Origin of the sequence: Amycolatopsis sp. NPDC098790 (assembly GCF_044759945.1) — a bacterium.
Classification (GTDB): Bacteria; Actinomycetota; Actinomycetes; order Mycobacteriales; family Pseudonocardiaceae; genus Amycolatopsis.
The window spans coordinates 573,561-627,751 of record NZ_JBIWAI010000002.1 but is presented as its reverse complement, the minus strand read 5'-3'; the positions used below and the strand labels follow the sequence as shown (position 1 = coordinate 627,751).

General features: G+C 71.4%; 56 protein-coding genes (2 of these 56 cut by a window edge). 22 read left to right on the top strand and 34 right to left on the bottom strand.

Features of this window, described 5'->3' with window-relative positions; genetic code table 11:
* The 4 genes in view from ACIQWX_RS16495 to ACIQWX_RS16480 are tightly spaced (at most 8 nt apart) and all read right to left on the bottom strand, a layout consistent with a single transcriptional unit that may run on beyond the window.
* Positions 1-609 carry the 5' portion of an ABC transporter substrate-binding protein gene (locus tag ACIQWX_RS16495; RefSeq protein WP_400870919.1) on the bottom strand. 333 nt of this gene lie to the left of the window's left edge, so only the first 609 of its 942 coding nucleotides appear in the window; the start codon lies at positions 607-609; its stop codon lies off the left edge, out of view.
* 8 nt (positions 610-617) lie between these two features.
* A complete protein-coding gene (locus tag ACIQWX_RS16490) occupies positions 618-1,385 on the bottom strand; it encodes an amino acid ABC transporter ATP-binding protein (protein WP_400870916.1) in 768 nt (255 codons plus the stop codon).
* Complete coding sequence (locus tag ACIQWX_RS16485; protein WP_400870913.1) at positions 1,382-2,248, bottom strand: amino acid ABC transporter permease; 867 nt, start codon at positions 2,246-2,248, stop codon at positions 1,382-1,384. The genes ACIQWX_RS16490 and ACIQWX_RS16485 overlap by 4 nt, the downstream gene beginning before the upstream one ends.
* Entirely contained in the window at positions 2,245-2,730 is a 486-nt protein-coding gene (locus ACIQWX_RS16480) for a GNAT family N-acetyltransferase (protein WP_400870910.1), read from the bottom strand. The genes ACIQWX_RS16485 and ACIQWX_RS16480 overlap by 4 nt, the downstream gene beginning before the upstream one ends.
* A gap of 212 nt (positions 2,731-2,942) precedes the next feature.
* On the opposite strand from ACIQWX_RS16480, the gene ACIQWX_RS16475 reads away from it, so the two are divergent.
* Both ACIQWX_RS16475 and ACIQWX_RS16470 read left to right on the top strand, forming a co-directional pair.
* Entirely contained in the window at positions 2,943-3,431 is a 489-nt protein-coding gene (locus ACIQWX_RS16475) for a beta-class carbonic anhydrase (RefSeq protein ID WP_400870907.1), read from the top strand.
* A 94-nt stretch (positions 3,432-3,525) separates the two neighbouring features.
* Entirely contained in the window at positions 3,526-4,611 is a 1,086-nt protein-coding gene (locus ACIQWX_RS16470) for a YeiH family protein (RefSeq protein ID WP_400870904.1), read from the top strand.
* On the opposite strand, the gene ACIQWX_RS16465 is transcribed toward ACIQWX_RS16470, so the two are convergent.
* The 3 genes from ACIQWX_RS16465 to ACIQWX_RS16455 are packed head-to-tail and all read right to left on the bottom strand — an operon-like array spanning position 4,598 to position 6,314.
* Positions 4,598-5,821: an MFS transporter gene (locus ACIQWX_RS16465; protein ID WP_400870902.1), complete on the bottom strand. Its 1,224-nt coding sequence runs from the start codon at positions 5,819-5,821 to the stop codon at positions 4,598-4,600. The two genes, ACIQWX_RS16470 and ACIQWX_RS16465, sit on opposite strands and share 14 nt — an antisense overlap.
* On the bottom strand, positions 5,818-6,159 hold the full coding sequence (locus ACIQWX_RS16460) for a VOC family protein (protein WP_400870899.1): 342 nt from the start codon (positions 6,157-6,159) through the stop codon (positions 5,818-5,820). Before ACIQWX_RS16460 ends, ACIQWX_RS16465 begins: the two co-directional genes overlap by 4 nt.
* Positions 6,159-6,314, bottom strand: a complete 156-nt coding sequence (locus ACIQWX_RS16455) for a CopG family transcriptional regulator (RefSeq protein ID WP_400870896.1) — start codon at positions 6,312-6,314, stop codon at positions 6,159-6,161. The genes ACIQWX_RS16460 and ACIQWX_RS16455 overlap by 1 nt, the downstream gene beginning before the upstream one ends.
* 83 nt (positions 6,315-6,397) lie before the next feature.
* On the opposite strand from ACIQWX_RS16455, the gene ACIQWX_RS16450 reads away from it, so the two are divergent.
* Entirely contained in the window at positions 6,398-7,036 is a 639-nt protein-coding gene (locus ACIQWX_RS16450; protein WP_400870893.1) for a hypothetical protein, read from the top strand.
* Between the two features lie 3 nt (positions 7,037-7,039).
* Here ACIQWX_RS16450 and ACIQWX_RS16445 read toward each other — a convergent pair whose 3' ends face one another.
* Positions 7,040-8,056 carry a LacI family DNA-binding transcriptional regulator gene (locus ACIQWX_RS16445; RefSeq protein ID WP_400870890.1) on the bottom strand — a complete coding sequence of 339 codons (1,017 nt, stop codon included), beginning with the start codon at positions 8,054-8,056 and terminating at the stop codon, positions 7,040-7,042.
* 186 nt (positions 8,057-8,242) lie between these two features.
* On the opposite strand from ACIQWX_RS16445, the gene ACIQWX_RS16440 reads away from it, so the two are divergent.
* Genes ACIQWX_RS16440 through ACIQWX_RS16415 form a run of 6 tightly spaced genes read left to right on the top strand, consistent with a single transcriptional unit; the run spans position 8,243 to position 15,914 of the window.
* Positions 8,243-9,880: an ABC transporter substrate-binding protein gene (locus ACIQWX_RS16440; RefSeq protein WP_400870887.1), complete on the top strand. Its 1,638-nt coding sequence runs from the start codon at positions 8,243-8,245 to the stop codon at positions 9,878-9,880.
* Positions 9,880-10,878, top strand: coding sequence for an ABC transporter permease (locus tag ACIQWX_RS16435; RefSeq protein WP_400870884.1), 999 nt, complete (start codon positions 9,880-9,882; stop codon positions 10,876-10,878). The genes ACIQWX_RS16440 and ACIQWX_RS16435 overlap by 1 nt, the downstream gene beginning before the upstream one ends.
* Positions 10,875-11,762 (top strand): ABC transporter permease, encoded by an 888-nt coding sequence (locus ACIQWX_RS16430; RefSeq protein ID WP_400870881.1) that lies wholly within the window; start codon positions 10,875-10,877, stop codon positions 11,760-11,762. Before ACIQWX_RS16435 ends, ACIQWX_RS16430 begins: the two co-directional genes overlap by 4 nt.
* Positions 11,759-12,736, top strand: a complete 978-nt coding sequence (locus tag ACIQWX_RS16425) for an ABC transporter ATP-binding protein (RefSeq protein ID WP_400870879.1) — start codon at positions 11,759-11,761, stop codon at positions 12,734-12,736. Before ACIQWX_RS16430 ends, ACIQWX_RS16425 begins: the two co-directional genes overlap by 4 nt.
* Positions 12,733-13,485: an ABC transporter ATP-binding protein gene (locus tag ACIQWX_RS16420; RefSeq protein WP_400870876.1), complete on the top strand. Its 753-nt coding sequence runs from the start codon at positions 12,733-12,735 to the stop codon at positions 13,483-13,485. The genes ACIQWX_RS16425 and ACIQWX_RS16420 overlap by 4 nt, the downstream gene beginning before the upstream one ends.
* 26 nt (positions 13,486-13,511) lie before the next feature.
* Entirely contained in the window at positions 13,512-15,914 is a 2,403-nt protein-coding gene (locus ACIQWX_RS16415) for a glycosyl hydrolase 2 galactose-binding domain-containing protein (protein ID WP_400870873.1), read from the top strand.
* A 43-nt stretch (positions 15,915-15,957) separates the two neighbouring features.
* Here the strand turns inward: ACIQWX_RS16415 and ACIQWX_RS16410 are convergent, their stop codons facing one another.
* Positions 15,958-16,944, bottom strand: a complete 987-nt coding sequence (locus ACIQWX_RS16410; RefSeq protein WP_400870870.1) for a glycosyl hydrolase — start codon at positions 16,942-16,944, stop codon at positions 15,958-15,960.
* A 125-nt stretch (positions 16,945-17,069) separates the two neighbouring features.
* Positions 17,070-17,735: a TetR family transcriptional regulator gene (locus tag ACIQWX_RS16405; protein ID WP_400870867.1), complete on the bottom strand. Its 666-nt coding sequence runs from the start codon at positions 17,733-17,735 to the stop codon at positions 17,070-17,072.
* A 129-nt stretch (positions 17,736-17,864) separates the two neighbouring features.
* Here ACIQWX_RS16405 and ACIQWX_RS16400 point away from each other — a divergent pair, with 129 nt between their 5' ends.
* The gene (locus ACIQWX_RS16400; protein ID WP_400870864.1) at positions 17,865-18,773 is read left to right on the top strand and encodes an SDR family NAD(P)-dependent oxidoreductase; all 909 of its coding nucleotides are present in this window, start codon (positions 17,865-17,867) and stop codon (positions 18,771-18,773) included.
* On the opposite strand, the gene ACIQWX_RS16395 is transcribed toward ACIQWX_RS16400, so the two are convergent.
* Positions 18,754-19,347, bottom strand: a complete 594-nt coding sequence (locus ACIQWX_RS16395) for a TetR/AcrR family transcriptional regulator (protein WP_400870861.1) — start codon at positions 19,345-19,347, stop codon at positions 18,754-18,756. The two genes, ACIQWX_RS16400 and ACIQWX_RS16395, sit on opposite strands and share 20 nt — an antisense overlap.
* A 73-nt stretch (positions 19,348-19,420) precedes the next feature.
* Between ACIQWX_RS16395 and ACIQWX_RS16390 the strand changes: the two genes are divergently transcribed.
* Entirely contained in the window at positions 19,421-19,738 is a 318-nt protein-coding gene (locus ACIQWX_RS16390) for an antibiotic biosynthesis monooxygenase family protein (RefSeq protein WP_400870858.1), read from the top strand.
* Here the strand turns inward: ACIQWX_RS16390 and ACIQWX_RS16385 are convergent.
* Complete coding sequence (locus tag ACIQWX_RS16385; protein ID WP_400870855.1) at positions 19,735-20,337, bottom strand: response regulator; 603 nt, start codon at positions 20,335-20,337, stop codon at positions 19,735-19,737. The genes ACIQWX_RS16390 and ACIQWX_RS16385 overlap by 4 nt on opposite strands.
* Positions 20,334-21,479 (bottom strand): sensor histidine kinase, encoded by a 1,146-nt coding sequence (locus tag ACIQWX_RS16380; protein ID WP_400870852.1) that lies wholly within the window; start codon positions 21,477-21,479, stop codon positions 20,334-20,336. The genes ACIQWX_RS16385 and ACIQWX_RS16380 overlap by 4 nt, the downstream gene beginning before the upstream one ends.
* 109 nt (positions 21,480-21,588) lie before the next feature.
* On the opposite strand from ACIQWX_RS16380, the gene ACIQWX_RS16375 reads away from it, so the two are divergent.
* From ACIQWX_RS16375 to ACIQWX_RS16365, 3 genes are read left to right on the top strand one after another with little or no spacing between them, the layout of a single operon-like run.
* A complete protein-coding gene (locus ACIQWX_RS16375) occupies positions 21,589-22,473 on the top strand; it encodes an ABC transporter ATP-binding protein (protein WP_400870849.1) in 885 nt (294 codons plus the stop codon).
* A 15-nt stretch (positions 22,474-22,488) separates the two neighbouring features.
* Positions 22,489-23,208, top strand: coding sequence for an ABC transporter permease (locus ACIQWX_RS16370; protein ID WP_400870846.1), 720 nt, complete (start codon positions 22,489-22,491; stop codon positions 23,206-23,208).
* 28 nt (positions 23,209-23,236) lie between these two features.
* Complete coding sequence (locus ACIQWX_RS16365) at positions 23,237-24,679, top strand: alpha/beta hydrolase (protein WP_400870843.1); 1,443 nt, start codon at positions 23,237-23,239, stop codon at positions 24,677-24,679.
* A gap of 125 nt (positions 24,680-24,804) precedes the next feature.
* Here ACIQWX_RS16365 and ACIQWX_RS16360 read toward each other — a convergent pair whose 3' ends face one another.
* Positions 24,805-25,197: a MarR family winged helix-turn-helix transcriptional regulator gene (locus ACIQWX_RS16360; protein WP_400870840.1), complete on the bottom strand. Its 393-nt coding sequence runs from the start codon at positions 25,195-25,197 to the stop codon at positions 24,805-24,807.
* A gap of 30 nt (positions 25,198-25,227) precedes the next feature.
* Here ACIQWX_RS16360 and ACIQWX_RS16355 point away from each other — a divergent pair, with 30 nt between their 5' ends.
* Positions 25,228-25,716 (top strand): hypothetical protein, encoded by a 489-nt coding sequence (locus tag ACIQWX_RS16355; RefSeq protein ID WP_400870837.1) that lies wholly within the window; start codon positions 25,228-25,230, stop codon positions 25,714-25,716.
* Here ACIQWX_RS16355 and ACIQWX_RS16350 read toward each other — a convergent pair.
* The 6 genes from ACIQWX_RS16350 to ACIQWX_RS16325 form a co-directional block, all read right to left on the bottom strand.
* Positions 25,694-26,608, bottom strand: a complete 915-nt coding sequence (locus tag ACIQWX_RS16350; protein WP_400870834.1) for an NADP-dependent oxidoreductase — start codon at positions 26,606-26,608, stop codon at positions 25,694-25,696. The two genes, ACIQWX_RS16355 and ACIQWX_RS16350, sit on opposite strands and share 23 nt — an antisense overlap.
* 1 nt (position 26,609) lies before the next feature.
* Positions 26,610-27,248, bottom strand: coding sequence for an HD domain-containing protein (locus tag ACIQWX_RS16345; protein WP_400870831.1), 639 nt, complete (start codon positions 27,246-27,248; stop codon positions 26,610-26,612).
* Positions 27,249-27,347: 99 nt separating this feature from the next.
* On the bottom strand, positions 27,348-29,327 hold the full coding sequence (locus ACIQWX_RS16340; RefSeq protein ID WP_400870828.1) for a caspase family protein: 1,980 nt from the start codon (positions 29,325-29,327) through the stop codon (positions 27,348-27,350).
* 536 nt (positions 29,328-29,863) lie between these two features.
* Positions 29,864-30,208 carry a hypothetical protein gene (locus ACIQWX_RS16335; RefSeq protein WP_400870825.1) on the bottom strand — a complete coding sequence of 115 codons (345 nt, stop codon included), beginning with the start codon at positions 30,206-30,208 and terminating at the stop codon, positions 29,864-29,866.
* Positions 30,209-30,226: 18 nt separating this feature from the next.
* A complete protein-coding gene (locus tag ACIQWX_RS16330; RefSeq protein WP_400875785.1) occupies positions 30,227-30,487 on the bottom strand; it encodes an ATP F0F1 synthase subunit C in 261 nt (86 codons plus the stop codon).
* Positions 30,488-30,716: 229 nt separating this feature from the next.
* A complete protein-coding gene (locus ACIQWX_RS16325; protein WP_400870822.1) occupies positions 30,717-31,157 on the bottom strand; it encodes a MarR family winged helix-turn-helix transcriptional regulator in 441 nt (146 codons plus the stop codon).
* Between the two features lie 59 nt (positions 31,158-31,216).
* Here ACIQWX_RS16325 and ACIQWX_RS16320 point away from each other — a divergent pair, with 59 nt between their 5' ends.
* Positions 31,217-31,585 (top strand): VOC family protein, encoded by a 369-nt coding sequence (locus ACIQWX_RS16320; RefSeq protein ID WP_400870819.1) that lies wholly within the window; start codon positions 31,217-31,219, stop codon positions 31,583-31,585.
* 21 nt (positions 31,586-31,606) lie between these two features.
* On the opposite strand, the gene ACIQWX_RS16315 is transcribed toward ACIQWX_RS16320, so the two are convergent.
* Entirely contained in the window at positions 31,607-32,095 is a 489-nt protein-coding gene (locus ACIQWX_RS16315; RefSeq protein WP_400870816.1) for a MarR family winged helix-turn-helix transcriptional regulator, read from the bottom strand.
* 111 nt (positions 32,096-32,206) lie between these two features.
* Here ACIQWX_RS16315 and ACIQWX_RS16310 point away from each other — a divergent pair, with 111 nt between their 5' ends.
* On the top strand, positions 32,207-33,382 hold the full coding sequence (locus ACIQWX_RS16310; protein WP_400870814.1) for an FAD-dependent monooxygenase: 1,176 nt from the start codon (positions 32,207-32,209) through the stop codon (positions 33,380-33,382).
* 8 nt (positions 33,383-33,390) lie between these two features.
* On the opposite strand, the gene ACIQWX_RS16305 is transcribed toward ACIQWX_RS16310, so the two are convergent.
* The 4 genes from ACIQWX_RS16305 to ACIQWX_RS16290 form a co-directional block, all read right to left on the bottom strand.
* Positions 33,391-33,897 carry a hypothetical protein gene (locus ACIQWX_RS16305; protein WP_400870811.1) on the bottom strand — a complete coding sequence of 169 codons (507 nt, stop codon included), beginning with the start codon at positions 33,895-33,897 and terminating at the stop codon, positions 33,391-33,393.
* A gap of 504 nt (positions 33,898-34,401) precedes the next feature.
* The gene (locus ACIQWX_RS16300; RefSeq protein ID WP_400870808.1) at positions 34,402-35,376 is read right to left on the bottom strand and encodes an ArsR family transcriptional regulator; all 975 of its coding nucleotides are present in this window, start codon (positions 35,374-35,376) and stop codon (positions 34,402-34,404) included.
* Positions 35,373-35,735 (bottom strand): DUF3253 domain-containing protein, encoded by a 363-nt coding sequence (locus ACIQWX_RS16295; protein ID WP_400870805.1) that lies wholly within the window; start codon positions 35,733-35,735, stop codon positions 35,373-35,375. Before ACIQWX_RS16295 ends, ACIQWX_RS16300 begins: the two co-directional genes overlap by 4 nt.
* Positions 35,736-35,842: 107 nt before the next feature.
* Positions 35,843-36,697: a helix-turn-helix transcriptional regulator gene (locus ACIQWX_RS16290; RefSeq protein WP_400875782.1), complete on the bottom strand. Its 855-nt coding sequence runs from the start codon at positions 36,695-36,697 to the stop codon at positions 35,843-35,845.
* Positions 36,698-36,828: 131 nt separating this feature from the next.
* On the opposite strand from ACIQWX_RS16290, the gene ACIQWX_RS16285 reads away from it, so the two are divergent.
* The 4 genes from ACIQWX_RS16285 to ACIQWX_RS16270 are packed head-to-tail and all read left to right on the top strand — an operon-like array spanning position 36,829 to position 41,859.
* On the top strand, positions 36,829-37,689 hold the full coding sequence (locus tag ACIQWX_RS16285; protein ID WP_400870802.1) for an SDR family NAD(P)-dependent oxidoreductase: 861 nt from the start codon (positions 36,829-36,831) through the stop codon (positions 37,687-37,689).
* Between the two features lie 60 nt (positions 37,690-37,749).
* Complete coding sequence (locus ACIQWX_RS16280; protein WP_400870799.1) at positions 37,750-39,723, top strand: hypothetical protein; 1,974 nt, start codon at positions 37,750-37,752, stop codon at positions 39,721-39,723.
* A gap of 2 nt (positions 39,724-39,725) precedes the next feature.
* The gene (locus ACIQWX_RS16275) at positions 39,726-41,267 is read left to right on the top strand and encodes a hypothetical protein (RefSeq protein WP_400870796.1); all 1,542 of its coding nucleotides are present in this window, start codon (positions 39,726-39,728) and stop codon (positions 41,265-41,267) included.
* Between the two features lie 22 nt (positions 41,268-41,289).
* The gene (locus tag ACIQWX_RS16270) at positions 41,290-41,859 is read left to right on the top strand and encodes a hypothetical protein (protein WP_400870793.1); all 570 of its coding nucleotides are present in this window, start codon (positions 41,290-41,292) and stop codon (positions 41,857-41,859) included.
* A 16-nt stretch (positions 41,860-41,875) separates the two neighbouring features.
* Here the strand turns inward: ACIQWX_RS16270 and ACIQWX_RS16265 are convergent, their stop codons facing one another.
* Together ACIQWX_RS16265 and ACIQWX_RS16260 are read right to left on the bottom strand one after the other, a co-directional pair.
* Positions 41,876-42,121, bottom strand: coding sequence for a hypothetical protein (locus ACIQWX_RS16265; protein WP_400870790.1), 246 nt, complete (start codon positions 42,119-42,121; stop codon positions 41,876-41,878).
* Positions 42,122-42,193: 72 nt separating this feature from the next.
* Positions 42,194-43,105 (bottom strand): NADP-dependent oxidoreductase, encoded by a 912-nt coding sequence (locus ACIQWX_RS16260; RefSeq protein ID WP_400870787.1) that lies wholly within the window; start codon positions 43,103-43,105, stop codon positions 42,194-42,196.
* A gap of 77 nt (positions 43,106-43,182) precedes the next feature.
* Here ACIQWX_RS16260 and ACIQWX_RS16255 point away from each other — a divergent pair, with 77 nt between their 5' ends.
* The gene (locus ACIQWX_RS16255) at positions 43,183-43,752 is read left to right on the top strand and encodes a TetR family transcriptional regulator (protein WP_400870784.1); all 570 of its coding nucleotides are present in this window, start codon (positions 43,183-43,185) and stop codon (positions 43,750-43,752) included.
* 243 nt (positions 43,753-43,995) lie between these two features.
* Here the strand turns inward: ACIQWX_RS16255 and ACIQWX_RS16250 are convergent, their stop codons facing one another.
* The 7 genes in view from ACIQWX_RS16250 to ACIQWX_RS16220 are tightly spaced (at most 60 nt apart) and all read right to left on the bottom strand, a layout consistent with a single transcriptional unit that may run on beyond the window.
* Complete coding sequence (locus ACIQWX_RS16250) at positions 43,996-45,825, bottom strand: OmpL47-type beta-barrel domain-containing protein (protein WP_400870781.1); 1,830 nt, start codon at positions 45,823-45,825, stop codon at positions 43,996-43,998.
* 60 nt (positions 45,826-45,885) lie between these two features.
* Positions 45,886-49,833 carry a ThuA domain-containing protein gene (locus tag ACIQWX_RS16245; protein WP_400870778.1) on the bottom strand — a complete coding sequence of 1,316 codons (3,948 nt, stop codon included), beginning with the start codon at positions 49,831-49,833 and terminating at the stop codon, positions 45,886-45,888.
* Between the two features lie 11 nt (positions 49,834-49,844).
* A complete protein-coding gene (locus tag ACIQWX_RS16240; protein WP_400870775.1) occupies positions 49,845-50,822 on the bottom strand; it encodes a multicopper oxidase domain-containing protein in 978 nt (325 codons plus the stop codon).
* 19 nt (positions 50,823-50,841) lie between these two features.
* A complete protein-coding gene (locus tag ACIQWX_RS16235) occupies positions 50,842-51,696 on the bottom strand; it encodes a TIM barrel protein (protein ID WP_400870773.1) in 855 nt (284 codons plus the stop codon).
* 9 nt (positions 51,697-51,705) lie between these two features.
* Positions 51,706-52,710, bottom strand: coding sequence for a sugar phosphate isomerase/epimerase family protein (locus ACIQWX_RS16230; RefSeq protein ID WP_400870770.1), 1,005 nt, complete (start codon positions 52,708-52,710; stop codon positions 51,706-51,708).
* A complete protein-coding gene (locus ACIQWX_RS16225) occupies positions 52,707-53,852 on the bottom strand; it encodes a Gfo/Idh/MocA family protein (RefSeq protein WP_400870767.1) in 1,146 nt (381 codons plus the stop codon). Before ACIQWX_RS16225 ends, ACIQWX_RS16230 begins: the two co-directional genes overlap by 4 nt.
* Positions 53,853-53,884: 32 nt before the next feature.
* Positions 53,885-54,191 carry the final stretch of a substrate-binding domain-containing protein gene (locus ACIQWX_RS16220; RefSeq protein WP_400870764.1) on the bottom strand. It continues 749 nt past the right edge of the window, so the window shows 307 of its 1,056 coding nt (coding positions 750-1,056); its start codon lies beyond the right edge, outside the window — the gene reads right to left on this strand; its stop codon occupies positions 53,885-53,887.

Genomic DNA, 54,191 nt, shown 5'->3' with positions numbered 1-54,191 from the left:
CACCGGCGCCAGCCCCGCCGCCTTGTTCTGCTGGTCCCAGCGCAGCAGGATCTGCTCCTGGTTGGTCCCCGCGCCGACGCCGACCGTCAGCCCGGCGATGTCCTTCGCCTCCTTGACCGCGGTGGTCTTCTCGTTCTTGACCTCGAACGCGATCGTGTCCTTGCGGTAGGTCGCGAAGTCGTACTTGTCCTTGCGCTCCTCGGTGACCGTGATGTTCGAGAACCCGGCGTCGAACTGCCGGTTCTCCACCGAGAGGAACAGGTTCTCCCACGACGACGCCTGCAGGTCCAGCTTCAGCCCGAGCACGTCGGCGACGAGCTGCGCGAGATCGGGCTCGACGCCGATGACCGTCTTGTCGTCGTCCGCGCGGAACGACAGCGGCGGGGTGCCGTTGCCGGTGGTGCCGACGACCAGCGTGCCGCGGGTCCGGATGTCGGCGGGGACGAGCGCGGCGATCGCGTCGACCTTCTGCGCCCGGATCCGGTTCTGGTTCGCGGTGATGTTGACGCCGCCGGGCTGGTCGGCCGGCGCGCCCGTGGTCGCCGCCTCCGGGCTGCCGCACGCGGCGAGCGCGAACACCGAAGCGAGCAACAGGGTTCTCAGTCTCATGTCTCTCCTCAAAGGACTTTCTCGACGAACGCGCGGGTGCGGGGGTGACGGGGACGGTCGAGCACTTCGGCGGGCGGACCCTGTTCGACGACGCGGCCTTCGTCGAGGAACACGACGGTGTCGGCGACTTCGCGTGCGAACCCCAGCTCGTGGGTGACGACGATCATGGTCGTGCCCGCCTTCGCCAGGTCTCGGATGACTTCCAGGACTTCGCCGACCAGCTCGGGGTCGAGGGCCGACGTGGGTTCGTCGAAGAGCAGGACGCCGGGTTCGAGGGCCAGCGCCCGCGCGATCGCGACGCGCTGCTGCTGGCCGCCGGACAGCCGCCGCGGGTACTGGTCCGCCTTGTCCGAGAGGCCGACCCGGTCCAGCAGCTCGCGGGCCTTGGCCTCGGCTTCGGCGCGCGGACGGCGTTGCGCGGAGATCGGCGCCTCGACGACGTTCTCCAGCACGGTCAGGTGGCCGAACAGGTTGAAGTTCTGGAAGACGAACCCTATCTTGGTGCGCTGCTTGAGGATCTCGCGTTCCTTGAGCTCGTGCAGGCGGTCGCCGGCGCGGCGGTAGCCCATCAGCTCGCCGTCGACGCTGATGAACCCGCGGTCGGCGCGCTCGAGGTGGTTGATCAGCCGCAGCAGCGTCGACTTCCCGGACCCGGAGGGTCCCAAAAGGACGGTCACTTCCCCGTGGCGCACCTGGAGGTCGACGCCGTCGAGGACGGTCAGCGACCCGAAGCTCTTGTGGACTCCCCGGACGTCCACTGTGTACTCCGAGCTCATGCGCCACGCCCCAGCCGGCGCTCCACGTAGTACTGCGCGACCGACAGCACGGTGGTCAGCGCGAGGTACCACGCGGTGGCCACCAGCAGCAGCGGGATCACCCGGCCGCTGCGCGTGTAGATCACCTGGACCTGGTAGAAGAGCTCGGGCAGCGCCATCACGTACACCTGCGACGTCGCCTTGAGCAGGCCGATGATCTCGTTGGCCGCGGTCGGCACGATGGTGCGCAGCGCCTGGGGCAGCACGATCCGGCGGAACTGCCGCCCCGCCGGGATCCCCAGCGCCGCGGCGGCTTCGCGTTGCCCGGCGTCCACCGAGAGGAACCCGGCGCGCACGATCTCCGCGGCGTAGGCGCCCTGGTGCAGGGCGAGCCCGAGACCGGCGGCGAAGAACGGCGGGATCAGGCTCATCGTGCCGACCGAGACGAACGACGGCCCGAACGGGACGCCGAAGGAAATCTCGTTGTACAGGATCGCGAGGTTGTACCAGAACAGCAGCTGGAGAATGAGCGGGACCGACCGGAAGATCCACGTGTAGGTCCAGCTCACCGCGCGCAGCAGCGGATTCCGGGAAATGCGCATCAACGCGAGCACGGTGCCCAGCAGGAATCCCGCGACGACGCCGAACAACGTCAGTTCCAGGGTCAGCGCGACGGCTTCCAAGATCGATTTCTGGAAGACGAACTTCGCGAACGTCGGCCAGTCGAACGCCTTGTTCGTGACCAGCGCGTGGCCCGCCATCGCGACCAGGACGGCCACCACGACGGCCGCGACCCAGGTCAGCGGGTGCCGCGCCGGCACGATCTTCAGCGACTCCTCCGGAGCGGCGGCGGGCGCGGGCCGGGTCCCGAGGTCACTGGTCATCTCGCGCCCACCGCGGCGGGAAGGGCTTTCGAGAACGGCAGCCGGGTCGTCGGCACGGCGTCGACGTCGAAGTGCGGCGTGTAGCCGGTGACCAGGTAGAGGCCGCGGGCCTCGGGCTGGTTCGGGCCGGTGGTGAGGAAGATCCGGGAGTACCCCCGCAGCGCCGCCTCGGCCTCCAGCTCGGCGACGACCCGGCGGGCGAGCCCGCGGCCGCGGTGCGCACGGTGGGTCCAGATCCGCTTCAGCTCGGCGGTGTCCTCGTCGTAGCGCTGGAAAGCACCGCCGGCGACGGCGTGGCCGCCCGCGACGAGCAGCAGCAATCCGCCTTCCGGCGGCGCGAACCGGGCCGCCGGGTATTCGCGGAGTTCGAAGTGGACGTCGTTGAGGACGCGGTGGTAGCGCGTCGAATATTCGCGGGCCAGGTCGGCGAGCAATGGCCGGACCCGCGGATCAGACTGGGCGACCCAGACGGATTCGGGCATGGGGGTACCTGCTCCGGAAATGAGGGGAGAAAAGCGCAGGGCGCTTTCCGCTGACGCCGACGACTCTAGGAAGCCGGGCCGAGGCCGGTCAACGAGCCGTCGCCGGGTTCCAGATCCTGGACTTCTCCGCGTCCCAGTTCCTGGGCACCATTGCGCTCGGGTGCGCGGAGCGGTCCACTCGGCGCACCCGCTTCTCCGCCGGAAGGATCACCATGTCGGTCACCGACGAACTGCTGGCCAACAACGCCGAGTACGCCGCCGGGTTCAGCGGGCCGCTCCCGCTGCCGCCCGCCAAGCACGTCGCCGTGCTCGCCTGCATGGACGCGCGCATCAACGTCTACGGCGTGCTCGGCCTCAACGAAGGCGAGGCCCACGTGATCCGCAACGCCGGCGGCGTGGTCACCGAGGACGAGATCCGCTCGCTCGCCATCAGCCAGCGGCTGCTCGGCACCGAGGAGATCATCCTCATCCACCACACCGACTGCGGCATGCTGACCTTCACCGACGACGACTTCAAGCGGTCGATCCAGGAGGACGTCGGCGTCAAGCCCGCCTGGGCCGCCGAAGCCTTCAGCGACCTCGACGAGGACGTCCGGCAGTCGGTCGCGCGGATCAAGAACAGCCCGTTCATCCCGAGGAAGGATTCCGTGCGGGGCTTCGTCTTCGACGTCGCCACCGGGAAGCTGGCCGAAGTCGCATGAAGCTCACCGCCGACTGGGCCGCGGTGGGTGTCGCGGCCGTCCTCGTCCTGCTGGCGGCGATCGGCCTGCTGCCGGCGATCCCCTTCCTCGTCAAATGACCGCGGACACGGCCACCCGCCGCGGCGGGCCGGCGACGCTCCTGCGGTACGTCCCCGGCCTGCTGCTGCTCGCCGCGGTCGGCATCGTCGGCACGCTGGCGCAGAACGGCGTGCGCAGCCTCGGCAAGGCGACCGGCACCGCGCTGCCCGACGTCGAATACGTGCTGTGGGCGATCATCCTCGGGCTGCTCATCCGCAACACGATCGGCATCCCGGCGCCGTTCCGGCCGGGCGTGGCCACCTACGAGTTCTGGCTGAAGATCGGCATCGTGCTGCTCGGCGCCCGGTTCGTGCTGGGCGACCTGCTCAAGCTCGGCGGGCTGAGCCTCGGGCTGATCCTCATCGACATGGCGGTCGCCACGACGGTGATCCTCTTGGTGGGCAAGCTCTTCGGGCTCGGCGGGAAGCTGTCGTCGCTGCTGGCGATCGGCACGTCGATTTGCGGGGTCTCGGCGATCATCGCGGGCCGGGGCTCGATCGACGCCGACGACGAGGACTCCGGCTACGCCATCGCCGCGATCCTCGCGCTCGGCGCGGTCGCGTTGTTCACGTTCCCGCTCATCGGGCACGCGCTGAACCTGTCGGACACGCAGTTCGGGCTGTGGGCGGGCCTGGCCGTGGACAACACCGCGGAGACGACGGCGACGGGCGCGGCCTACTCGCCGCACGCGCAGGACGTCGCCGTCGCGGTGAAGAGCACGCGCAACGCCCTGATCGGCCTGGTCGTCCTCGGCTACGCGGCCTACTGGTCGGCCCGCGGCGGCAAGAGTGTCGCAAGTGGACCGAAGGAGCGCGCGGCCTTCGTGTGGCGCACGTTCCCGAAGTTCGTGCTCGGCTTCCTCGCCGTGTCGGCGCTGGCCACCGCGCACGTGTTCACGAAGGCGGAGGTGACGAGCCTCGGCAACCTGTCGAAGTGGGCGTTCCTGCTGTGCTTCGCCGGCGTGGGCCTGAACTTCGACCTGCGGCAGCTGGCCCGCAGCGGGTTCCGGCCGCTCGTCGTCGCGGCGCTCGGCCTGGTCGTGGTGGCGGCGTGTTCGCTCGGGCTCGTGCTGCTGACGTCCCAGTGGGTCACCTTCGGCTGACCGCGGCCGCCGCGGCCAGCGCGACCGCGAACACCGCGTAGGAGGCGAACAGCCCGCCGGCGGAGCTCAGCGCGCCGCCGGCGGCACGGCCGAGCAGCTGCCCGACGCACTCGGCGGTGATCACGGCGGTGGCCAGTTCCGTCGCGGTGAGCCCGCCCGGCCCGGCGGTGCTCGCCCGGACGTAGAGGGCGGGGTAGGCGAGCCCGACGCCGGCGCCGGCCACCGTCCACGCGGCGAGCACCACCGGGAACGGGCCGCCGATCGCGAGGACCGCCGCGCCCAGGGCGGTCAAGCTCAAGCCCGTCGCCGGGAAGTGCTTGCGGGTCACCAAGCTCGTCACGGCCCAGGCGAGCGGCGCGGCGCTGAGGACGATCGCCGCCTGGCCGAGGCTCTGCCCGTAGCCGGTCGTGAGCAGCACGGTGATCAGGCTGTCGGCGCCGAAGTAGCCGACCGCGAACAGCACCAGCGCGGCGAGCGCCGACGGCGTCCCGCGTCGCAAGCGTGCGGTGCCCTCGGGGAGGATCGCGATCATGCCGGCCCCGGCGACGACGGCGCCGGCGAGCGCGAGCGGCCACCACCCCTCGCTCAGCACGACACCCGCCGCGCCGAGGGGCACCAGCAGCGTCCGGCCGAGCGGCCGCGGCGACGTCTCCGGCTCGTCGCGGGCGGCCCGCACGACGAGCAACCGTCCGAAGAGGACGAACGGAACGGGCAGCAGCAGCGTCCAGCGCCAGCCGACGAGGTGCGCGAGGCCGAGCGTCGCGGCCGGCCCGGCGAGCGCGGGCAGGATCCACATGGCCGACGACGCGGCGACGACCTTGACGCGCAACCGGTCGTCGAGGTGGCGGATCGCGGAGCTGACGCCGAACACCGCGAGCAGGCCACTGGCGAGCCCGGTGGAGAGCTGGCCCAGCGCGAAGGTGACGGCGTTGCGCGCGGTGGCGGAGGCGGCGATCCCGCCGAGGTAGGCGACCATCCCGGCGGCGAGAGTGCCGCGCGTGCCGAGCTTGGCCAGCACCCGGCTCGCGAGCGGCAGGGCGACGAACAACCCGAGGGTCGAGCCGGCGATGAGCAGCCCGAGCCGGTCCCCGGCGCGCAGATCACGGGCGACGAGGGGCAAGAGGGTGGAGGCGACGAAGCTGCTGACGGCGGCGGCGAACTCGAGCGCGACGATCCCGGCGGCCAGGGGCAGCGACCGGGTCCGCGTCACGTGTAGAGGTCGCGCTCGTAGGCGTTGATCTGGACGGGGACGCCGTCTGGGTCATCTATTCGGAGCGACCGGCCGAAGCCTTCGTCGATCACGGGTCCTGGTTCGTAGCCGGCGTTCTGCAGGCGTTCTTGGACGTCTTCGAGGGGTTCGTCGGTCTCGAAGGCGAGTTCGCACCGGCCGGGACGGTCTCCTTTGTGGACGGCGAGGGTGCCACCGTCGGCGGGGAGTTCGACCCAGCCGCCGGGCCTGGATGTGGGGCCGGTTTCGAGGCCGAGGGTGGTGTAGAAGCGCTGGAGGGCTTCGACGTCCGAGGTGTAGCGGATGGGCAGCACTCGCATCACGGGCGTTCCTCGCTTTGCCGCAGGTGATCCTCGAGAACACGTTCGACGAAGGCCGAGAGGGACTCATCGGCATCGACGGAGGCGTGTTTGACCCGCCGGATGAGGTCGGCCGGCAGGTAGACGCTGAATTGCCGCTTCGCTTCGGAGGGCATGTTCACATGCTAGCAAATGAACAAGCCTGCACGACAGACCCGCTGTAACGCGGCTCCGCTGCTCGCGACCCAGGGGTGTGCCCATGACCGACGTCGACGCCCTCCCCACCCCGGACTGGCTCGCCCCCACCCAGCCCCGGCCCACCGCGGTCGGCGAACCCCGCATCCCGATCCGGCAGGACTGGTGGTACCGCGCGATCACCAGCCGGAAGCTGCCGGGTACGCCACCGGCGGTCCCGGCGCTGTCCCGCGCCGACGTGTGGGCCCCGGGCGCGGACGTGTTCACCCTGCTGTGGCGGACGCTGGCGTGGGGATCCGGCCGGTACCTGCGTCAGAACAGCCGCCGGCTCGACAGCATCAAGGCGGACCCGCACCGCGTCGAGAAAACCCTCACCGAGGCGGCGACCTGGGCCGGCCGCGATCCGGGTCGCGCGTTCGCCGCGTTCCGGCCGGACCGGCGCAACCGGATCCCCGGGCTCGGCCCGTCGTTCTTCACGAAGTTCCTCTACTTCGCCGGCGGCGGAGCCCCGGACCACCCGAGCCTCATCCTCGACCGCGTGGTCGCGACCGCCCTGCGCGACCGGTGCGGCTGGATGTCGTTGCACCGCACCGGCCCGTGGCCGCCGGAAACCTACGAGCGCTACTGCACGCTGCTCGCCCGCTGGGCGAAGGACCTCGGCTGCGCACCGGACGAAGTGGAACTCGCCCTCTTCACCCGTTGACCGTCAGTTCGGTGCCTGCGCCGTACTAGCCCGCGGCATCAAAACCGGCGCCGGGACCCGTCGATGCTCCGCCGTCCCCACCGCGAGCACCTCGTTCAACGTCTCGATCGCCAGCACCCCGTGCTGCGTGATGTGCCGGTCCACCGCCGTCACCGCCGGGCGGACCAGCCGGCACAACGCCGAGTCGTCCCACGACAGCACCGACAGCTGCTCCGGGACCGATATCCCCATCTCCTGGGCCGCCGCCATCGCCGCCAGGGCCATCACGTCGTTGTCGAAGATGATCGCCGTTGCCCGGTTCCTCTCCGACAGCAGCCGGCGGGTCTCCCGGGCTCCGCTCTCGCCCGAGTAGTCGCCGTACAGCGTCTTCGACCACTCCAGCTGGTGCGTCTCCGCCGCCCGGGCGAAAGCCTCGTTGCGCCGCAGTGTGTGGGAGAACTGGGCCGGGCCCGCCACCCGGGCGATGCGGCGGTGGCCGAGCGCCGCCAGGTAGCCGACCACCTCGGCCATCGGGCCCTCGTCGTCGCTCCACACGCACGGGACCTCCGCCGACTGCGGGTGGCCCAGCGCCACCGCCGGGAGGCCGATCTCCGCCAGCAGCCCCGCGCGGCTGTCGTTCTCGTGCAGGTCGACGACGATCACCCCGTCCACCCGGCGCTCGGCCCACCAGCGGCGGTACGTCTCGATCTCCGCGTCACGGTCATCGGTCACCGCGAGCATCAGCGCCGTCGACGGGTCCGCGCGCAGCGCCGCCTCGATGCCCGACACCAGCTGCATGAAGAACGGCTCGATCCCCAGCACCTGGGCCGGCCGGTCGACGATCAGGCCGATCGCCCCCGACCGCGACCGCGTCAACGCCCGCGCCGCCGTGCTCGGCCGCCAGCCCATGCTGTCCGCGATCCGCAGCACCCGCTCCCGCGTCGCCGCGGACACGCCGGGCTTGCCGTTGAGCGCGTAGGACACCGCGCCCGTCGAGACGCCGGCCGCGTCCGCGATGTCCGCGATGGTCAGCCGCTTCATCGCCCTCCCTCACTCAACCGCTTCACCCCGCACGCAGGCTACTGCAGCGCATTGACACGCCGTGAGCGAGGTTACATGATGTGAAGCGCTTAACCCAGGTTCACCACCTGAGGAAGCGAACTCCTCGCCACCGACACCGTAGAAACAGTCGCCAGCAACTTAACCGTTTAAGCACGGGAGTCCCCCATGGCCGGAAGGCACCGCCGCCTGCTCGTCCCCGCCGTCGCCGTCGCGCTCGCGCTGACTTCGTGCTCGAGCGGCGGGAGCGCCGCGGAGGGCACGATCATCACCGCCAACACGGGCGCCTCGGGCGCGTTCGTCCGCAACTTCAACCCGTTCCTGCCCAACCAGGCCCAGGCGGGCTACGGCGGCACGATCTACGAGTCGCTGCTCTTCTTCGACATGGCCGACCGCCGCCCACCGGTCCCCCAGCTGGCCACCAAAGCGGCCTTCTCCCCCGACGGCAAGACCCTCACCGTCACCACCAGAGACGGCGTGAAGTGGCACGACGGCAAGCCCTTCACCGCCCAGGACGTCGCGTTCACCTTCGACGCCATGATCAAGCACCCCGAGCTGAACACGAACGGCCTGACGCTGGCCGCCGCCACCGCGTCCGACGACCACACCGCGAAGATCACCTTCGCCCAGCCCGCGTTCAACCAGCTGTGGGGCGCCGCCGGCCGGACGCTGATCGTGCCGAAGCACATCTGGGAGAAGATCGCGGACCCGGCCACCGAGCTGAACCCGGACCCGGTCGGCACCGGCCCGTTCACCCTGGACTCGTTCTCGCCGCAGACGTTCCTGCTCAAGAAGAACCCGAACTACTGGGAGCCGGGCAAACCCGCCATCGACGGCATGCGCTTCATCTCCTTCAGCGACAACACGAGCGCGAACCAGTCGCTGCTGGCCGGCAAGATCGACTGGGGCAACACGTTCATCCCCGACCCCGCGAAGAACTGGGTCGCCAAGGACCCGAAGACGCACCTCATCCCGTCGGCCGGCATCTACCAGACCAGCCTCGTGCCCAACCTGACGAGCTGGCCGACCGACGACCTCGCCGTCCGCCAGGCGATGAACCTGGCGCTGGACCGCAAGCGCATCGTCGACACCGTCTACTTCGGAGTGGCGAAGGTGCCCAGCCCCGAACTGCTGCAGACGCCGCGCGACGACGGGTTCCGCACCACCGGCCCGGTCGCCCACGACCCCGCGGCCGCGCGCGCCACGTTGGAGAAGGCCGGCTACACCCGCGGCGCCGACGGCGTCTACGTCGACAAGACCGGCCGCCGCCTGGAAGTCTCGATCAAAGTCGTCACCGGCTACACCGACTACATCCAGGCACTGCAGCTGATGCAGCAGCAGTTCGCCGAGGCCGGGATCGCGCTGACCGTCCAGCAGATCTCCAGCGCCCAGTTCAACTCCGACCGTTCGACCGGCACCTTCCAGCTCCTCATCGACGGCCTCGGCGGCAAGCCCGACCCCTACCAGCTCTACAACCAGGTGCTGGCCACCGCGACCACCGCCCCGGTCGGGCAGAAAGCGGTTTCGAACTGGTCGCGCTTCTCCGACCCGCAGGTCGACGCCGCGCTCGCCGCGATGGCCGGTACCGACGACCAGGCCGTGCTCAAGCAGCGCACCCAGGAGATCGGGCACGTCCTGCTCGCCAAGCTGCCGTACGTGCCGATCTTCCAGAACAGTCCCAACGCGACGTTCCTGGCCACGAAGGTCACCGGCTGGCCGACCGACGACAACCTCTACGCACTGTCGCGTTCGGACATCTTCCCCGACACGGGGTTCGTCGCCAAGAACCTGAAGCCGGTCGAGTGATGCGGTTCCTCGGGAAGAAACTTCTCTTCTACGCGGTCGCGTTGTTCGCCGCGCTGTCGCTGAACTTCGTCATCCCCCGGCTCGCGCCGGGCGACCCGGTGGACGCCGTGCTGGCCCGCCAGTCGTCGATGGCGCCGGTCTCCCCGGAGGCCCGGCACTCCCTCGAGCTGCTGCTGGGCGTGGGCGACCGGCCGTTGTGGCAGCAGTACTTCGCCTACCTCGGGCAGGTCTTCACCGGCGACCTCGGCCGCTCGGTGACGTTCTTCCCGGCCCCGGTCGGCGACATCATCGACCAGGCCCTGCCGTGGACGCTGGGGCTGGTCGGGGTGGCCACGGTCGTGTCGTTCACGCTCGGCATCTCGCTCGGCGCGCTGGCCGGGTGGTTCCGCCGCGGCGTCGTCGACTCGCTCGTCGCCGGCTCGACGATGCTGGCCGCCATCCCGTACTTCTGGCTCGCGCTGGCCGCGGTGTACTTCCTGGCTTCAGGGCTCGGCTGGTTCCCGCTCGGCCTCGGTTACGACGTCGAGGTGGAACCCGGCTGGTCGGGCGAGTTCGTCGGCAACGTCGTCTACCACGCGCTGCTGCCGGCGATCACCATCGTGGTCAGCTCGCTGGCGGGATGGCTCTTGGGGATGCGCAACATGATGGTCTCGACGCTCGCCGAGGACTACGTCGTCACGGCGCAGGCGAAGGGCCTGAGCCTGCGCCGGGTCATGGTGACCTACGCCGCGCGCAACGCCGTGCTGCCCAGCGTGTCCGGGGTCGCGGTGTCGCTCGGGTTCGTCGTCGGCGGCGCGATCGTCACCGAGGCCGTGTTCTCCTACCCCGGCATCGGGTTCACGCTGCTGCAAGCCGTGCGCAACAGCGACTACCCGCTGATGCAGGGCATCTTCCTCATCATCACCCTGGCGGTGCTGGGCGCGAACCTGCTGGTCGACCTGCTGTACGCGGTCATCGACCCGCGCGTGCGCACGACGGCGAAGGCGGGTGCCCGATGACCCAGGCCGTCATCACGCCCGTCCGGGCCACCGCGGGTGTCGCCGCGGTGGTGCGGCGGCCGAAGTTCCTGCTCGGCGCCGGGATCGTGGCGTTGTACGCCGCCGTCGCGGTCGTCGGGCCGCTGCTGGTCGGCGACCCGCACGCGGCCGGCGCGGACCTCCTTTCCCCGCCATCCGCGCGGCACCTGCTGGGCACCACCAACAACGGGCAGGACGTGTTCGCCCAGCTGATCGTCGGGTTCCGGTCGTCGCTGCTGGTCGGGTTGCTCGCCGGCGTCGTCACGATGCTGCTGGCCGCGCTGGTCGGGGTCGTCGGCGGGTACGCCGGCGGCTGGGCCGACGAGGTGCTCAACCTGGTCGGCAACGTCTTCCTGGTCATCCCGGCGCTGCCGCTGATCGTGGTCGCCGCGAGCTACCTGCACTCCAGCGGGATCGTGGTGATCGCGCTGCTGATCGCGGTCACCAGCTGGGCCGCCTCGGCCCGGGTCCTGCGTGCCCAGACGGCGTCGCTCGCCCACCGCGACTACGTGGACGCGGTCCGCGCGTCCGGCGAACGCGCGTGGCGGATCATCGTCGTCGAGATCCTGCCGAACCTCTACCCGATCCTGCTTTCCCAGTTCGTGTTCGCCATGATCGGCGCGATCCTCGGCGAGGCCGGCCTGTCGTTCCTCGGGCTCGGCGACCTCGACTCCGTCACCTGGGGCACCATGCTGTTCTTCGCCCAGAACGGCGAAGCGCTGTCGCAGGGCGCCTGGTGGTGGTTCCTGCCGCCCGGGCTGTGCATCGCCGTGCTCGGCGCGGCACTGACCCTGCTCAACATCGGGGTCGACGAACTGATCAACCCGCGGCTGCGCGTCCGCGGCACCCAGGGGGACATCCGATGACCCCGGTGCTGCGGATCAGGAACCTGCACGTCGACTACGAAACCCCGGCCGGGCCGGTGCACGCCGTGCGCGGTGTCGACCTGGACGTGCACCGCGGCGAACTCCTCGGCATCGTCGGGGAAAGCGGCTGCGGCAAGACCACCCTGGCGTACGCGATCACGCGGCTGCTGCGCGCACCCGCGCACCTCGTCGACGGCTCGGTCACCTTCCAGAGGGACGGCGACGCCATCGACGTGACCGGCCTGACCGGGCGCGCGCTGCGGCGGTTCCGCTGGGACCGGATGTCCATGGTGTTCCAAGGCGCGATGAACGCCCTCAACCCGGTCCAGCGGGTCGCCGCGCAGCTGCACGACGTCTTCCACGCGCACCGGCCGGAGCTGACCAAAGCCGCGCGCCGGGCCCGGGTCGGGGAACTGCTGGAGCTGGTCGGGCTGCCCGAACGCGCCGCGCGGTCGTACCCGCACCAGCTCTCCGGCGGCATGCGCCAGCGGGTCGTGATCGCGATGGCCCTCGCCCTCGAACCGGACGTCGTGGTGATGGACGAACCCACCACCGCCCTCGACGTCCTCGTGCAGCGGGAAATCCTCGACGCGATCTCGCAGCTGCGGGAGCGGCTCGGGTTCGCGGTCGTCTTCATCACCCACGACCTGTCGCTGCTGCTGGAGATCAGCGACCGGATCGCGGTGATGTACGCCGGGCGCGTCGTCGAACTCGCCGACGGCAAGCGCGTGCGCGAAGAGCCCCGGCACCCCTACACCGCGGGCTTGCTGAACGCGTTCCCCACCTTGCGGTCCGAGCGCCGGGACCGGCACGGCATCCCCGGCCACCCGCCCGACCTCTCGCTGCCGCTCGCCGGGTGCGCGTTCGCCGACCGCTGCGAGCTGGTGCTCCCGGAGTGCACGACCACGGACGTCCGGCTGCGGCCCGTCGACGGCACGGACGTCGCCTGCCTGCGCGCGGAGGAGACGCGATGACCGAACTCGGTGCCCACGACCTCGTCCGGGTGTTCCCCGGCGGGCTGCGCGCGGTGGACGGCGTGAGCTTCACCGTCACCTCCGGGCAGACGGTGGCCCTGGTCGGCGCGAGCGGCAGCGGGAAGTCCACGGTGGCCCGCATGCTGTGCGGGCTCGACCGGCCCACCAGCGGCACCATCACGGTCGACGGGGAACCGCGCCGGCCCGGCTACCGCGCCCTGCGCGCGTACCGCGCGGACGTCCAGATGGTGTTCCAGGACCCGTTCGCCTCCCTCAACCCCGTCAAGCCGGTGCACCACCAGCTGGCGCGGCCGCTGCGGATCCACGGCCTGCCCGGCGACCGGCGGGCCGTGCTCGACCTGCTCGACCGCGTCCACCTCCGGCCGGCCGACCAGTTCGCGGCGAAGCTCCCCCACGAGCTGTCCGGCGGGCAACGCCAGCGCGTCGCCATCGCCCGGGCGCTGGCGCCCCGGCCGAAGGTGCTGCTGGCCGACGAACCGGTGTCCATGTTGGACGTCTCGGTCCGCCTCGACATCCTCAACCTGCTCGAAGAACTGAAGCGGGACAACGATCTCGCCGTCCTGTACATCACCCACGACCTCGCCACCGCGCGGCACTTCTCCTCGACGGTCCTGGTGCTCAACGACGGCCGGATCGTCGAAAGCGGCGATGCCGACGACGTCATCCTGCGCCCCTCGCACGACTACACCCGCAAGCTCGCCGCCGCCGCGCCCGACCCCTGGCGCTGAGCGGCCGACCACCGAAAGGACTGCCCGTGCGGATCGACCTCGGCGCCCACGACTGGACGCTGCGCGCCTGCGGCCCCCTCACCCACGTGCCGATCGAGCTGGCCCGGCGGCTGGCCGAAGGAATCCCGGCCACCGTGCCCGGCACCGTGCACACCGACCTGCTCGCGGCCGGGCTCATCCCCGACCCCTACCTCGACCGCAACGAAAACGACCTCCAGTGGATCGGCCTGACCGGCTGGCGCTACGAGACGACGTTCGACCGCCCCGCGGCCCCCGGGGCCGTCGAGCTGGTCTTCGACGGCCTCGACACGATCGCCGAGGTCGAGCTGAACCACCGCGTGGTCGCGAACACCCGGAACATGCACCGCTCGTACCGGGTGCCGGTGACCGACCTGCTCGCCGGCGGCAACACCCTCGCGATCACGTTCGGCTCGGCGGTCCGGTACGCCCGCGCCGAGCGCAACCGGCTCGGCGACCTGCCCAACCTGGGCAACGACGAGCCCGCCAACTTCCTCCGCAAGATGGCCTGCAACTTCGGCTGGGACTGGGGCCCGAAGCTGGTCACCGCGGGCATCTGGAAACCGGCGGCGATCGAGGTGCACGACACCGGCCGGCTCGGCCGGGTCCGGCCCTTGGTGACGCTGACGGAGTCCGGCGACGGCCGGGTCGAGCTCCACACCGAAGCCGGCGGTGACCTCGTGGTACGCGCCCGCGTCGGCGATGCCGACGCCTCGGGACCCGCCGGGGAGCCGCTGATCGTGACCGTCTCTCAGCCACGGCTCTGGTGGCCGCACAGCATGGGCGCGCAACCGTTGTACCCGCTCGTCGTCACGCTCGAGACCGCGGACGGTTCCACTGTGGACACCTGGTCGCGTGAGATCGGCTTCCGCACCATCGACCTGGACACCGAGGGCGGCGCGTTCACCTTCCGCGTCAACGGCGTCCCGTTGTTCGTCCGCGGTGCCAACTGGATCCCGGACGACTGCTTCCCGCACCGGGTCGACGCGGCCCGGTACGACCGGCGGGTCCGCCAGGCCGTCGACGCCCGGGTCGACCTGCTGCGCGTGTGGGGCGGCGGCATCTACGAAAGCGACGGCTTCTACGCCGCCTGCGACCGGCGCGGAGTCCTGGTGTGGCAGGACTTCCTGTTCGCCTGCGCCGGGTACCCCGAGGAAGAACCGCTGCGCGGGGAGATCGAAGCCGAGGCGCGGGAGGCGGTCGTCCGGCTCGCGCCGCACCCGTCACTGGCCTTGTGGTGCGGCAACAACGAGAACTACCTGGGCTGGTTCCACTGGGGGTGGCGCGAGCAGCTCGACGGCCGCGCCTGGGGCGCCGGCTACTACGAGGACCTGCTGCCGTCGATCGTCGCCGCGCTCGACCCGACCCGGCCGTACGTCCCGGGCAGCCCGTGGTCCGGCTCCCCCGACCGCGACTCGCTGGACGACGACCACGGCTGCGTGCACATCTGGGACGTCTGGAACGAGCGGGACTACAGCGCCTACCTCGAGCGCGCCCCCCGGTTCGTGTCGGAGTTCGGGTGGCAGGCACCACCGGCGTGGGCGACACTCACGGCGGCCGTCCACGACAAGCCGTTGACGCCGGAGTCGCCGGGCGTCCTGCACCACCAGAAAGCTCAGGACGGCAACGGGAAGCTCGCACGCGGGCTCGCGCACCACTTCCCCGCCCCGGAGTCTACCGAGGACTGGCACTACCACACGCAGGTCACCCAGGCCCGGGCCATCCGCACCGGGATCGAGCACTTCCGCGGCCACCGGCCGCGCTGCATGGGCACGATCGTCTGGCAGCTCAACGACTGCTGGCCGGTCACGTCCTGGAGCGCGATCGACGGCGCCGAGCGGCGCAAACCGCTGTGGTACGCGCTGCGTGACGCCTACGCCGACCGGCTCGTCACGATTCAAGAGCGTCCCGGGGGCCTGGTCGCGGTCCTGGTCAACGACTCGGCGACCGAGTGGGAGACCACTTTGGAGGTCCGCCGGATGACCGTGGACGGTGAGATCCTCGCCAAGACCGGCACCCCGCTGCGGGTGGCCGCACGCAGCGCCGTGACCGTCCCCGCCGGTGACGTTGGGGTGGCCGGCGACCCGGCGCGCGAACTGCTGGTCGCCGACGCCGGCGACACGCGGGCGATCCGGTTCCTGGCCGCCGACCTGGACATCGCCCTTCCGGAGCCGTCGTTCGGGACCGAAGTCGCCCGGACGAACACGGGGTACGCGATCACGGTCACGGCCCGGACGCTGGTGCGGGAACTGGCGGTGTTCCCCGACCGGCTGGCCCCGGACGCCGAGGCCGACCAGTGCCTGCTGACGCTGTTGCCCGGCGAGAAGGCGACGATCCGGGTGACCACGCGGTACACAGTGGACACCGACCAGCTGACGACCCGGCCGGTGGTCCGCTGCGTCGGCGACTGACGGACGCGGGCCGGGGCGGCGGGCGCACCGCCGCCCCGGCACGTCAGCCGCGCTGCATCTCGTTCAGCACCAGGACCCGGCCGTCGAAGTACGTGCGCTGGATCGCCGCGTTCGTGTTGCTGCCCTGCAGGTACTCCGACCACTCCATGAAGTACGTCCACTTCGGCTGGCTCGCCAGCAGTTCCGGGGACGGGATCGTGCCCGTCTCACCGAGCGCGATCGGCTTGCCGTGCGAGACGTTCTGCATCGCCTGGTAGTCCGAAGTGGACGGATTCGCCTTCATCCAGACATCGAGCGCCGCGACGTCGACGTAGCCGTCGCCCGGGTAGTACTGGGCGATCGAGCCCATGTTCACGTCCTTCACCGCCCAGTCCCACACGATGCTCGTGAGCCCCTTGCCCACCAGGTGGTCGTGGGTGATCCGGTAGAGGCCCGCGCTGCCGCCGAGGCCCGGGCGCCCGCCCCACCACGCCCAGCCGTCGTTCAGCTCGTGCAGCGGCCGGAACAGCACCTGCACGCCCGCGTTCTGCAGCTGCTGCAGGTACGGCACGACCTCGTCGAGCCGCGCCTTGTAGCGGTTGTTGAGGTTGGAGCCGTTCGTCATCAGCTCGCTCCACTGGGCGTCCGACAGTTTGCTCATCACCCCGGAGCTCCAGTCGCAGGAGCTGCCCTGCGTGGGCGGGCACATGTGCCACGTCATGGTGACGACGGCGCCGTTGTTCCACTCGGCCTTCGCCTGGTCGACGACCTTCTGCCGGTTGGCGACGTCGGCGGCGCCGAAGAAGAAGTCGCCGCCCCACAGGCCGGGGTACTGGCCGGTGATGTCGTGCACCTTCGCCGTGTAGTACGACGGCGTGCTCGCCGGTTCCTTGTTGTGCTGCCCGGCGATCGTGTACTGGCCGGAGATCTGCTTGAGGTAGTTCAGGGTGCCGCCGGCGCGCGGACCGGCGGCCTCGGCGGCGGGCGCGGTCACCGCGCCGGCGAGGAGCGCGGCCGCGGCGAGCGCGGGCAGGAAACGATGCTGGGACACGAGGGACTCCTCCGCGTTGAGGACACATTAAGCGCTTAAGATGTTCCGAGTCCCAGCAGAAAGCGTCAAGACGTGACGAAGGCATCGAGCCAGATCTGTCCGCTTCGATGACAACAGCGTCGGACTTAAGCGGTTGACATCGCTCCCGAGATCAGCAGCGTCAGCCCGTGCGCCAGCGCCGGCGCGAGGTCGAGGTGCAGCGCGGTCAGCGCCGGGTCCGCCTCGTAGGCCGCGAGCGCGCTCGGCGACGGACGGCAGTGCGTCCACAGCCCGCCGGCCAGGATCATCGCCAGCATGCCGATCGACGCCGCCTGGTCGCCGACCTCGGGCACGTACCGGCGCATCAGGTCGGCCATCGCGTCCAGGCCGGCGAGGGCGGACCGCTTGAAGCGCACGACCGCGTCCGTGGAGACGTTGTGTTCCAGGACACCGGCCTGCGCGCCGATGAGGTCGCACAGCACCGTGCGCCGGGCCAGCGAGTGCGCGACGACGGTGGAGAACCGCTCCGCCCGCTCCCCCGCCGGCAGCTCCACGTCGACGCCTTCGGCGAGTTCGCCGGCCAGCTCGGCGAGCCACTCCCGCAGCGCGCGGTCGAGCAGTTCGAGCAGCACGGCTTCGCGGGATTCGAAGTAGCGCAACACATTGGACTTCGCCAACCCGACCCGGCGGCTGAGCTCGTTGAGGCTCACGTCGGCCACCGGCATCTCGTCGAGCATCGCCAGCGCCGTGTCGAGGATCGTGCGGCGCCGCTCCTCCCGCTGCTCGGCACTGCGGGCTCGCTGGAACGTCATGCCAGCCAGCGTAACGCCCAGCCCGCGAAATTGAAGACCGGCAGTCTCTTGACAACAGACCGTCGGTTCCTTAGCGTCGGAGACATAACAGACCGCCGGTCCGAAAGGGCCGCCACGGAGGGAACCGCCATGGGCGAGAACTGGACCGACCGCGACGTGCCGAGCCAGAAGGGCCGGGTCGCCGTCATCACCGGGGCCAACACCGGGCTCGGGTTCGACACCGCGAAGACGTTGGCGGAGAAGGGCGCGACGGTCGTGCTGGCCGTCCGCGACGTCGAGAAGGGCAAGCAGGCCGCCGCCCGGCTCGGCTCGACCGCCGACGTCACCGTGCAGGAGCTGGACCTGTCCTCGCTGGAGTCCGTCCGCGCCGCCGCGGCCGACCTGCACGGCTCGCTGCCGAAGATCGACCTGCTGGTCAACAACGCCGGCGTGATGTACCCGCCGAAGCAGACCACCCGGGACGGCTTCGAGCTGCAGTTCGGCACCAACCACCTCGGGCACTTCGCGTTCACCGGCCTGCTGCTGGACCTGCTGTTGCCGGTCGAAGGCTCGCGCGTGGTGACGGTCGCGAGCATCGCCCACCGCATCCGCGCGGCGATCCACTTCGACGACCTGCAGTGGGAGAACTCCTACGACCGCGTCGCGGCCTACGGGCAGGCCAAGCTGGCCAACCTGATGTTCGCCTACGAATTGCAGCGCCGGCTCGCCGCGCACGGCACGACGGCGTCGCTCGCCGCTCACCCCGGCGTGGCCCGCACGGAGCTGATGCGCAACTCCCCCGCCGTCGCCCGCGCGCTGTTCCCGCTGGTGGCGCCGCTGTTCACGCAGAGCTCGGAGGCCGGCGCGCTCCCGATCCTGCGCGCCGCAACGGACCCGGCCGCGCTGGGCGGCCAGTACTACGGCCCGGCGGGCATGGGCGGCTACCGCGGGCGCCCGCAGGTGGTGGCGTCCACGCCGCAGTCGTACGACGCCGGGATCCAGCGTCGCCTGTGGACGGTTTCGGAGGAGCTGACGGGCGTCAAGTTCCCGGTCGGCTGACGGCGAAGCCGGTCAGGAGCAGGTCGGCGACCTGGGTGCCGATCAGTTCGGGATCGGCGTGGAGACTGCGCGCGAACCGGCTGACCACGTGCAGCGTGCCGGTGACGGCCTGCGGCAGCAGCTCGGGCGGGAGGTCGCCGCGCAGGACGCCGTCGCGGCGGCCGCGTTCGACGAGCGCGAGCACGGCCTGGTGCATCCGGCGCGCGGGCGGCGGCGGAGCCGGACGGCGGGTGTCGCCGGGCTTGGGTTGCCAGTCGGTGGTCACCGCGAGGACCGGGTACCGCTGGATGATGGCGGCCATTTCGACGATCAGCGCCCGCAACGCGGAGACGGCGTCGAGGCCGGCGGTCCGGTCGAGGACCGCGTTCGCCTCCGCGGCGGCGGCGTCGTGGATGGCGCGCCGGAGGGCGTCCCGGTTGCGGTAGCGGCGGTAGACCGACATCCGCACGAGCCCGGCCTCGTCGGCGATGCGCTGGATGCCGGCGCCCGGATCGTCCGCGAGCACCCGGGCCGCGGTGCGCAGGATCAGCTCGTCGTTGCGCCGCGCGTCACTGCGGCGGTCCTGCTCGGCCATCGAATAAGTGTTACACATGTGTCCCTTTTCATCGGCTAGCCTCCGGGAAAACCACGTCAGGAGGAGGCCCGCTGTGCTCATCGTCCCCTCGGCCGAGCGGCCGGATGTGTTCGCCGTCAACGTCTTCCGGGTCAGCCCGGAGAACCAGCAGCCGCTGGTCGAGTGCATCCGGAACGCCGGCGACCCGGCCGGCGTGCCAGGGCTGCTGTCGATGCACCTGCTGTGCAGCGAAGACGGCAGGCAGGTCACCAACTTCACGCACTGGGCGAGCCGGGCCGCGCTCGACGCCGCGACCGCGGAGAACACCGCGATCAAGGCCACCCGGATCGCGATCCGCCGGTTCTCCGCGGGGCCCGAGCCGTACCGGGTCGTCGAGGTGAAGGGCGCCTAGAGCCAGTCGTGTTCGCGGGCGTAGCGGGCCGCTTCGTGGCGGGTGCGGGTCTGGGTCTTCTGCATCGCGTTGGACAGGTAGTTGCGGACCGTGCCCTCGGCCAAGTGCAGCCGGCCCGCGATCTCCGCCACCGAAAACCCCTCCCGCGTCGCGCGCAGGACGTCGATCTCGCGGTCGGTCAGCGGGCAGTCGTCCACGACCGCCAGTGCCGAGACGTCCGGGTCGATCCAGCGCTTGCCCGCGTGCAGCGTCCGGATCACTTCCGTGATGTGCGCCGGCTCCGCCGCCTTGCTCACGAACCCCTGCACGCCCAGCTTCAGCGCCTTCCGCAGCACCCCCGGCCGGGCGTGCCGGGTCAGCATCAGGATCACCTGCTCCGGCCGGGCGCGGCGGATCTCGGCCACCGCGCCCAGACCGTCCACAGTGGGCATTTCGAGGTCGATGACCAGCACGTCCGGCTGGTGCCGCAGCGTCGCGGCCACCGCCTGCTCGCCGTCCTCGGCCTCGGCAAGCACGGTGATCTCGCCCTCGAGCGGCAGCAGCGCCGCCAATGCCTTGCGCAGCAGGGCTTCGTCGTCGGCCAGCACCACGGTGGTCATCGGCGGTCCTCCCGGTTCTGCCACGCGGGGAACGCCGCCGCCGTCAAGAAGCGGCCGTCCGTGCGCGACACCCGCAGCTCACCGCCGTGCTCGGCCAGCCGCTCGCGCAACGCGGAAAGCCCGCTCAGCTCGGGCTCGCCGTCCTCGGCCACGCCGTCGTTGACGATCTCGATGCCCGACCACGACAGCGCGATCCGCACCTGGCGCGCCTGGGCGTGGCGCAGGATGTTGGTCGTCGTCTCGCGCAGGACCAGGCCGAGCAGCTCGCCCGCCCGGGCGTCCACTTCGGACTCGCGCTCGACGCGCACGTGGATGCCCGCCGCTTCGAACAGGTTCTTCGCGTTCTCCAGCTCGGCGGACAGGTTCAGCCGCCGCTGGGCGTGGGCGAGCTCCTTGGTCTGCACGATCGTGTCGCCCACCAGGCTGCGCACCTCCGCCAGTTCCGCGCGCGCCCGGTCGACGTCGCTGTCCAGCAGCTTCTCGGCCAGCGCGACCTTGAGCTTCACCACGTGCAGCGTGTGGCCCTGGATGTCGTGCAGGTCGCCGGCGAAGCGCACGCGTTCGCGGGTCACGGCCAGCTCCGCCTCCCGCTCGCGCGACTGCTCCAGCTCGGCGATCAGGTCGAAGAACCGCTGGCTGACGAACATGAACCCGGTCGAGACCAGCCCGGCGACCGCGGGGACGGCGGCGTACTGGACCAGCCGGGACACGAGGTGGTCGTCGTGCACGAGCACGTTCGTCGCGCCCAGGACGGCGACCAGCGCGGTGAACCCGGCCAGCGCCGCGAGCCGGTGGCGCGGCAGCGGCGGGACGAGGAACGACCCCACGACGGACAGGCCGAAGAACGCGGAGGGGTCGTCGGTCAGCGCCCCGGCCAGCCAGACCACCGCCGAGACGGCGAAGGCCGGCCGCGCGACGCGCAGGTAGTCCCCCGCCGTCCAGCGTTCGGCGGTCGCCAGCGCCGCGACCAGCCCGACGACCTGGATGGCGACGTGCCACCAGGTCCGGGCGTTCAGCAGGAGCAGCAGCACACCGACGATCGCCAGCGGCGGGACCGTCGTGATCAGGTTGAGCCGGCGCAGCCGTTCCTGGACCGCCCCGCCGGTCCAGGTGCTCCTGCGCGCGATCGTCGGCACCTCCACGGGTTCGAGCGTATCGGCCCCGGCGGGCCGCACCAGTGACACCACGTCATGTGTCGGGGTGACGCCGCCACACTGCCGGGCGCGCGCCGATCCGGCTGGAATTCAGGGCATGTCCACGACACCCGTCATCGACGTCGACCGCCTCACCCTCACCTACGGCGGCTTCCCCGCCGTGAAGGACCTTTCGTTCCAAGTGGAACGCGGGGAGCTGTACGCGCTGCTCGGCACGAACGGCGCCGGCAAGACCTCGACGCTGGAGACCGTCGAAGGCCACCGCGCGCCGACCTCGGGAGCCGTGCGCGTCTTCGGGAAGGACCCGCGCGACCGCGCCGCCGTCCGGCCGCGGATGGGGATCATGCTGCAGGAAAGCGGGTTCTCGCCCGACCTGACCGTACGGGAGACCGTCCGGCTGATCGGGCGGCTCACCGAACGCACCGACGACGTCGGGCGCGTACTCGGCGTCGTCGGGCTCAGCCCCAAGGCCACGACCAAGGTCGGGCAGCTCTCCGGCGGCGAGAAGCGGCGGCTCGACTTCGCCACCGCCGTATTCGGCACGCCCGAGCTGGTCTTCCTCGACGAGCCCACCACCGGCCTCGACATCCAGTCGCGCGACGCGCTGTGGGACGCGGTCGACCGGCTGCGCGAGGACGGCTCGACCGTCGTCCTCACCACCCACTACCTCGAAGAGGCCCAGCAACGCGCCGACCGCATCGGGCTGATGCACCAGGGCGCGTTCCACCGCGAAGGGACCGTCGCGGAGCTGACGCGCACCCTGCCCGCGACCATCCACTTCGGCCTGCCGCCGCGCGCGCCCGCGCCGCCGCTGCACGCCACCCGCCAATCGGACGGCCGGTTCCTCGTCGAGACCTTCGGCCTCCAGAAGGACCTGCACACGCTGCTCGGCTGGGCGCAGGACCACGCCGTGGAGCTGCGCGACCTCCAGGCCGGCCCGACCCGCCTCGACGACGTCTTCCGCGCCATCGAAAACTCCTGAGAAGAGGACAATCCCATGTGGACGATCGCTCGCGGAGAGCTGATCCAGATCTTCCGCAACCGCCTCGTGCTGGTCACCGCCCTCGTGCTGCCGGCGGGGCTCAGCGCGTTCTTCGTGTTCCGGCACGACCTGTTCACCGGAGCGGGCAGCCTCGGCTACATCGCGACGCTCGCGCTGTTCTTCGTCGCGGGCATCGGGCTGTACACGACGTCGGTGACGACTCTGGCCTCCCGCCGCCAGAACCTGTTCCTCAAGCGCCTGCGCTCCACCGCGGCCCCCGACACCGGCATCCTCGGCGGCCTGCTGCTGCCGATCACCGTGCTGTCGGTGGCCCAGATCGCCGTCATCCTCGGCGCGCTGGCCGCGGTCGCCGGGGCGCCGGCGGACCCGGTGCTGCTGGTGGCGGCCGTCGTCGCAACGGTGGTCATGATGCTCGCCCTCGGGCTGGCGACGGCCGGGCTGACGAACTCGCCCGAGCACGCGCAGGTCACGACGCTGCCGGTCAGCCTCGGCGTGATCGCCGTGGCCGGCTGGGTCGGGGTGAGCGGCACCGGCGAGCTCACGCTGCTCAAGCGGCTGCTGCCCGGCGGGTCGGCGACCGAGCTGGTGCTGAACGCCTGGAACGGCGGCAAGCCGTTCACCGACTCGCTGGTCCTCTTCGGACCGACGCTCGCGTGGGTCGTCGTGGCCGTCGTGCTGGCCAAGCGGCTCTTCCGCTGGGAACCGCGCCGCTGACCGCGGCTCACCGAGAAAGGAACGACAGATGCGCAAGATCCTGCTCGCCGCCGCCGTCACCGTGCTGAGCACGGTGGTGGTGCCGGCGGCGTCCGCCGAACCCGGGACGCTGTCCTGGGGCCCGTGCCCGGCCGGGGCGTTCCCGACGCCGGACCTGCAGTGCACGACGCTGCGGGTGCCGCTGGACTACCGGAACCCGGACGGCCGGAAGATCGACGTCGCGGTGTCGCGGCTGCCGAGCAAGAACCCGGAGAAGCGGCGCGGTGTGCTGCTGACGAACCCGGGCGGGCCCGGCGGTGAAGGCCTGGACTACCCGCAGCTGCTGAAGCTCGTGAAGCTGCCGCAGGACGTCCTCGACAGCTACGACATCATCGGCTTCGACCCGCGCGGCGTCGGGCGCAGCGCGCCGGTGACGTGCGACCTGACGCCGGAGCAGCTGGCGATCGGGAACCTGCCCTACGCGAACGGCCCGGCCGACGTCGTGAAGCAGGCGGCGGTCGCGAAGGCGGAGGCGAGGCAGTGCGCGGCCGCCTCGACGGGCTCGATGCTGCCGTACATCACGACGGCGAACACCGCGCGGGACATGGACCGCATCCGCCAGGCGCTCGGCGAGCCCGCGGTGTCCTACCTCGGTGCGTCCTACGGGACGTACCTGGGCGCGGTGTACACGACGATGTTCCCCGAGCGCAGCGACCGGATCGTCCTGGACAGCAACCTCGGGCCGGGCGGGTACGACATCGACGCGATGCGCCGGTTCGGCCGGGGCATGGAGGACCGCTTCCCGGACTTCGCGAAGTTCGCCGCGGCGCACCCGCAGTACGGGCTCGGCACGACGCCGGCGCAGGTGACGGCGAAGTACCACGAGCTGGCGGCGCGGCTGGACAAGAAGCCGGTCGAGGGGGTCACGGGATCGACGTTCCGGGGCCTGACGTTCGAAGGGCTGTACTCCATCGACCTGACCCCGCTGGCCGAGGACTGGCAGGCACTGGACCAGGGCCGGGCACCGAAGCCGCCGGGCGGCTCGCTGACGTCGTCCGTGGAGAACCTGTTCGCGGCCCGGTTCGCCGTGCTGTGCGGGGACTCGGCGTGGCCGCGGTCGGTGGCGGGCTACCAGGTGGACGTCGCGGTGGACCGGATCCGCTACCCGCTGATCGGCGCGGCGACGGCGAACATCGCGGCGTGCGCGTTCTGGCCGGCGGCGCCGGTGGAGCCGAAGGTGCGGATCACCGGCCGGGGGCCGTCGAACGTGCTGCTGGTGCAGAACGAGCGTGACCCGGGGACGCCGCTGGCGGGTGCGCGCGAGCTGCGCGCGGCGTTCGGCGACCGCGCCCGGATGGTGACGGTCGACCAGGGTGGGCACGGGGTCTACCCGTTCACGCCGAACCGGTGCGGGGCCACCGCGGTGACGGGGTTCCTGGTGTCCGGGCAGCGGCCGGCGCACGACCTGGCTTGCGCAGCGGAGACCGCCTGACCGGGGGGGTGGGGGCGGCGCGGCGAGCGGGAGGGCTCGCCGCACCGCCCGTCCTCGCGTCGGCCACCGCTTCGCACGGGATCGGCCGCCGATGACGGGTGTGCGCCACCCGGCCCGCGCCCGCTTTACCGCTTGGCGCCGCCAAGTGAGCGGGTCTGCTCGCGCAGGACGTCGATCGTCCGCGTGACCCAGTCGGCGATCACCGCCTGCTCGGCCGGTGAATAGCGGTCCGTCAGCTTCGCCATCGCCCGGTCGAGCCCCGCGAACACCTCGCCGAACGCCTTCGGCACCGCGGTGATCACCAGCCGCCGGCGGTCCTCCGGATCCGGCGATCGGCGCACCAGGCCGGCCCGCTCCAGCCGGTCCACCACCCCCGTCACCGCGCCCGGGGTCAGCCCGATTTCCCTGGCCAGCTCCCCGGCCGACAGGGAGCCGGCACCCGCGATCACCGCCAGCGCGCGCTGGTCGACCGCCGTCACGCCCAGCCGCGCCCCCACCGCCTCGTGGAACGCGACCACCGCGGTGCTCAGCTGAAGCGAGCCCTCGAAGTGCCGAGATGGGCGTGGCGCTGCTACACCGCCCACCTCGGGCCGGTCCTGGGACTGTCCGCGGTGGCGTCGGTGCAGCGGCTGGTCGTCGTCGAGTGGACGCGCGAAATCCCCCACGGACTCGCTCTCGCCTCCGAAGCCGTGGTGCTGGGCGCGCGGATCGCCCTGGTCGCACTGGCCTGGCGGATCGCCATGAGCGGCCGGACGCCGCGCTGGAGCGCCGGCCGCGCGTTCGCGCGCGGACACTGGCGCAGCCTGCTGTGGCAAGCCGCGTTCCTCGGCGCGGCGTTCGCCGTGTTCGAGATCCTGGTCGAACACGTCGTGTCCGCGCTGCTGCCGGAGTCCGCCCGGCAGACGTACCCGGCGGTCCTGCTGTTCGTGAAGAACCCGACGGTGATCGCGCTGACGTTCCTCTGGTGCGTCGGCTTGGTCCGGCAGGTCTTCCTGGTGCCGGACGCGCGGCTCGTCAGTCCGTCGCCACGCGGATGATGGTCTTGCCCGGCCCCCGCCGGCGCTGGGAGAACGCCTCCGCCGCCTCGGCGAGCGGGCGCACCTCGCCGACGAGGGGCTTCAACCGGCCGTCCCGCACCCGCTGGGCCAGCTCCGCGAGCCGCACGCGGTCCGGCTCGACCACGAAGAACACCGCGCGCCCGTGCTCCGGCCACACCGTGGGCGGCTCGGCGATCGTCACGAGGGTGCCGCCGGGGCGGACCAGCGCCGCCGACCGCGCGAGGACTTCGCCGCCGAGGACGTCGAAGACCACGTCGACGGGCTCTTCCCACTGGTCGGCGGCCAGGTCCACGTAGGCGTCGGCGCCCAGGCCGAGCACGAGGTCGCGGTCGCGGGCCCGGCCGGTGCCGACCACCCGGGCACCGGCCTCGCGGGCGAGCTGGACGGCGAGCGATCCCACGCCGCCGGCGGCGCCGTGGACGAGCACCGTCTGGCCGGTGGCGAGCCCGGCGTGGTCGAACAGCCCTTGCCACGCGGTCAGTCCCGAGATCGGCAGCGCCGCGGCGACGGTGTGGTCGAGGTCGGCGGGCAGCGGCGCGAGGTTGCGCGCCTCCACGGCCGTGTACTCGGCCAGCGAGCCGTCGCGCGCCCAGTCGGCGAACCCGAACACGCGCTGGCCGACGGTCAGGCCGGTCGTCCCGTAGCCCAGTTCGGTGACGACGCCGGACAGCTCGTGCCCGGGCACGCTGGGCGCGCGGTCGTGGCCGGCGCGGTCGGTCCAGGTGGCCGGCCAGGTCAGCTCGCCGGGTGTGAACCCGGCGGCGTGGACCCGGACGACGACGTCGTTCTCGGCGGCGTGCGGGTGGGGCAGCTCGGTCAGGGCGAGCCCGCCGACACCCGCTTCCCGGTCGCTCGCGGTGATGGCACGCATGTCAGCTCTCCCAAGCGGAGCGGAGGACGCGCTCGACGGTCGTCGTGCGCTGGAAGCCGGGGAGGAAGTGCTCGAGGACGTCGGCGTTGACGGTGCCGTTGGTGGTCTCCGGGCGGTCCTTCTGCCCCTCGAAGTAGGCGGTCAGGAACTCGTGCTTGAAGTCGCCCCGCGGGTGCGCGGCGACGATCTCCGCCAGCCGGCCGGCGTCCAGTTCGCCGAGCCCGAACCCGACGACGTCGGTCAGCACGCCGAAGTGCGTCGCGGCGATCTCCGGGCCCATCCGGCCGGGAATCCCGGGCGTGGTGTGCAGCGCGATCGCCGTCCACACGGTGTCCGCGGCCGCGGCGGAGAAGCCGTGCTCCAGCAGGAACCGCCGCCCGTGGTCGGCCCCGTCGAGCTCGAAGCGCTGGACGACGTCGGAGAACGGCGCCGCGAGACCGGTGTCGTGGAACAGGGCGGCCAGGTAGAGCAGTTCGGGATCGGGGTCCGCGCCGAGCCGTTCGGCGTGGAGCCGGGCGAAGAAGTAGACCCGGCGGGAGTGCTGGTAGATGAGCGGGCTGGTGGTTTCCCGGACGAGCCGCACAGCTTCGGCGACCGCCGGCGTGTCCGGGACTTCGACTCCCGCGATGGTTTCCGTCATGACCGTTGCCCTTCCTCCTCCGGCTCCCACGTCCGAAGGTAGGCCGCAGTTGCATTACAGTCAACCTTTGTAACGTAACCCACCCGGCGGTACTTCTGGTCAGGACTGGCGGCGGGACAGCCAGCCCTTCCGGCTCGAGTGCTCGCGCAGCCCCAGCTGGCGGAGGAAGCCGTCGGCGTTCGACCCCATCCAGGCGTAGGTCTCCCGGACCCATTCGGCCGCGGCGGCCAGCGATTCGGGCTGGTCGTGCTCGCGCAGGGTCGCGACGATGCTCTTGAGCTCGATGCTCGACCGGCCACCCAGCGCCGTGCGCAGCAGCGCCCGGCCGGCCGCCGGATCGCCCGATCCGAACAGGTGGACGACGTCCCGCACGATCGCGTGGTCGCCCCGGCCGGCCGCCGCGGCTTCGGCCAGCACCGCGTCGGCGAACCCCGGGAAGCGGGCCTGCAGCCCGCCGACCAGTGCCCCCAGCCGGTCCACCGGCTGGCCCGTCGGGTGCTCGGGGACCGAACCGTCGTCCGCCAGCGCGGCGAAGACGTCGGCGAGCGACGGCTTTCCCGCCTGCACCGCTAGGAACAGCAACGTCCTGGCTTCGGCGGCGGGCAGGGTGCGGACCTGGTCGACCAGCGCCGGGACGTCGTCACCGTCGACGAGGCTCGCGAACATCCGCTCCTTCATCGACGGCTCGAGGCGGTCGATGACGGCCACGGCCAGCTCGGGGTGCGTCGCGACGGTTTCGGTGACCTGATCGGTGAACCGCCGCGCGAGAACCGGGTCGACGGCACCGAGCGCGGCCAGCAGGGCGGCGCAGAACTCGGGCCCGCGGTCGACCGTCGCGCGGAAGATCCGCTGCCGGTCCCCGTCACCGCACTCGCGCAGCAGCTCGGCCACGGTGCCCACCACCGCCCGCCCGGCGACCTCCTCGACGAGCTTCCGCGCGTCGACCGGGCGGCCCTCCTCACGCAGGGCGGCGACGATTTCGAGGACGGACCGGGAAGACCGCGACAGCGCGGCGCGCGAGCAAAGCCGGAAGGCCGCTTCCTCGTGGCCGCGCCCGCGCAGGGCGGCGGCGAGGGCGGTGATGCCGGTGTCCGGCAGCAGCTCGGCCGCGCGGGCCATCGCCCGGTCGGCGTGCGGTTCCTGCCGCGTCTCCCAGAAGAGCGTCATGACCTCGAGCAGTGGATCGACGTCCCGGGCGCGGCCGATGACGGCGTCGGCGACCCGGGCGCTGTCCGCGGCGCGGCCGGCGTCGGCCATCGCCCCGCAGAGCTGGGCCACGCCCCGGACCGGCCGGGTCGCCACGACGTCGGCCGAGGCGGCGTAGAGGCCGAACGCCACCTCCTCCCGGCCGACCTCGCGCAGCTCGTCGGCCAGGGCGGCGATGTCCGCGCCGGGCAGGTGCCCCGCCGCGCGCACGATCAGCCGGTCCACCTCTTCGCGCAGGCCACCCAGCCACAGGGCGTTGACCAGTTCGATCAGCGATCCCCGGGCCTGGGCGGCGTCGAACGCGGCGTTCAGCAGCTCGACGAGCTCGGCGGTCCGCCCGCCGGCCTGGAGGAGCCCCGCCAGGGTCGCGGTGTCGGCGAACCGGCACCGGCCGGCGGCCCGGACGAGCTGGTTCGCCGAGGCGGGCAGCTCGGTGTCGTGCAGCGCGTCGACGATCCGCAGCACCTCCGCCGGCGGCCGCCGGGCCGCGGCCGTGAGCGCGGTGGCGGCGTCCTCGCCGGTTCCCCGCGCGTGGAGCAGCGCGATGATCGCCGCGACCTCCTGGTCCGGCCGCAGCGCGGCCGACGCGGCCAGCACCTGCTCGGCCACCTCTTCCCGGCCTCGCTCGCGCAACGCCCGGACCTCGGCGTGCAGGTCCGCCGGACGCAGCCGGAGCAGGGCTTCCGCACCGGCGGGCGGCTGCGGCAGCACGCGCACCTCGTCCACGGCCGGTTCCCGCGCGGCCCGCCGTCCGACGCGGTGCCGGTTGCGGACCAGCGCGATCGCCTTGCCGTCGTTGCGGGTCCGCTGCTGGGGCACCGGGAAGTGCCGGGCCTGCAGGTCCACCCGAACGTGGTAGAAGAGCGTCTCCATGTCGAGCAGGTCGGGGCCCGTCCGGCAGCCCGTGCACCAGCTTGTCGACCAGCGCGCCGGTGAACGCGGTGTAGCGCTCGTCGACCGGCGCGAGTGCCACGCTCGTTTCCGCGGACGCGGTCATCAGGTAGGTGCCGTCCACCCGGGCGTGGTCGGCCAGCTCCACGGAACCGCCCATGCCGCCCTGCAGCGCGCGGCCGCTGTAGCAGCAGTCCAGGATCGCCACCTTGCCGTAGCAGGCGCGCGCGGTGCCCACGATCTCGCGGCGGATGTCGTCGTAGCGCACCGCCCGGTACAACCGGTCGCCCGCCGCGTGGACGACCTCCAGCACTTCGTCCACCGACGCCGGGTTCAGCAACGCGACGCAGTTGTCTTCCGGCAGTCCCCAGAGGTCGGCGTCGGTGAGGACCTGGCGCAGGGTCCCGAGGTTGTTCGCGACCGCGGGAAGCCCTTCGAGCGACGCGTATTCGGAAACCCCGACGAGCACGGCCCGGGACGCGTGCGGATCGGGCAGGCCGGCCCGCGGACCGGCCGCGTCATTCATCTTCGCCCTGGCTCACCGGGAGGTTCGCGCTCTTCAGCATGGCAATCTGCTCGTCGGACAGCGGTCCGACGACGGTGAACCTGACCGGCGGCGCGGACTTCCGGGAACGGAGGAAGCTCGCCCACGCGACACCGAGGTTGGCCAGGCCCGTCAGCGAGCCGATCGACAGGCAGATGACTTCGACGGCACCCATGTGGCCACTGCCCGGCGACCCCGTCGCGCTGATCGTCGCCGACCGCACGACGTCGACGTCCTGCCGGAGCCAGTGGTAGAACTGCTCGAGGGCCTGCCCGTCTTCTCCTCCTTCCGCGGAATCCGCTGCCTGCGCGCGGCGCACCGCGCGCAGGCAGCGAACTCACTTCGTGGACGCGATGAAGTACACGACGATGCCGATCAACGCGAGCACTTCGCTCAGGACGAACGTCGAGTACCCGATCGTCTGCAGTTTCCCTCGCATTTCCGGCTGCCGGGCGGTAGCATTGATTACGGCCGCGAAAATCAGCCCCACGCCGATTCCCGGGCCGATCGCGGCCAAGCCGTAGCCGATCGCGGCGAGGCCGGGGTTGATGTTGGCGGTCTGGGCCAGAACGGTTTCCGTCGGAACAGCGTTGTTCATGAACATTCCCCTCCACATCGGCCCACGCGCACGCTCGCGTGGAGCAGCGGCTTCTGGTGTCACACCGAACAAGCGAAGGCGCCGGAAAACGGCGGCTGGGTCAGGTTGGGGGCACTCGCCGGACAGGAGAATCAGCGGGGCGGGAATTCACCGGAACCGATGGTTCGAACACGGCAAGGATATCAGAAGAACGGACTCGTCGCAGAAGCGGGCGAGGCCGGAAAAGGAACTAGTCGTCGCGCAGGGAACGGACCATGCTCCGCAGGCTCCGGAACGCGTTCGACTGTTCGGCCTCGGTCATGCCGGCCAGCATCCTGCGCTCGACGGACCGGACCGCCGCGGTCGCCTTCTCCAGGCTTCGCCGCCCGCGAGGCGTGAGCCGTGTGGGAAGCACCTTCCCGACGGGCGCCTCCGTGGGCCTCGTGACGTAGCCGTCCCGCTCCAGGGCTTGCAGCAGCACGTTCATCGTTTGCCGGGTCACGAACGCGCCCCGCGCGAGCTCGGAGTTCGACAACCCCGGCCGTTGCGCCAGCAGTTCGAGGCAGGAGTAGTGCGTCACGCTCATCCCGAGCGGCCGCAGCACCTCCTCCATGGCCACCCGGAGAGCACTGGACGCCTCCTTCAGCAGGTAGCCCAAGGACGTCTCCAGGTCGACACCGTCTTGACTCATGTCAGCATTCTGACATAGGTTGACCCGTGTCAGAAGACTGACACAACAGGAGGAACGCCATGCCCGTCACCGGACCCGACTTCATCTCTCTCCAAGCGCGCGACCTCGACGCCTCGCAAGCGTTCTACGAGCAGTACCTCGGCCTCGTCCGCTCGCCGGCCGGACCGCCGCACGCCGTCGTCTTCGAGACGAAGCCGATCGCGTTCGCGCTCCGCGACGTCGTTCCCGGCACGGACTTCGCCTCGGCCGCCCGGCCCGGCATCGGTGCCGCGATCTGGCTGCACGCCACGGACGTCCAGGACATCCACGACGCCCTCGCCGCCGACGGGCACCCCATCGTCTCCGCGCCGGTCGACGGACCCTTCGGCCGGACGTTCACCTTCGCCGACCCCGACGGCTACCACGTCACGCTCCACGACCGCGGCTGAGCGCGCCTTCCGCCGAGCGGTTCAGTCCTCTTCGGACGTCGCCGACAGGAACGCCGCCAGGTCGTCGGTGAACCTCAGCAGCAGGTCGTAGAACGTCCGGCGGTCCTTCGCCGACCACTCCGACAACGCCTCGCCGAACCAGCCGAGCAGCGTGGTGACGTACCGGTCGGCCAGGTCGGCGCCGTCCGGCATCAGCTCGACCAGCCGGGCGCGCCGGTCGTCCGGGTCCGCCAGGCCGCGCACGAGGCGGCGCCGTTCGAGCACGTGCAGGTGGCGCGTGACGTGCGGCCCGGCGACCTGCATCCGGTCCGCGATCTCGCCGACGCGCATCGGCTTCCCGGTCATGTGCAGGGCGAGGATGATCGACAACCCGGGTCGGTCGAGGTCGGCGCCGACCCGCTTCATCGCCCGCTCCCCCAGGCCGCTGCGGTTCATCAGCGTGCCCAGCTGCATGAGCCGGGGCAGCACGGAGCGCAGGTCGGGCCCCTCGCCGGCTTCGGTGTCGGCCATCACACTCCCTTAGATAGCTAAGTTAGGTATATAGTTGCGCCATGCCGCAGCGTTCCCACGGCATTCTCGCACCCGCAACATAGATACCTAACTTAGCTATCGGGGGTTCCCATGACACGTTCGGTTCTGATCTCCGGCGCGAGCATCGCCGGTCCCGCACTGGCCTATTGGCTGCGACGGGCCGGGTTCGCGGTCACCGTCGTCGAAAAGGCACCGGTCCTGCGCGACGGCGGCTACCCCATCGACGTCCGCGGGACGGCCTTGGACGCCGCCCGGCGGATGGGGATCCTCCCCCGCCTGCGGGACCTGCACATCTCCACCCGGCGCTTGGTCTTCCTCGACGCCGACGGCAGCGAGATCGCGGCGCTCGACCCCAACGCGGTCGCCGGCGGCACCGACGGCGAAGACGTCGAAGTCCGCCGGGGCGACCTGACCCGCACGCTCTACGACCTGGTCCGCGACGACACCGACATCCGGTTCGGCGACAGCGTCGAAACGCTGACGCAGCACGCGGGCGGCGTCGACGTCACCTTCCGCAGCGGCCGGCAGGAGACCTACGACCTGGTGTTCGGCGCCGACGGCCTGCACTCGCAGACCCGCGGGCTGGTCTTCGGCGACGAGAAGCAGTTCCACCACTACCTCGGCTACAGCTTCGCCGGGTTCACCATGCCCAACACCTTCGGCCTGCACCGCGAGGGCGTCGCGTGGAGCACGCCGGGCAAGGGCGCGGCGCTCTACTCGGTCCTGGACGACGACGAGGTCCACGGTTTCCTGGTGTTCGCGCGGCAGGACCCGCCGATCGAGGCGTTCCGCGACCCCGCGGCCCAGCGGGACCTGGTCGCCAAGATGTTCGCGGGCGAGGGCTGGGAGACCGCGCGCATGGTCGCGGCGATGCGCGAAGCCGACGACCTCTTCTTCGACGTCGTCAGCCAGATCCACCTGCCGAAGTGGACGGACGGCCGGGTCGCGCTCGTCGGCGACGCCGCCCACGCACCGTCGTTCCTGACCGGGCAGGGCACCAGCCTCGCCCTGGTCGGCGCGTACGTGCTCGGCCACGCCTTGGCCACGATTCCGGACCACACAACGGCTTTCGCGGCCTACGAGAGCCGGTTGCGGGACTTCGTCGAACGCAACCAGGCCACGGTGTCGCAGGGCAAGTCGACGCTCTTCCCCGCGACGGCGGAAGACCTCGAACGCCGCAACGTCGCTCTTCGCCGGTTGGCGGAGGCGCCGTCGGGCAGCCCGCGGCCCGAGCATTCGGCCTTGACGCTGCCGGACTTTCCCTGACGGTTTTCTCACCGGTTCAGGTGGGCGGCCAGGGTTTCGGCCGCTTCCCGGGGTGTGCAGGCGCCGATCAGGACGTGCGCGGTGAGGCCGTCCACCAGCGCCGAAGTCGCGCGCGTTTCGTTGCCGGGCAACGGTTCGGTGACGGCGACGCGCGTGCGCAGCTCTCGGTATCGGGCGCCGAAGCGCAGGCGCACGGGGTCGGCGAGATCCGGGCCGGCCGCCGAGCGGACGAGCAGGCCCAGCCACGGCCGGTGCGCGGCCAGGTCGGGCACCGGCTGCCCGGCCAAGGCGCCGAGCAGGCCGGGCTCGTACCGGGCGGCGGCGATCCGGCGGTCGACGGCGTCGACGGTGTTGGTGAGGGTCAGCCGCAGCAACAGTTCTTCGGCGGCGGCGTGGCGTACTGCCCAATTGGTCGGGCGCCGGACTTCCGCGGCGACGGTGGAGGCGGTCACCGCGGCCAGCCCGTCCCGCGCGATGATCCGCACCACCGCGTTCGCCACCTCGCGCTGGCGCATCCCGGCCTCCCTCGATCGGTAACGCCATCGTCGCCGGGTGGGTAGGGGCGGCGCGACGATTAGGGCAGTGCCGAATCGTCGGGACAGCAGACACGCTCGCCCATACCGCCACCGGCTCGCCGCGGCGCCGGGCACGCCCACCCACGACCACCGAAACGCCGCGGCGCCGGGCACGCCCGCTCACCGCACCACCGAAACGTCGTGGCGGCGAGCATGTCTACCCACGGCACCACGAATCCCCGTGGCAGCAGGCATGTCCACCCACGGCACCACTGAATCATCGTGGCGACGGGCACGCCCGCCCACCGCACCACCGACCCGCCGTGGCGACGGGCACGTCCACCCACGGCACCACTGAATCATCGTGGCGACGGGCACGCCCGCTCACCGCACCACCGACCCGCCGTGGCGACGGGCACGCCCACCGGCACCACTGAATCGCCGTGGCAGCGGGCATGGCCGCCCAGGGCAGCGCCGAATCGCCAGCGCGGCCGGCATGTCCGGCTAGGGCGTCACCGGATCGTCGTGCAGCAGGCCGTTGCCCCGCGCGGTGCGCTCGTACAGCACCACCCGGCCGGCCCTCCGGGACCGCACCAGATGGTTCATCCTCAACACCGCGAGGTGCTCGCTGACCGTGGCGGGCGTGACCCCGAGGTGCTGCGCGAGCTCCGTCGTGGATCGGGGCAGGTCGAGCAGGGCGAGCAACGCCGCCCGGCTGCGGCCGACCAGCTCGGCCAGCGGCGCCCGCGCGACCGGCGCCTGTGCCCAGAGCCGGCCGACGCCGCGGGCGGGGTAGCCGATCGAGACCTGGTCGTGGCCGTCGCAGACGCTGAGCCTCGGCCAGATGAACGCGCTCGGCTTGAGCAGCACGCCGACGCCGTTCACGGTGTGGCGGACGTCGTGGTGGGGCAACAGGACCCGCAGCACGTCGCCCGCGTACTCGATCCGCGGGTGGAGGTCGTCGAAGAGCCGGGCGAGGCCACCACCGGTCAAAGCGGCCGACCGGTGGACGAGGTCGGCTTCGTGCAACGCGCACAGCCGCGGCCAGACCGGCTCGATCGCCGCGCGCCAGTACGCGGCGAGCAGGTCGCAGAACGGGCCGAGCTCACGCCCCGGGTCGTCGTACAGCGGCCGCAGGATCGGCGGAACTTCGTCGCCCGCCCAGCCTTCGTCGAAGTAGCACCGGACGCCGGCGTCGTCGGTGGCGCGCACGCGATCGAGCTGGTCGGCGAAGGTTTCGCCGGGTTCGGTCAGCGGGTTGAGGAAGCCGGGGAAACCGTGGTCGAGGGACAGCAGGGTGAAGAGCACGGTGAGGTCCAGCCCGGCCAGCCGGGGCCGGGCCGTGGTGATCCACGGGCGGTGGAGGTCCGCACCGCGGCGGCCCGCCAGGACGTAGACGCTGTTGCGCAGCTCCTCCATCGGCGACCGCGCGAACCGCACCTTCGCCAGGTCGAGCGGGCCCAGCAGCAGCTCGATCACGGGTCCGATCGTACGTCAGGGCGGACGATCCGGATCCGGATCGGACCCGTCCAGGTACCGCCGGGGTCGAGGGTGCGGCCGCGCTGGGTCAGCCGGACCGCGCCCAGTTTCGCGAGTTCGCGGGCCAGCTCACGGGCGTCGGGCAGCAGGGGCCGCCAGTCGTCCGCGACCGCCCTCGCCGCGTCCGACGGGCACGTGCTGCTCTCCGGTCCCCGTGCCGCCGCCAGTGCCAGGATCGCGGCCCGGAGCCGGTCGGGGGTGGCGGTGGCCGTCAACGCCGTGCGGGCGTGGTCCGCGCCGGGGCCGCCGCCGTCGCGGACGCGTTCCAGTTCCCGCCGCGGGGCCGGCTGATCGGGCATGCCCCAGCATCGCACCGATCACCGCCGTCAGCCCGGTCGGGCCCGCACGTCCTCGTTGCCGGGGCCGTCTGGCTCGAGAATGCGTCTCCCACGATCACCGGCCACGCTCACTCCCCGGCGAAGCTCTCCGTGCCGAGCACCGAGAGCAAAGCCAGCTTCTCGTGGCTTTCCGTCCCCGGCGTAGCGGTGAACACGAGCAGCGACTGCCCCTCATCCGGATCCAGCAGCACCTGGCAATAGAGGTCCAGCCGCCCGACCCGGGGGTGCGCGAACCGCTTGGTTTCACTCCACCGCAAGCCCACTTCGTGCCGCTCCCACAGCCGGGCGAACTCGTCGCTGGTGCGCCGCAGGACTTCGGCCAGCTCCGCCGCGGGCGAGCCGGGTCCGTAGCGAGTCACCGCCCCGCGCAGCTGCGCGACCGTGACGCGGCTGTTCTTGTCGTGCTCCGCGGGGTCGTACCGCGCGCGGGCGGCGGGATCGGTGAACCAGCGGTACGCCGCGCTGCGGGCGTTGCCCGTGTAGCGGGTCTCGTCGCCGAGCAGCGCCACCGCGGACGGCGTCTGCAGCAGCGTCTCGCCGAGCGGGCCCATCACCTGGGCGGTGGCGCCCGCCAAGCCGTCCACGATCCGCATCAGCCCGGGACCGACGTGCCGGGAGCGCAGGTCGCGCCGGGCGGTGCGGTAGCCGGCCAGCAGGAACACGTGATCACGCTCGTCGGGGGTCAGCCGCAGGCCGCGGGCGATGGCCGCGACCATCGGCTCCGACGGCTGTGGTCCGGTGCCGCGTTCGAGCCGGGCGAAGTAGTCGGCGGACATGGCGCACAGCTCCGCCACCTCCTCGCGCCGCAGGCCCGGCGCGCGCCGGCGCGGCCCGCGCCGCAGCCCGACGTCCTCCGGCTGCAGCGCCGCGCGCCGGGTGCGCAGGAACGCGCCCAGTGACGCGAGGTCGAAGCTCGGGTTCATGGTCCTCATCGTCGACCACCTCGCCCGGTTCAGCCACGGCCTGGCAGTCAGTGGCTGAGCGGGTCCTTCCTCCGCTCCCGGCCGCTGCGTTCACTGGGGAAGCGAGCGAACTTCGAGTGAGGAGCGGAAAAATGGCGAAGTGGACGACGGACGACCTGCCGGACCTGACCGGGCGGACGGTGGTGGTCACCGGAGCGGGCCGCGGCCTGGGACTGATCACGGCGCGGGAACTGGCCCGCGCCGGCGCCCGGGTCGTGCTGGGCGTGCGGGACGTCGGCAAAACCCGCGCCGCGGTCGCCGGACTCCCTGGCACCTTCGACGTCCGGCCCCTGGACGTGGCCGATCTGACGTCGGTGCGGGCCTTCGCCGGCTCGTGGTCCGGCCCGCTCGACGTCCTGGTCAACAACGCCGGCGTGATGGACGTCCCGGCCGCGCGGACGGCCGACGGGCTCGACCGGCAGACCACCACCAACCACACCGGCCCGTTCCTGCTGACGAACCTGCTCCTCGGGCACGTCACCGACCGGGTCGTGCACGTCACCAGCGAGCTGCACCGGCGGGGCGAGCTCGACCTCGCCGACCTGGACTGGCGGACGCGCGGCTACCACGGGATGGCCGCCTACCAGGCGTCGAAGCTGGCGGTGGTGCTGTTTTCCCTGGAATTGCAGCGCCGGCTCGACGCGGCGGGCAGCGCGGTCCGCTCGGTGCTGGCCAGCCTGGGGATCGCGCGCACCGCGCTGGCCGCGCATTCGCGGTCGAACGTCGTCAACCGCTTCAGGTTCCTGACCAACTCACCGGAACGAGGTGCGCTGTCGGTGCTCTACGCCGCCACGGCGGACGTGCCCGGCAACGCCTACGTCGGGCCGGACGGGCCGGGCGGCCTGCGCGGCGGCCCGGCGGTGCGCCGGGCGGGCAAGGCCGGTCTCGACGCGGCGCTGGCCCGCCGGCTGTGGGACGCGACCGACGGCCTGCTGAGCGCGGCAACCCGGTGAACCGGGACGGGATTCCGCGTTTTGTCGTATCCGGCACCGGGACCTCCTACTCTCACAGGAGTGGACGGCATCGACAGTCTCCGGCACGCCATCGAGACCATTCCCATCCCCGGCGCTCCGCCCCGCCTGTCGCGGCAGGGTGCCGCCGTCGGGCTGGCCCTGCTCGACACCTCGTTGCGGCTCAACCACGTGCGCCGGCTGACCGAGCGGCTCACCGTCGTCGAGCACGGGACCGCCCGGCGCAGCACCGAGGTCGACGTCAGCCTCAAGCTGCTCGACGAAGGCCAGCGCCAGGCGACCGCGCAGCTGCAGGACCTCATCGGCCGGGAACACGGCGAGCGCGCCGCCTCCAGACCCGCGCGGCAGCGGTCGCTGTGGGTGCCGCTCGCCCGGCTGCCGCGCCGGGACGTCTCCCCCGTCGACGTCTTCGACAGCTCCGGCCAGAAGCTGCCGCGGCTGACGCAGCACGAGGCGTCCCGGCTGGTCGCCGCCGGGCTCTACCGGCTGCTGCGCGGGATCCTCGCCAGTGACGAGAACGCGCAGACCGCCAAGCACGAGCTGAACACCTTCCTGTTCCAGGTGCACGAACCCCGCTGGCTCATCCAGCAGGCGCTGCTGACGCTGCTCACCGAACGGAACCACCCGGAGGAGGAGTTCGCGCTGGCGCCGACCGGCGGCACGGTCCCCGGGTACGGGCGGCAGTGCCGGGAACTGGCGCTGGACATCCTCGCCGGCTGTTCCGAGCTGCTGGTCGAATACGCGTACCTGCTCAACGTGGCGGTCCGGGATTACATGCTGGTCGTCGCCCTCGACGACTCCGTCGAGGAACACCGGCTCAGCTACGAAACCCCGTTGCACGTCGACGCGCGGCGGCCCGCCGCGCAGGAGCAGTGGCGGCGGCTCGCCTCCAGCCGGCGCGGGTACGTCGTGAGCTACGAGACGACGATCCCGGCGACGCTGAAGTCCTACCACCTGGTGGCCGGTACCGCGCCGGAGGCCGAGATTTCGCGGATGTACCTGTCCACCGACGCCGACCAGCACCAGGTCGACGGGCTGGCCGAAGACCTGGTGTCGCTGGCCGAACGGCAGGACGCCGCCCCGCTGCAGGAAGCCGACGGCGCGCGGCACAAGATCCTCGAGCTGCAGGCGCAGACCGTGCTGCGGCGCCTGGCCGACCTGCTGCGCCGCCGCAAGTGGGAGGCCGGCCAGTCCGGCGTGGAGCTGTCCCCGCGCAGCCTGCCCGCCTGCCACCGGCTCGCCGCCGCGGCGACGACGGGCGAGGCGGTCCGGATCGACACCAACGAGCTGGACAACTCGCTGCGGCGGCACCCGGAGTTCACCGCCGCGAACCTGCGCGAGGCCGCGCGCGAGCTGACCGACCGGGAGTTCGGGCAGGACCTCGTGCTGGTCACCGGCATCGCCGACAACGAGGGACGCGCGTACTGGCGCCGCTCCGGCGGCCGCGACCCGCGCGGCGACCACGTCCGGGTGCGCGCGACGCTCGTGCTCAAGGACTCCACGAAGTCCGGCCCGCTCAACGTGACGTTCTACGCGCTCGCCGTCGCGGCGGTGTCGTTCGTGCTCGGGTGGATGCTCGTGGGCAGCCCGTGGCCGTACGGCCGGGCCGCCACCGCCGCGCTCGGCCACATCGGCGACGGCCAGTCCGTGATCACGATGCTGCTGCTGTTGCCCGGTTTCCTCTACAGCCGCCTGTCGCTGCCGCCGCGCCGGACCGTGCTCGGCTACCTCGGAACACTGCCGCAGGCACTCGTGCAGCTGAGCATCGCGGCCGTCGCCGCGTTCGCCGCGGCCGTCGCGACGCAGAGCCGCGGCGAAGTCGTGCAGACCACGCTGACCGTCGCGGTGGCGCTGCCGGTGCTCGCCGCGCTGGTGCTGTTCGGCCAGGCGTCGTGGCGCGAGTCGGCGATCCCGTTGTCCCGCATCGGGGCGCCGCGGTGGGCGGGCACCGGCGCGTGGGACCGGCGCAAACCCCTCGAAGCCGACGTCCGGTTCGACTCCTCCGGGGGGTGGTGAAGGTGCGCACCCAGCGCGTCTCCGTGCGGAACGTCGCCGACCTCGCGCGGGCGGGGTTCGAAATCGCGCGGCAGCCGGTGACCAAAGTGGACTTCGAGGTGCACCACGCGCTCGCCCGCACCGGGTACCTGCGCGACCTCGTGTCCGCGGACGACGACAGCGCGGTCTTCCTCGAGACGCTGTGCTCGGCCACGAACGGCGCCGGCGTCGTGATCGGCACCCGCACCCGGAAACCCTTGGACGGCACCGAAGCCGTCGAGCACAGCGACGGCAGGCAGCCGGCGGAACGCCCGGAGCAGAACGCCGGCGGCTGGGTCTTCCACCAGACGACCTCGCCCAACCCGACGTTCATCTACGAGTCCGCGCAGACGTTCGAAGGCCTGATCGCGATCGACCCGGCGGCGCGCGAGGTGTGCGAGTGGCACGGCCTGGCGGTCCGCGACCTGGTGCGCGAGATCTCGGACGCGGCGTCGGCGCTGATCGACGCGCCCCTGCTGTCGCTGCAGAGCCCGGCCCAGCTGCCGACGATCGTCAAGACGCGCAACCACGACCTGCGGACCCGCAAGGAGGTGGCGCCGCCGTGCTCGTCGCTGGCGGTCCGGTTCGCGATCGCGCTGCGGGACGTGTCCGCGGCCGCCCGGTTCGAGCTGGCCGACCGGTTCCGGGAATTGTGCGAGAAGCACCGGTACAGCTTCTGGCTCGCCGACACGCGGCCGGGGCACCGGCAGGGCAACTGGTTCGAGGTCTACCACGCCGACGGCGAGTTTTCCCCGCTGTACAAGGGAGATCTCCGGTCCCGCCAGCGGATCGGCACGGTCCTGCCGGTGACGTTCGTCGGCCCGGCGCGGATCGGCTCCACGCACGCGATCGCGTCGTTCCTGCAGCGGTACCCGCAGGTCGGGGTGGTCGGCTGCGCGGGCACGACGCTGTCGGACGTGGCGTTCGTCCACCTGCAGCTGTCGATCCAGGGCGTCGCCGCCGAGCGTCTCAACCGCATCCTGACGAAGCTGCTGGGCGAGTCGTCGACGCCGGCCCGTCCGCAGAAGCTGCTGCGCGAGCTGTTCAAGCGCCTCGGCCTGCCCCCGGACCCGGAGGAGGCGGCCGGGTCCTTCGCCGACCCGACGGCGGACTACCAGACGTTCGCGGGCCCGGCGTTGCCGTACCGCCCGTTCCAGATGCCGGAGAGCATGGCGGTGTGGGTGTCGTGGGAGATCGCCCGCCAGCGCGGCGGCCTGGCGGCGCCGCTGGAGTGCCTGTACCGGGCGCTGGCCCAGGTGGCGTCGGCCGCGGACTCGGCGACGGTGGAGTACCTGATCTGCCGGGCGACGGAGCAGTCGGTGGTCCGGGGCAAGGCGAAGCTGGCGGTGCCGAAGTCGGTGCTGAAGCAGTTCACGGCGGGCGGGGTGGAGCTGCCGGCGTCCAAGTTGTGCGCGTCGCTGGAGGAGGCGTGGAAGGCGCAGGTGGACCGGTCCGGAGTGGACGGAGTGGGCGAGCTGACGGTGGCGTGGCGCGAGTCGTGGCTCGGCCACTGGACGTACTCGTGACGTGCTGCGGCACAATGACGGCGTGAATCCGACAGTCGCGGTCGCGCTGGTCACTTCGTTGTCCACCCTGGCCGCGGCCGGGCTGACCGGGACCATCTCGGCCCGGCTGACCAGGCGCCAGCTCGAGCACCAGCGCGTCCTCGCCCGTGAGCAGCGCGCCGAGGAGCGGGCCGACCACCGCCGCGAACTCCGGCGCGAGGTCTACCAGCACTTCGTGTCCCAAGTGGACGAGGCGTACCGCGTCCTCGACGCCGGCTGGTTCGCGGCCCCGTTCACCGGGGGATCCCATTGGGAGGGCGGGTTCGCCGCGCGCCGGGCGCTGGACGAGGCGAACGTCCGCGTCCAGCTGGAGGGACCGGAGGAGGTCGCCACCCAGGCGGCCGAGGTGGTGCGCAGCGTCGGCCGCGAGTTCCGCGAGCACCGGCGCATCCTGGACGCCCACCCCGGCGCGACCGGCAGCGCGGCGGAACTCGATGCCGCCGGTCGTACCGAGGTGTTGAAGGCGCGGTTCCGCACCACCGCCGAGTTCATCTCGAGCGCGCGGCGGGAGTTGAACGAGCCGGCACCGGCGACTGACTCGCGCGGGATCTGACGCGTGTCTCGACGAGCTACCGCACGGCGCCGGCGTAGATGACGATTCCGAGGCCGGTCAGGATGAGCGGGACGACCACCAAGGTCCAGGTCAGCAGCCGCTTGAGCTTGTAGATGGCCACCAGAGTCTCGTACTTCATCTGCAGGTCGGCTTCGTCGATGTCGTCCGCCTGGAGGATCCGGCCGACCACCTGGTCCATTTCCGTGCCGGGGCGCACCTCGTGGGCGGCCATGATGCCGAGCTGTGCGAGTGTTTCGGCCATCGCGGTGGTCTCCTGTCGGTTCGCCTGCTCCTCGCAGTCGCCGACGTGGGCGCGGCCGTTACGCCCCGTCCCTCACATCGTCAGGACGATCTTGCCGTGGACGTGGCGGCTCGCCTGCAGTTCCGCCGCCTCGCGCACCTGCTCGAGCGGGAACCTCGCCGCGATCGGGACCGTGATCTCCCCCGCCACCACCGCGTCGACCACGCGCTTGAACTCCGCCGGGCCCGCGTCGAAGCCGCCCCTGGCGTGGACTCCGCCCGGCGGGTTCGGGCCCGCCGCGATCGTCGAAATGCGCGACGGCGGGATGCCGAGCGACAGCGCCGCCGAAGCCGTCTCCGTGCCGAACAGGTCCGTGGCCGCCGTCGGGGCCAGTGACCGGACGCGGTCCGCCAAGCCCGGGCCGTACGCCACCGGCTCCGCACCCAGCCCGCGCAGGAACTCGAACGTCCCCGCCGACGCCGTTCCGATCACCCGCGCGCCCGCCAGCCGGGCCAGCTGGACCGCGAACACGCCCACACCGCCCGCCGCTCCGCCGATCAGCACCGTGTCGCCGGGGCGCACGTCGATCGCCGCCAGGGCCGCCGCCGCGGTCAGGCCCGCCACCGGGAGCGTGGCCGCCACCTCGTCGGGCACGCCGTCGGGCGTCGGCCAGAGCGTCTCGGCCGGGGTCGCCACCACGGCGTAGTCCGCCGCCGCGGCGGCCATCACGCCGCCGAAGACCCGCTGCCCGGCTGTGAACCCCGTGGCGCCTTCGCCGACTTCGTCGACCACGCCGGCGAGGTCGTAGCCGAAGCCCGCAGGCACCGTAACGCCGAACCCGGCGGCCAGTTCGGGCATCGCCACCAGGCCGACGTCCATCGGGTTCAGGCCGGCCGCCGCCACGCGGATCCGGATTTCGCCCGGCCCGGCGTGCGGCTCCGGCACCTCCCGCAGCTCCAGCACTTCGGGACCACCGAACTTCGAGTACACGACCGCGCGGCTCATGACGCACCTCCGAGTGATGAGACTTGGTCCCATCACCGTACACGAGGTGACGGGACCAAGTCCCGTACACTCGGGACATGGCCCGCTGGCAGCCCCACGCACCGGAGCGGCTCGTCGACGCCGCGCTCGACCTCTTCGAGGAGCGGGGCTACGAGAACACCACCGTGACCGAGATCGCCGAACGCGCCGGGCTGACGAAGAGCACTTTCTTCCGGTACTTCCCCGACAAGCGCGAAGTGCTCTTCGGCGGCGACACGATGGCGGGGCTGCTCGCCGACGGCATCGACGACGCACCGGCCGGGGCCAAGCCGCTCGACGCCGTGGCCCACGCGCTGGACGCGGTCGGCCGGCAAGCCTTCACCCCCGACCGCCGCGAGTTCGCCACCCGGCGGCTCGCCGTGCTAGCCGCCAACCGCGAGCTACGGGAACGCGAAGCGCTGAAGGGGCTCGGGCTCACCGCGGCGATGGCCGAGGCACTGGAGCGCCGCGGCGTACCCGACCCGGTGTCCCGCGTGGCCGCCCAGCTCGGCGCGCTCGTCATGACGCTCGCCTACGAACGCTGGTGCGACCCCGCCGAAGAAACCGGCTTCGGCGAGGCCGTGCACCAAGCACTCGGTCAAGTCCGGGCGGCTACAGCAGCTTCCTGACGTCACCGGCCGCCGCCGACATCCGACCCGAACGCCGTGCGACCCCGCCCAAGAATCGGCTTCGGCGAGGCCATCCACCAAGCCCTCACTCAAGTCCCGGGGCTACAGCAGCCTCCTGACGTCACCGGCCCGGGCGCCCGCAGTGGGCGCGCCGCCGACATCCGGCCCGAACGCCAGTGCGGCCCCGCCGAAGAAACCTCCTTCGACGAGGCCGCGCACCAAGCCTCACTCAAGTCCGGATCGCTACAACAGCTTCCTGACGTCACCAGCCCGAGCACCCGCAGTGGGCGCACCGCCGATGTCCGACTCGATCGCCGCCGTCACGATGCGGTTGCGGTCACCCGATGACAGCACCCCATTTCCCACCAACTCCTGGGTCACCGCCTTCACGTGCTTCACGAACCGGTCGTGCGACGGGTACTCCGCGTTCGCGTCGATGACGTCGTTGAGCGTGCAGCCGTTGCCGGTGTCGATGTTCACGACCTGGCTGTCGATCTCGCCGATCACCACCGTCTCACGGGTGTCCGAGACCGGGCACGCGTCCGGCGGCGGCGGGGCCGCGACCACCGTGAACGTCCCCGGTGCCTCCGCCGAGACGTTGCCGGCGACGTCAGTGGCCCGGGCCCGCACCGTGTGCTCACCCAGCGCAGTCAGCACCACCGGCGCCGAATACGTGGTCCACGCACCACTGTCCACCTTGTACTCGATCGAAGCCACGCCGGACTCCGGGTCCACGGCGGACAGCGTCACGGTCGCCCGGCCGACGAAGTCCCAGTTGCCGTCCTGGTTCCCCGTCACCTGCATCGAGATCACCGGCGCCGTCGTGTCGCCGCCCGCGACCACCGTGAACGCCACACTTCCCTCGGAAGACGCGTTCCCGGCGACGTCCCGGGCTCGGTAGCCCACCGTGTGCGCCCCGGCCGAAGAAACTGCAACCGGCGCGGAGTACGCCGTCCACGCCCCACCGTCCACCTTGTACTCGACCGCGGCGACGCCGGACCCGGTGTCCGAAGCCGTCACCGTGACCGTCGCCTTGCCGACGTAGTTGCCGTCCGCGTCTTGAGTCCCAGCCACGGAAGCCGACACGGTCGGTGCGGTCGTGTCGCGCTTGACCACCGTGAAGCTCGACATGCCTTCCGGTGACGTGTTCCCCTCGGTATCGGTCGCCCGGAAGTGGACCATGTGCGCACCCGCGCCGGTCACCGCGACCGGCGCCGAGTACGCCGTCCACGCGCCGCCGTCCAGCTGGTACTCCACCGACGCCACCGGAGAGTCGGCGTCGGTCGCTGTCAGGGACACCGTGGCGACGTCGAGGTAGTTGCCCGCGGAATCCCGGTCTCCCGAAAGGGAAGCGGTCACCGTCGGCGGCGTCGTGTCACCCTGCCCCTCGACGATCGTGAAGTGCTCCATCCCCTCCGGAGACGTGTTCCCGGCGACGTCGGTCGCGCGGTAGTGGAGCATGTGCATGCCCACCGCGGTCACCGCCACCGGCGCGGAGTAGGCCGTCCACGTGCCGCCGTCGAGCTGGTACTCCACCGAGGCCACGCCGGAACCCGCGTCGGTCGCGGTCAGCGAAACCGTGGCCGACTCGATGTAGTTGCCGGCGGAGTCGCGGTTGCCCGCCACGGCAGCCGTCACCGTCGGCGCGGTCGTGTCGCCGGTGCCGTCGGAGACGACGAACTCCCCCACCATCGCCGTGTGGCCGGGGATCGTGCAGAAGTACCGGTACTTGCCCGGCGTGAGCGTCACGACCGCTTCATGACGGCCGTTGGCCGGGTCGAACGGGTTGGCCAGGATGTTCAGCGAAACGTCGTGGTTGTAACCCGGCGTCGACGTGTCGAACGTGAGGGTGTGCGACATCCCCGTCGTGTTGCCGGTGGCTTCGCTGTTCTCGAAGACGATGGTGGTTTCGCCGGGCAGGGCACCGGTCGGCGCGGACGCGTACTCGGTGGTGCTGTTGTTCCCGGTCCAGGTCAGCGTCTGGACCGGTGCCGCCAGCGCAGCCGCCGGGACGGCCAGCCCGAGCACCGCCAGAAGAGCCGTCAGCAGCACGGCTATCGGTCGTGGGGACATCGCGGGGAACCCTTCCTGGGAGGGATGGGGGCCGGACGCGCGCGCCCGGCCCCCATCGCGCTACAGCTGCCGCACCCGGATGTTGCGGAACTCGATCAGGTCGTTGTCGCTGTGGTTCTGCAGCCCGATGAACCCGCTGACGAACTGCCGCAGGTCGGTCGGCGGGTCACCCGCGCGCGACGACTGCTGGCCCGGCGTGTTGTCGAACTCGTTGATCACCACGCCGTTGCGGATCATCGTGTAGTGCTGCCCGACGACCTTGATCTCGTACTCGTTCCACGTGCCCTTCGGCCGCGCGCCCGCCTGGTCGATCGGGCGCGGGTCGAAGTTGTAGACCGACCCGGTCTTCTGCGGCTCGCCGGTGTCGCCGTCGTAGATCTGGATCTCGTGGCCGCAGTAGATGGCCACCCACGCCTGCGACGTCCGCGCCGACCCGGTCGTCCCGCAGCTGCCCGGCGGCCGCTGCTCCAAGGGCGTCCGCGGGTCCGGGAACCGGACGAAGACGCCGCTATTGGCCCGGAAGGTGTCCGGTGCGATGTCCTTGAACTGGACCTTCACCGAGAAGTTCGCGAACTGCCGCTGGGAGTACCACAGCATGCCCAGCCCGCCGCCGGCCCGGATGGACCCGTCGGGTTGCAGTGTGAACTGACCCGAAGGTGCCTGCGTCCACGCCCGTAGCGACTCGGCCGTGCCGTCGAACAGGGCTTCGTAGCCCGTCGTGCCCGCCTTGCCGATCGGCGACGCTTCGGCCGCCGCGTTCAGCTCGGCCACCTCGGAGTCGTTCAGCACCCCGAGGTCCGACAGCGTCTCGGTGGCCTGCTCGACGTGGTTGACGAACGCCGCGTGCGTGGTCCACACGCCTTCGTCGTCGATGAAGTCGTCGACCGTGCAGCCGCCGCCGGCGTTGCGGTTCACCACCTTCGTGATGCCGTCGCCCAAGGTCACCACCGGGCTCGGGTCGGCCACGACGCAGCCGACGTTCACCGAGGTCCGGGTCGTCACCGCTTCACCGTCCGCGTAGGTCACGGTCAGCTTGGCGGTGTAGAGGCCGGTGCGCGGGTAGGTGTGACGCGGGTCCGCCTGCGTGGACACCGAGCCGTCGCCGAACTCCCAGCGGTAGGACACGCCGCCGGACTTCGAGCCGGTGAACGCCGCCGTCAGCGCCTTGTTCTGCACCATCGTCGACGCCGCCGCCGGAGCGGGGGTCGGCGCGCCGCCCGTGTAGCTGATCTTCAGCAGCTTCTGGTTGGCGTCCAGGGAGAAGAACCCGTTGCCGTAGTCCAGGACGTACAGCGCGCCGTCCGGCCCGAACTTGGCGTCCATCCAGCTCTGCACCCGGGTGTCGCCGGACCCGCCCGGGATGATCTGCCGGAACGTCTCGGCGAACACCGGCGGCTGGTGCGTCGGCACGCCCGCCGGGTCCACGGTCACCGCGACCCGGTTCTGGGAGTTCGACTCGTCGCCGATGAACCACTTGTTGTCCCAGTACGCCGGCCACGCCACGCCGCTGTTCGTGTTGACCAGCGAACGGTGGTACGTCGGCCCGGACATGACCGCCTGGCCGCCGCCCCGCAGGTACGGCTGGGTGTAGGTGGCGTCCGCCGCGTTGTACGTCGGGATCGAGCTGCCGGGCCGCTTCGGGAAGACCGGGCCACCGCCGTCGGGCGAGTACCAGATCATGTTGTCCTTGATCGGCGGCAGGTTCACCAGACCCGTGTTGCGCGGCGAGGTGTTGACCGGGTTGTCGCAGTCGTACCAGCCGGTCAGCTCGGCCGCGTTGGTGCTGCTGCGGTCGCGGTAGGGCTGCCGGTTGCCCATGCAGTACGGCCAGCCGTGGTTGCCCGCCTCGGTGATGATGGTCGCCGTCTCGTACTTCGCCGGGCCCAGTTCGGGACTCGGCGAGGACGCGTCGGGGCCGACCCAGCCCGCGGTCATCCAGTTGTGCACCGGGTCGATCTGCAGGCGCGAGATGTTGCGGACGCCCATCACGTAGATCTCCGGGCGCGTCTTGTCCGCCGGCCCGTTCGGGAACAGGTTGCCCTGCGGGATCGTGTACGTCCCGTTCGGCTCCGGGTGGATGCGCAGGATCTTGCCGCCGAGGTCGTTGGTGTTGCCGGCCGTGCGACGCGCGTCCTGGAACGAAAGGCCCTTGTAGTCGAGCGTCCAGTTGTTGCCCGAGTAGCCGTTCGAACCGCCCGAGGAGTTGTTGTCCCCGGACCCGACGTAGAGGTTGCCGTCCTTGTCGAACGCCATGCCGCCGCCGGCGTGGCAGCAGCTGTGGATCTGCACGTCCCAGGACAGCAGGTCCTTGCGCGTGGCCTGGTCGATCGTCTGCGCGGTCGGGTTGTAGGTGAACCGCGAGATCGTGCGCTTGCCGATCCGCTTGTCGCGGTCGATCGACTCGTGCGGCATCCAGTAGGCGTAGAAGTAGCCGTTCTCGCTGAACTTCGGGTCCAGCGTCATGCCGAGCAGGCCCTCTTCGTTCTTGACGAGCTCGTCACCGCTGCCCCGGTTGCCCATCACGCGCAACGTGGTGAGCAGCTTGACCTTCTTGGTGACCGGGTCCCACTGGTGGATCGTGCCGCAGCCGAGGCCGACGTTCGGGTCGTCCCAGCTCACGACCGGTCCGGTCGGGCAGGCCGCCTTGCCGATGTAGAAGATCTTGCCGTCCGGGGCGATGGTCAGCCCGTGCGGCTCGCCGATCTGGTCGAGCTGCCCGGCCGCGTTCTTGCCGGTCAGCCGCTCGATCTTGTAGTTCGCGGCGATCCCGGCCTGGCAGTCGCCGCGCACCATGCCGGTCGTCCAGCGCAGGGCGCCGAGCAGGTGCTTCCGGAACTGGTCCTCGCCGTAGGAGCCTTCGGTGCGGCCCATGCCGGTGTAGAAGGAGCGGCCGCCGTCGTAGTCACGGCACCACGAGATCGGGTGGAACGCGCCGTTCGCGCCGACGCCCGGGTGGTAGCCCTTCTCCTCGACCTGCGCGACCGTGTGGACGGTGCCGACCGGGTTGGTCTCCCAGTTGAGCCACCGGTCGGTGCGCGTCCAGTTCTGCGGCAGCCCGGCGGTGGCCGGGTGCTGCGCGTCGAGGACGTCGACGACCGCTTGCTGCGGCGCGGGTTCGGGCGGCGGCGGGGTCGTCGAGGTGTCCTTGAACAGCTTGAGGTCGGCGAGCTGGATGAGCGGCTCACCCGAGTTCGCGGTGATGTTCAGCCGGTAGTTCGGGTACACCGTCGTGTTGGCGAAGGTGAAGGTCCGGGTCTGGAACCGTTCCTGGAACACCTCGTTGGTGCGCGTGTCCAGGTCGACCCAGGTGCTCCCGTCGGCGGACCCCTGCAGGGTCCAGTTCTTCGGGTCGCGGCCGGGGAAGTCGTTGGCCGACACCAGGGAGTAGCTGCTGACCGCGGTCGGCGTGGCCATCTTGTAGGCCGCCCAGCCGGTGGTCGCGAACGTCAGCCACTTGGTGTTCTCGTTGTTGTCGGCCAGCTTTTCCTTGGTCTCGTTCGGCGGGTTCTCCGCGCTCGCGGTCACCGACGCCACCGCTTCGGGCGTCGGACGCGCTCCGACCGGGCGAGCGCCGATCAGCCCGGTGAACCACTGGGACGAGTCCTGCGCGCGGGCCGCGTCGGAAATGCCGAGGAACCCGCCGCCGGCCTTCATGTACGCCTGCAGCGCGCCTTCCTGGTCACGGCTGAGCGTGACGCCCTGCGCGGACAGGTAGACGACCCCGCGGTACTTGGCGAGGTTCGCGGTGCTGAACACGGCGGGGTCCGAAGACGCCGTCACCGTGATCCCGTTGTCCGTGCCCAGCCGCGCGATCGCGTCGGCCGCGCGCAGCACGGGGTCCTTCTGGTCCGCCGCCGCGCCGTGGAAGACCAGCACGTTGACGGGCACGTTCACCGCGGCGGGCGCGGCCTGCGCCACCGGCATCGTGATCAGCGGGGCCCCGGCGGCGACCACCGCACCGATGGCGAGCACGAGCGCCCCGCGCCTTCCGAACCATCGTTTTCCCATAGCTCCCGTCCTCATGCGTGCGTCCGTCCATCCGGGTTCATGTCGTGCCCGGAGTGGTCATGCAGCTTGAACCGGTCGATCGCTTCCTGCGCTCCCTCGGGGAGGCTGCCGTCGGCGTTGCGGACCAGGAACAGGCCCACCATCCCGCCGTCGGAGTGGGTTTGGACGTGGCAGTGGTACATCCACGCCCCCGGCCCGACGCCCTCGCCGGCGATCACCTGGAAGCCGAACGAGCTGCCGGGGTCGAGGTTCTTGTTGTCGACGGTCTGGGCGTTGTCGCTCGCACTGCCGAGCATCCCGGTGCGGGTGTCGGCCCAGCGGTGCGCGTGCAGGTGGAACGTGTGCGGCAGGCTGCCGTACCCGATGCACACCCACTCGACGCGTTCGCCGAGCCGTGCCTCGAGGATCGGCGTGTCCGGCGCCATCTTGTGGTTGATCATCATTTCGTTGAACACGACGGTGTACTGCCGGCTCGGCAGCAGGTCGCCGCGCTTGCGCACGATCAGCCCGCCGTAGAGCCCGCGCGCGAGGCCGGCCGTGCCGTGGTCGGTGCCCATCGCGTGGTCGTGGTAGTGCCAGTAGCCGGCGTTGCCGGGCATCCAGAACCCGCCGCCGGCGTCGTACCGGGCCCGCGTCTTCCAGGTGTAGGTGCGGGTTTCGCCCGGCTTGTTGAACGACGCGTTGAGCGGGGCGCCGTCCGAACCGGTGTCGTAGTTGACGCCGTGCGGGTGGATCGACAGCCGCTGGTCGGTCCGGTTGACCAGTTCGATCTCGAGGGTGTCGCCCTCGTAGATCTCCAGCAGCGGCCCCGGGATCGTGGCCTTGCCCGGCTCGAGGCCGTAGCCGTAGAGGCCGCCGGGCAGGGCTTCGGCGTAGATGGTGATCTGGCGGTTCAGGCCCGCCGCGTAGGCCGAATCGGCCATCCCGACCGCGGGCACGAGGACACCCGCGGCGGTTCCGGCCAGCATCGACCGACGTGACACTCGCATGCGACTTTCCCCCGGGGTCTCAGAAACGCACGGTGCGGAGGTACTCGAAGCCGACCTTCGCGGTGTTCAGCGGGTCGGTGGGCTGGTCGTGCTCGACGATGTATTCGCCGATGTTGTGGCAGGACGCGGCGAAGATGCGCGGGAAGTTGATGACACCCGCGCCCGGGTCGACCATCTGCCCGTCCGCGGTCCGGTCCTTCACGTGGTACTGCGTGACGCGCGGGTAGTTCCTGCGGAACAGCTCGACCGGGTCCGCGCCGCCGTTCACCGCCCAGAACAGGTCGATCTCCAGGTGCACGAGCCGCTTGTCCGTCTTCGCGGTGAGCACGTCGTAGGGTACGACGCCGCCGATCGGGGCGAACTCGTGGTCGTGGTTGTGGTAGCCGAGCTTCAGCCCGGCCTTCCGGAAGGCGACCGCGGCGGTGTTCATCCGGCCCGCGAAGGCTTCCCACTCGGCGACGGTGCCGAAGTTCGCGTACGGCACGACGGCGGAGCGGTTGCCGAGGATCTTGGCGTCGGCGATGGTCTGGTTCAGGTCGCCGTCGATGCCGACGTGCGTCGAGGAGGCCTTGATGTGGTTGCGGTCGAGGATGGCGCGGAACTCGGTCGCGCTGCGGCCGTAGGTGCCGGCCAGCTCGACCTTGCGGTAGCCGATGTCGGCCAGCGCCGACAGCGTGCCTTCGGGGTCGTCCTGCAGCAGCGACCGCAGGGAGTAGAGCTGGATGCTGATCTTGTCGACCGGGATCCGCTGCCGGGCCGGGGAAGCGTCCGCGGTACCGGGCAACGCGATGGCCGCGGCCCCCACCGTGAGGGCCGCTGTCGCCACGTTCAGGAACGTTCGTCGGGAGTGCTGCTCTGGCAAGTCACCGCACATGGAACTCCCTCATCTCTGGTTGCTGAAAGCCGCGTCGAAAGCCGCCGACGGCTGGTCGAACAGGTGCTCGCGCAGGTACTTCACCGCCTCCGCCGCGCCACGGAGCCGGTCCATCCCGGCGTCTTCCCACTCCACCGAGATCGGGCCGGTGTAGCCGATCGAGTTCAACGCCCGGAAGCAGTCCTCCCACGGGACGTCGCCGTGGCCGACGGACACGAAGTCCCAGCCCCGGCGCGGATCGGCCCAGGCCAGGTGCGAGCCGAGCCGTCCGTTGCGGCCGTCGAAGCGCTTTCTCGTGTCCTTGCAGTCGACGTGGTAGATCCGGTCGGCGAAGTCGAGGATGAACCCGACCGGGTCGAGGTCCTGCCAGACGAAGTGCGACGGGTCCCAGTTCAGCCCGAACGCCGGCCGGTGGCCGACGGCTTCGAGCGCCCGCTTGGTCGTCCAGTAGTCGTACGCGATCTCCGACGGGTGGACCTCGTGCGCGAACCGGACGCCGACCTCGTCGAAGACGTCCAGGATCGGGTGCCACCGACGGGCGAAGTCCGCGTAACCGTCATCGATGTCATCGCGCGTGACCGGGGGAAACATCGCGACGTACTTCCAGATCTTCGACCCCGTGAAACCGATTACCGTGTCCACGCCGAGCTTCGCCGCCGCCCTCGCCGTGTCGGCCATTTCGGCGGCCGCCCGCTGCCGGACGCCCTCGGGTTCGCCGTCGCCCCAGATCCGGGACGGCAGGATGGCCCGGTGCCGGGCGTCGATCGGGTCGTCGCAGACGGCCTGGCCGACGAGGTGGTTCGAGATCGCCCACACCTTGAGCCCGTGCTCGGCCAGCAACGCCAGCCGCGCCGGCACGTAGTCCTCTTCGGACAGTGCGCGGTCGACCTCGAAGTGGTCGCCCGAGCAAGCGATTTCCAGGCCGTCGTACCCCCAGTCCGCGGCCAGTTTGCAGACCTCCGTGAACGGCAGGTCCGCCCACTGGCCGGTGAACAGCGTGACCGGACGGCTCATTTCTCCTCCACCGAGGTCCAGGCCGCCTGCGCGGCCGCGCTCTGCTCGACGGCGTCCAGCACCCGCTGGACGCGCAGGCCGTCGTCGAAGCTCGGCGCGGGGTCGGTGCCCGCGCCGATGGCGTCCAGGAGGTCGGCGACCTCGTGCGTGAACGTGTGCTCGTAGCCGAGGAGGTGGCCCGGCGGCCACCACGCGCCGACGTACGGGTGCTGCGGCTCGGTGACGAGGATGCGGCGGAACCCGGCTTCGGTGCCGGTGCCCTCGTACCACTGGAGCTCGTTCATCGACTCGAAGTCGAACGCCAGGCTCGCCTTTGACCCGTTGATCTCCAGCCGCATCGCGTTCTTGCGGCCCAGCGCGAACCGGGTCGCTTCGAACGACGCCACCGCTCCCCCGGCCAGCCGGGCCAGGAACAACGCGGTGTCGTCGACCGTCACGTCGTCCGTGCCGCCGGTTTCGGACGGCCGCTGCTTGACGAAGGTGTTCGTCAGCGCCGAGACCCCGGTGATCAGGTCGCCGGTGACGAACTGGGCGGCGTCGACGATGTGCGCACCCAGGTCGCCGAGCGCGCCCGACCCGGCGGACTCCTTGCGGAGCCGCCAGGTCATCGGCGCCTCGGGATCGGACAGCCAGTCCTGCAGGTACACCGACCGCACGTGCCGGATCTCCCCGAGAGCCCCGCTCGCGACGAGTTTCCTGGCGTGCGCGAGCGCGGGCACCCGGCGGTAGTTGAACGCGACCATGGCCCGCACCCCGCGCTCCCGGGCCCGCCGCGCCGCCTCGGCCATCGCTTCGGCCTCCGCGACCGAGTTGGCCAGGGGTTTCTCGCACAGCACGTGCTTCCCGGCCTCCAGCGCGGCGATCGCGATCTCCGCGTGGCTGTCGCCCGGCGTGCAGACGTCGACCAGGCCGACGTCATCCCGCGCGACGAGCTTGCGCCAGTCGGTCTCGACGTCTTCCCAGCCGAACTTCTCCGCCGCCGCCCGGGCCCGGTCCTCGTCACGGCCGCCGAGGACGGCGAGTCGCGGCACCAGCGGTGGGTCGAAGAACCGGTGGACGCTGCGCCACGCGTGCGAGTGCACCGCACCCATGAACGCGTGGCCCACCATCCCGATCCCGATGGTTTCCCGTGCCGGGGACATACCCCTCCTCTGTTCTCGGTGGAAAGTCCGGGTCAGGAGTCGAAGCCGACGTCGAGGTACTGGTCGACGTTCTCCTTGGTCACGACCGCCGAATACGTCGTGATCTCGGCCGGGATGTCGTGCTCGGCCAGGTCGCCGATCCCCTTGCTCTGCCCGAGCAGCCGGGCCAGCGCGACCGCCGTCGAGGCCATCGACGGGCTGTAGAGCACGGTCGCCTTGATCGGCGACGAGTCCGTCTTGATCAGGTTCATCATGTTCTTCGAGCCGGCGCCGCCGACCATGATGAACTCCTTGCGGCCGGCGGTGTCGATCGCGGCGTTGACGCCGATGCCCTGGTCG

Coding starts and splice junctions, on each gene's coding strand:
- ACIQWX_RS16490 (WP_400870916.1), bottom strand. CDS start 1,385: ATGAGCTCGGAGTACACAGTGGACGTCCGGGGAGTCCACAAGAGCTTC.
- ACIQWX_RS16485 (WP_400870913.1), bottom strand. CDS start 2,248: ATGACCAGTGACCTCGGGACCCGGCCCGCGCCCGCCGCCGCTCCGGAG.
- ACIQWX_RS16480 (WP_400870910.1), bottom strand. CDS start 2,730: ATGCCCGAATCCGTCTGGGTCGCCCAGTCTGATCCGCGGGTCCGGCCA.
- ACIQWX_RS16475 (WP_400870907.1), top strand. CDS start 2,943: ATGTCGGTCACCGACGAACTGCTGGCCAACAACGCCGAGTACGCCGCC.
- ACIQWX_RS16470 (WP_400870904.1), top strand. CDS start 3,526: ATGACCGCGGACACGGCCACCCGCCGCGGCGGGCCGGCGACGCTCCTG.
- ACIQWX_RS16460 (WP_400870899.1), bottom strand. CDS start 6,159: ATGCGAGTGCTGCCCATCCGCTACACCTCGGACGTCGAAGCCCTCCAG.
- ACIQWX_RS16455 (WP_400870896.1), bottom strand. CDS start 6,314: ATGCCCTCCGAAGCGAAGCGGCAATTCAGCGTCTACCTGCCGGCCGAC.
- ACIQWX_RS16450 (WP_400870893.1), top strand. CDS start 6,398: ATGACCGACGTCGACGCCCTCCCCACCCCGGACTGGCTCGCCCCCACC.
- ACIQWX_RS16445 (WP_400870890.1), bottom strand. CDS start 8,056: ATGAAGCGGCTGACCATCGCGGACATCGCGGACGCGGCCGGCGTCTCG.
- ACIQWX_RS16440 (WP_400870887.1), top strand. CDS start 8,243: ATGGCCGGAAGGCACCGCCGCCTGCTCGTCCCCGCCGTCGCCGTCGCG.
- ACIQWX_RS16435 (WP_400870884.1), top strand. CDS start 9,880: ATGCGGTTCCTCGGGAAGAAACTTCTCTTCTACGCGGTCGCGTTGTTC.
- ACIQWX_RS16430 (WP_400870881.1), top strand. CDS start 10,875: ATGACCCAGGCCGTCATCACGCCCGTCCGGGCCACCGCGGGTGTCGCC.
- ACIQWX_RS16425 (WP_400870879.1), top strand. CDS start 11,759: ATGACCCCGGTGCTGCGGATCAGGAACCTGCACGTCGACTACGAAACC.
- ACIQWX_RS16420 (WP_400870876.1), top strand. CDS start 12,733: ATGACCGAACTCGGTGCCCACGACCTCGTCCGGGTGTTCCCCGGCGGG.
- ACIQWX_RS16405 (WP_400870867.1), bottom strand. CDS start 17,735: ATGACGTTCCAGCGAGCCCGCAGTGCCGAGCAGCGGGAGGAGCGGCGC.
- ACIQWX_RS16400 (WP_400870864.1), top strand. CDS start 17,865: ATGGGCGAGAACTGGACCGACCGCGACGTGCCGAGCCAGAAGGGCCGG.
- ACIQWX_RS16395 (WP_400870861.1), bottom strand. CDS start 19,347: ATGGCCGAGCAGGACCGCCGCAGTGACGCGCGGCGCAACGACGAGCTG.
- ACIQWX_RS16385 (WP_400870855.1), bottom strand. CDS start 20,337: ATGACCACCGTGGTGCTGGCCGACGACGAAGCCCTGCTGCGCAAGGCA.
- ACIQWX_RS16375 (WP_400870849.1), top strand. CDS start 21,589: ATGTCCACGACACCCGTCATCGACGTCGACCGCCTCACCCTCACCTAC.
- ACIQWX_RS16370 (WP_400870846.1), top strand. CDS start 22,489: ATGTGGACGATCGCTCGCGGAGAGCTGATCCAGATCTTCCGCAACCGC.
- ACIQWX_RS16365 (WP_400870843.1), top strand. CDS start 23,237: ATGCGCAAGATCCTGCTCGCCGCCGCCGTCACCGTGCTGAGCACGGTG.
- ACIQWX_RS16350 (WP_400870834.1), bottom strand. CDS start 26,608: ATGCGTGCCATCACCGCGAGCGACCGGGAAGCGGGTGTCGGCGGGCTC.
- ACIQWX_RS16345 (WP_400870831.1), bottom strand. CDS start 27,248: ATGACGGAAACCATCGCGGGAGTCGAAGTCCCGGACACGCCGGCGGTC.
- ACIQWX_RS16340 (WP_400870828.1), bottom strand. CDS start 29,327: ATGGAGACGCTCTTCTACCACGTTCGGGTGGACCTGCAGGCCCGGCAC.
- ACIQWX_RS16330 (WP_400875785.1), bottom strand. CDS start 30,487: ATGAACAACGCTGTTCCGACGGAAACCGTTCTGGCCCAGACCGCCAAC.
- ACIQWX_RS16325 (WP_400870822.1), bottom strand. CDS start 31,157: ATGAGTCAAGACGGTGTCGACCTGGAGACGTCCTTGGGCTACCTGCTG.
- ACIQWX_RS16320 (WP_400870819.1), top strand. CDS start 31,217: ATGCCCGTCACCGGACCCGACTTCATCTCTCTCCAAGCGCGCGACCTC.
- ACIQWX_RS16315 (WP_400870816.1), bottom strand. CDS start 32,095: ATGGCCGACACCGAAGCCGGCGAGGGGCCCGACCTGCGCTCCGTGCTG.
- ACIQWX_RS16310 (WP_400870814.1), top strand. CDS start 32,207: ATGACACGTTCGGTTCTGATCTCCGGCGCGAGCATCGCCGGTCCCGCA.
- ACIQWX_RS16305 (WP_400870811.1), bottom strand. CDS start 33,897: ATGCGCCAGCGCGAGGTGGCGAACGCGGTGGTGCGGATCATCGCGCGG.
- ACIQWX_RS16295 (WP_400870805.1), bottom strand. CDS start 35,735: ATGCCCGATCAGCCGGCCCCGCGGCGGGAACTGGAACGCGTCCGCGAC.
- ACIQWX_RS16290 (WP_400875782.1), bottom strand. CDS start 36,697: ATGAACCCGAGCTTCGACCTCGCGTCACTGGGCGCGTTCCTGCGCACC.
- ACIQWX_RS16285 (WP_400870802.1), top strand. CDS start 36,829: ATGGCGAAGTGGACGACGGACGACCTGCCGGACCTGACCGGGCGGACG.
- ACIQWX_RS16265 (WP_400870790.1), bottom strand. CDS start 42,121: ATGGCCGAAACACTCGCACAGCTCGGCATCATGGCCGCCCACGAGGTG.
- ACIQWX_RS16260 (WP_400870787.1), bottom strand. CDS start 43,105: ATGAGCCGCGCGGTCGTGTACTCGAAGTTCGGTGGTCCCGAAGTGCTG.
- ACIQWX_RS16255 (WP_400870784.1), top strand. CDS start 43,183: ATGGCCCGCTGGCAGCCCCACGCACCGGAGCGGCTCGTCGACGCCGCG.
- ACIQWX_RS16250 (WP_400870781.1), bottom strand. CDS start 45,825: ATGTCCCCACGACCGATAGCCGTGCTGCTGACGGCTCTTCTGGCGGTG.
- ACIQWX_RS16245 (WP_400870778.1), bottom strand. CDS start 49,833: ATGGGAAAACGATGGTTCGGAAGGCGCGGGGCGCTCGTGCTCGCCATC.
- ACIQWX_RS16240 (WP_400870775.1), bottom strand. CDS start 50,822: ATGCGAGTGTCACGTCGGTCGATGCTGGCCGGAACCGCCGCGGGTGTC.
- ACIQWX_RS16235 (WP_400870773.1), bottom strand. CDS start 51,696: ATGTGCGGTGACTTGCCAGAGCAGCACTCCCGACGAACGTTCCTGAAC.
- ACIQWX_RS16230 (WP_400870770.1), bottom strand. CDS start 52,710: ATGAGCCGTCCGGTCACGCTGTTCACCGGCCAGTGGGCGGACCTGCCG.
- ACIQWX_RS16225 (WP_400870767.1), bottom strand. CDS start 53,852: ATGTCCCCGGCACGGGAAACCATCGGGATCGGGATGGTGGGCCACGCG.